Origin of the sequence: Streptomyces sp. NPDC086023 (assembly GCF_044540325.1) — a bacterium.
Classification (GTDB): Bacteria; Actinomycetota; Actinomycetes; order Streptomycetales; family Streptomycetaceae; genus Streptomyces.
In genome coordinates this window covers 1-43,849 of record NZ_JBITRX010000037.1, presented here as the reverse complement: position 1 = coordinate 43,849, position 43,849 = coordinate 1, and the positions used below count along the sequence as shown (strand labels likewise).

Annotated in this window: 38 protein-coding genes and 1 tRNA gene; 27 read left to right on the top strand and 12 right to left on the bottom strand. The window is 71.7% G+C overall.

The window, feature by feature from the left end; genetic code table 11:
- Positions 1 to 617: 617 nt before the first annotated feature.
- Complete coding sequence (locus ACIF6F_RS36885) at positions 618 to 965, bottom strand: helix-turn-helix domain-containing protein (protein WP_399958003.1); 348 nt, start codon at positions 963 to 965, stop codon at positions 618 to 620.
- Between the two features lie 467 nt (positions 966 to 1,432).
- Here ACIF6F_RS36885 and ACIF6F_RS36880 point away from each other — a divergent pair, with 467 nt between their 5' ends.
- The 8 genes from ACIF6F_RS36880 to ACIF6F_RS36845 all read left to right on the top strand — a co-directional run bounded on the left by ACIF6F_RS36880 (position 1,433) and on the right by ACIF6F_RS36845 (position 8,352).
- Complete coding sequence (locus ACIF6F_RS36880) at positions 1,433 to 2,002, top strand: hypothetical protein (RefSeq protein WP_399958000.1); 570 nt, start codon at positions 1,433 to 1,435, stop codon at positions 2,000 to 2,002.
- Between the two features lie 394 nt (positions 2,003 to 2,396).
- Positions 2,397 to 2,912: a hypothetical protein gene (locus ACIF6F_RS36875; RefSeq protein ID WP_399957997.1), complete on the top strand. Its 516-nt coding sequence runs from the start codon at positions 2,397 to 2,399 to the stop codon at positions 2,910 to 2,912.
- 230 nt (positions 2,913 to 3,142) lie between these two features.
- Positions 3,143 to 4,081, top strand: a complete 939-nt coding sequence (locus ACIF6F_RS36870) for a hypothetical protein (RefSeq protein WP_399957994.1) — start codon at positions 3,143 to 3,145, stop codon at positions 4,079 to 4,081.
- 605 nt (positions 4,082 to 4,686) lie between these two features.
- Positions 4,687 to 5,505, top strand: coding sequence for a hypothetical protein (locus ACIF6F_RS36865; RefSeq protein WP_399957991.1), 819 nt, complete (start codon positions 4,687 to 4,689; stop codon positions 5,503 to 5,505).
- A gap of 529 nt (positions 5,506 to 6,034) precedes the next feature.
- A tRNA-Arg gene (locus ACIF6F_RS36860) sits at positions 6,035 to 6,107 on the top strand.
- Positions 6,108 to 6,391: 284 nt separating this feature from the next.
- Entirely contained in the window at positions 6,392 to 6,580 is a 189-nt protein-coding gene (locus ACIF6F_RS36855; RefSeq protein ID WP_399957988.1) for a hypothetical protein, read from the top strand.
- A 287-nt stretch (positions 6,581 to 6,867) separates the two neighbouring features.
- Positions 6,868 to 7,170: a hypothetical protein gene (locus ACIF6F_RS36850; protein WP_399957985.1), complete on the top strand. Its 303-nt coding sequence runs from the start codon at positions 6,868 to 6,870 to the stop codon at positions 7,168 to 7,170.
- Positions 7,171 to 8,142: 972 nt separating this feature from the next.
- Positions 8,143 to 8,352, top strand: a complete 210-nt coding sequence (locus tag ACIF6F_RS36845) for a hypothetical protein (protein WP_399957982.1) — start codon at positions 8,143 to 8,145, stop codon at positions 8,350 to 8,352.
- 113 nt (positions 8,353 to 8,465) lie between these two features.
- Here ACIF6F_RS36845 and ACIF6F_RS36840 read toward each other — a convergent pair whose 3' ends face one another.
- Positions 8,466 to 9,122, bottom strand: a complete 657-nt coding sequence (locus tag ACIF6F_RS36840) for a hypothetical protein (RefSeq protein WP_399957979.1) — start codon at positions 9,120 to 9,122, stop codon at positions 8,466 to 8,468.
- Positions 9,123 to 9,161: 39 nt separating this feature from the next.
- On the opposite strand from ACIF6F_RS36840, the gene ACIF6F_RS36835 reads away from it, so the two are divergent.
- From ACIF6F_RS36835 to ACIF6F_RS36810, 6 genes are all read left to right on the top strand, one after another.
- Complete coding sequence (locus ACIF6F_RS36835) at positions 9,162 to 9,464, top strand: hypothetical protein (protein ID WP_399957976.1); 303 nt, start codon at positions 9,162 to 9,164, stop codon at positions 9,462 to 9,464.
- The gene (locus tag ACIF6F_RS36830; RefSeq protein WP_399957973.1) at positions 9,464 to 10,696 is read left to right on the top strand and encodes a CapA family protein; all 1,233 of its coding nucleotides are present in this window, start codon (positions 9,464 to 9,466) and stop codon (positions 10,694 to 10,696) included. Before ACIF6F_RS36835 ends, ACIF6F_RS36830 begins: the two co-directional genes overlap by 1 nt.
- Positions 10,697 to 10,857: 161 nt before the next feature.
- The gene (locus ACIF6F_RS36825) at positions 10,858 to 13,164 is read left to right on the top strand and encodes a HAMP domain-containing protein (RefSeq protein ID WP_399957970.1); all 2,307 of its coding nucleotides are present in this window, start codon (positions 10,858 to 10,860) and stop codon (positions 13,162 to 13,164) included.
- A gap of 6 nt (positions 13,165 to 13,170) precedes the next feature.
- Entirely contained in the window at positions 13,171 to 14,820 is a 1,650-nt protein-coding gene (pgsB, locus tag ACIF6F_RS36820) for a poly-gamma-glutamate synthase PgsB (protein WP_399957967.1), read from the top strand.
- Positions 14,817 to 15,299 (top strand): poly-gamma-glutamate biosynthesis protein PgsC/CapC, encoded by a 483-nt coding sequence (locus ACIF6F_RS36815; protein WP_399957964.1) that lies wholly within the window; start codon positions 14,817 to 14,819, stop codon positions 15,297 to 15,299. The genes pgsB and ACIF6F_RS36815 overlap by 4 nt, the downstream gene beginning before the upstream one ends.
- Positions 15,300 to 15,379: 80 nt before the next feature.
- The gene (locus ACIF6F_RS36810) at positions 15,380 to 16,456 is read left to right on the top strand and encodes a C40 family peptidase (protein ID WP_399957961.1); all 1,077 of its coding nucleotides are present in this window, start codon (positions 15,380 to 15,382) and stop codon (positions 16,454 to 16,456) included.
- Between the two features lie 7 nt (positions 16,457 to 16,463).
- Here the strand turns inward: ACIF6F_RS36810 and ACIF6F_RS36805 are convergent, their stop codons facing one another.
- Both ACIF6F_RS36805 and ACIF6F_RS36800 read right to left on the bottom strand, forming a co-directional pair.
- Positions 16,464 to 18,221 (bottom strand): MFS transporter, encoded by a 1,758-nt coding sequence (locus ACIF6F_RS36805; protein WP_399958006.1) that lies wholly within the window; start codon positions 18,219 to 18,221, stop codon positions 16,464 to 16,466.
- A 207-nt stretch (positions 18,222 to 18,428) separates the two neighbouring features.
- The gene (locus ACIF6F_RS36800) at positions 18,429 to 21,764 is read right to left on the bottom strand and encodes a hypothetical protein (RefSeq protein WP_399957958.1); all 3,336 of its coding nucleotides are present in this window, start codon (positions 21,762 to 21,764) and stop codon (positions 18,429 to 18,431) included.
- A gap of 182 nt (positions 21,765 to 21,946) precedes the next feature.
- Here ACIF6F_RS36800 and ACIF6F_RS36795 point away from each other — a divergent pair, with 182 nt between their 5' ends.
- From ACIF6F_RS36795 to ACIF6F_RS36785, 3 genes are all read left to right on the top strand, one after another.
- On the top strand, positions 21,947 to 22,690 hold the full coding sequence (locus ACIF6F_RS36795; RefSeq protein WP_399957955.1) for a GPP34 family phosphoprotein: 744 nt from the start codon (positions 21,947 to 21,949) through the stop codon (positions 22,688 to 22,690).
- Positions 22,691 to 22,882: 192 nt separating this feature from the next.
- Positions 22,883 to 23,767, top strand: a complete 885-nt coding sequence (locus ACIF6F_RS36790; RefSeq protein ID WP_399957952.1) for a helix-turn-helix domain-containing protein — start codon at positions 22,883 to 22,885, stop codon at positions 23,765 to 23,767.
- Positions 23,768 to 23,999: 232 nt separating this feature from the next.
- Entirely contained in the window at positions 24,000 to 24,212 is a 213-nt protein-coding gene (locus ACIF6F_RS36785; RefSeq protein ID WP_399957949.1) for a DUF397 domain-containing protein, read from the top strand.
- Between the two features lie 206 nt (positions 24,213 to 24,418).
- Here ACIF6F_RS36785 and ACIF6F_RS36780 read toward each other — a convergent pair whose 3' ends face one another.
- A complete protein-coding gene (locus ACIF6F_RS36780) occupies positions 24,419 to 25,276 on the bottom strand; it encodes a hypothetical protein (protein WP_399957947.1) in 858 nt (285 codons plus the stop codon).
- 199 nt (positions 25,277 to 25,475) lie between these two features.
- Between ACIF6F_RS36780 and ACIF6F_RS36775 the strand changes: the two genes are divergently transcribed.
- The 4 genes from ACIF6F_RS36775 (at position 25,476) to ACIF6F_RS36760 (ending at position 28,979) form a co-directional block, all read left to right on the top strand.
- Positions 25,476 to 26,684, top strand: a complete 1,209-nt coding sequence (locus ACIF6F_RS36775; protein ID WP_399957944.1) for an FG-GAP-like repeat-containing protein — start codon at positions 25,476 to 25,478, stop codon at positions 26,682 to 26,684.
- Between the two features lie 152 nt (positions 26,685 to 26,836).
- Complete coding sequence (locus ACIF6F_RS36770) at positions 26,837 to 28,033, top strand: PLP-dependent aminotransferase family protein (protein WP_399957940.1); 1,197 nt, start codon at positions 26,837 to 26,839, stop codon at positions 28,031 to 28,033.
- Between the two features lie 12 nt (positions 28,034 to 28,045).
- A complete protein-coding gene (locus tag ACIF6F_RS36765; protein WP_399957937.1) occupies positions 28,046 to 28,372 on the top strand; it encodes a hypothetical protein in 327 nt (108 codons plus the stop codon).
- 199 nt (positions 28,373 to 28,571) lie between these two features.
- On the top strand, positions 28,572 to 28,979 hold the full coding sequence (locus ACIF6F_RS36760; protein WP_399957935.1) for a hypothetical protein: 408 nt from the start codon (positions 28,572 to 28,574) through the stop codon (positions 28,977 to 28,979).
- Positions 28,980 to 29,049: 70 nt separating this feature from the next.
- Here the strand turns inward: ACIF6F_RS36760 and ACIF6F_RS36755 are convergent, their stop codons facing one another.
- The 3 genes from ACIF6F_RS36755 to ACIF6F_RS36745 form a co-directional block, all read right to left on the bottom strand.
- Positions 29,050 to 29,643 (bottom strand): Uma2 family endonuclease, encoded by a 594-nt coding sequence (locus tag ACIF6F_RS36755; RefSeq protein ID WP_399957932.1) that lies wholly within the window; start codon positions 29,641 to 29,643, stop codon positions 29,050 to 29,052.
- Between the two features lie 46 nt (positions 29,644 to 29,689).
- Positions 29,690 to 30,538, bottom strand: coding sequence for a helix-turn-helix domain-containing protein (locus tag ACIF6F_RS36750; RefSeq protein ID WP_399957929.1), 849 nt, complete (start codon positions 30,536 to 30,538; stop codon positions 29,690 to 29,692).
- Between the two features lie 363 nt (positions 30,539 to 30,901).
- Positions 30,902 to 31,318, bottom strand: coding sequence for an ATP-binding protein (locus tag ACIF6F_RS36745; RefSeq protein WP_399957926.1), 417 nt, complete (start codon positions 31,316 to 31,318; stop codon positions 30,902 to 30,904).
- A 154-nt stretch (positions 31,319 to 31,472) separates the two neighbouring features.
- Here ACIF6F_RS36745 and ACIF6F_RS36740 point away from each other — a divergent pair, with 154 nt between their 5' ends.
- From ACIF6F_RS36740 to ACIF6F_RS36725, 4 genes are all read left to right on the top strand, one after another.
- Positions 31,473 to 32,330 carry a helix-turn-helix transcriptional regulator gene (locus ACIF6F_RS36740; protein WP_399957923.1) on the top strand — a complete coding sequence of 286 codons (858 nt, stop codon included), beginning with the start codon at positions 31,473 to 31,475 and terminating at the stop codon, positions 32,328 to 32,330.
- Complete coding sequence (locus ACIF6F_RS36735) at positions 32,327 to 32,575, top strand: DUF397 domain-containing protein (RefSeq protein WP_399957920.1); 249 nt, start codon at positions 32,327 to 32,329, stop codon at positions 32,573 to 32,575. The genes ACIF6F_RS36740 and ACIF6F_RS36735 overlap by 4 nt, the downstream gene beginning before the upstream one ends.
- Before the next feature lie 115 nt (positions 32,576 to 32,690).
- Positions 32,691 to 32,885 (top strand): hypothetical protein, encoded by a 195-nt coding sequence (locus ACIF6F_RS36730; RefSeq protein WP_399957917.1) that lies wholly within the window; start codon positions 32,691 to 32,693, stop codon positions 32,883 to 32,885.
- A gap of 34 nt (positions 32,886 to 32,919) precedes the next feature.
- Complete coding sequence (locus ACIF6F_RS36725) at positions 32,920 to 33,693, top strand: transglycosylase domain-containing protein (RefSeq protein WP_399957914.1); 774 nt, start codon at positions 32,920 to 32,922, stop codon at positions 33,691 to 33,693.
- Here the strand turns inward: ACIF6F_RS36725 and ACIF6F_RS36720 are convergent.
- From ACIF6F_RS36720 to ACIF6F_RS36710, 3 genes are all read right to left on the bottom strand, one after another.
- Positions 33,635 to 34,510 (bottom strand): geranyl diphosphate 2-C-methyltransferase, encoded by an 876-nt coding sequence (locus ACIF6F_RS36720; protein WP_399957911.1) that lies wholly within the window; start codon positions 34,508 to 34,510, stop codon positions 33,635 to 33,637. The two genes, ACIF6F_RS36725 and ACIF6F_RS36720, sit on opposite strands and share 59 nt — an antisense overlap.
- Before the next feature lie 48 nt (positions 34,511 to 34,558).
- Positions 34,559 to 35,836: a family 2 encapsulin nanocompartment cargo protein terpene cyclase gene (locus ACIF6F_RS36715; protein ID WP_399957908.1), complete on the bottom strand. Its 1,278-nt coding sequence runs from the start codon at positions 35,834 to 35,836 to the stop codon at positions 34,559 to 34,561.
- 103 nt (positions 35,837 to 35,939) lie between these two features.
- The gene (locus ACIF6F_RS36710; protein ID WP_399957905.1) at positions 35,940 to 37,385 is read right to left on the bottom strand and encodes a family 2B encapsulin nanocompartment shell protein; all 1,446 of its coding nucleotides are present in this window, start codon (positions 37,383 to 37,385) and stop codon (positions 35,940 to 35,942) included.
- Between the two features lie 341 nt (positions 37,386 to 37,726).
- Here ACIF6F_RS36710 and ACIF6F_RS36705 point away from each other — a divergent pair, with 341 nt between their 5' ends.
- Both ACIF6F_RS36705 and ACIF6F_RS36700 read left to right on the top strand, forming a co-directional pair.
- Positions 37,727 to 38,512: an SDR family oxidoreductase gene (locus ACIF6F_RS36705; protein ID WP_399957902.1), complete on the top strand. Its 786-nt coding sequence runs from the start codon at positions 37,727 to 37,729 to the stop codon at positions 38,510 to 38,512.
- A 1,130-nt stretch (positions 38,513 to 39,642) separates the two neighbouring features.
- On the top strand, positions 39,643 to 42,237 hold the full coding sequence (locus tag ACIF6F_RS36700; protein WP_399957899.1) for a bifunctional FO biosynthesis protein CofGH: 2,595 nt from the start codon (positions 39,643 to 39,645) through the stop codon (positions 42,235 to 42,237).
- Between the two features lie 17 nt (positions 42,238 to 42,254).
- Here ACIF6F_RS36700 and ACIF6F_RS36695 read toward each other — a convergent pair whose 3' ends face one another.
- On the bottom strand, positions 42,255 to 43,514 hold the full coding sequence (locus tag ACIF6F_RS36695; protein ID WP_399957896.1) for a calcium-binding protein: 1,260 nt from the start codon (positions 43,512 to 43,514) through the stop codon (positions 42,255 to 42,257).
- Positions 43,515 to 43,849 lie beyond the last annotated feature (335 nt).

Genomic DNA, 43,849 nt, shown 5'->3' with positions numbered 1-43,849 from the left:
CAGTCCCAACGAATACGAACGACGACACCACGCCGCTAAGCTCACGCTCGCCGCGTGATCAACCAAGCGCGTCCACCATCACGGGGGAAGGCCCGAAAGGAGAAGGGCTGACGACTCGACTCACGGCCGACGATCAGGGGCGAGTGTGATCAAGCCGTCCGGGATCCAGCCCTCCAGGTAGCCCTCGACGAACAACTCGAGTTCCGGGAGGTGAAGGTGGGCAGCCCCCCGGAGCGCTTGGCGCCACGGCACCCACCAAGAGGCGGAGTGGATGTGCGCGTCTGCATGTGCCGTGTACACGCGCGCCCGCCGAGCATGGCGGCCCGCCTCGGCGGGCAGATCCAGGCGAGCGACGACTGCTCCGAAGCGCAGGACCGGATCCGAGACGACTCGGCGAACTGCCGCCCTGTAACTCTCCCCGGGTGCGCACAGCGTCCCGGGCAAAGTCCAGCTCTCCAGGGGGGTGACGGACGAGTCTCAACCTCTGCGATTCGTCGAAGCACAGCAGATACGCCTCCCGCCGCACTTCAGGTGCATACATGTACACACTAACCAGGATCGCTCCGTGGCCTCGTGGCGCATCCCAGCACGACTGAACGGAGGAGGAGCCGCGAAGGTCAGGACCGTGGGCCCTGCGGAGGCAGGGCTGCCGGCCCGGGCCACAGCTGGAACCCGAACGCCGCCTCCAGGCGGGCGAGCGTCCCCAGATCCGGCATGACCCTGCCGTTGACGACGCGACTGATGGTCGAATGGGTGAGGCCCGTCGCTTCGGCAAGGCTGCGAAGGGTGTGTCCGGTGGAGGTCATGGCCCGCTCGAGGTTCCGGGACAGGGACTGTCCGTAGTACGCGCTGACCGGCGCGTCGGGAGCAAGGGCAGCATGCGGCCAAGCGCCATCCACGACGTAGTCGCGCGGCTGCTTGTCGTTACTGCTCCGGGGCATGCCGAAATCATCCCACGCACCCATGGGTCCGATCCTTCACCCGTCCAAGACGCCTCGCGAGGCATCCAGCCAGTGTTGCAAGTACGGAACATAATAGAGCGTCAACCCTTCCCTTCGGCGGTTTCGTCAACCTCCCCCGCCGACCAGGGACCGGGCGGGCACCTCTCCTCCAGACCCGCCTGCGGCCGGCTTGAGGAAGGTGCCTCCTGGGACGAGACGGGCAGATACCGGAGGGCGCTGCGCGGACACGCACGCACTGCATTCACTGAGTGGACGCACACTTGCCGCCGGGGTATCTCCCCAGACGGTCCGCACGCACTGTTCAAGGCGAACCAAAGCCTGCCCGCGAAGCCCCTAACTGCGGCTTGACACTTACAAGTTGATGACTCCCCTCTGCGAGTGGAGAGAAAGCACTGCGAGTGTCGCCGTTCGCCTGCGCAGCGTGCTTTGGGGCGCTAGCTTGTGCATGGATCACTCAAGGGGGGAGATGCGTGCATACCGAGAATGCGGGCGACGCGGCCAACCCCCTCATTGAGCACCTGCGCCAGGTCGAAGCCATCGAGCACAACCGATGGACGGCCGCGGAAGCAGCCTGCAGCAAGGCCGCCGATCGCGTGAACGAACTGCGTCAGCGTCTTCTGGAAGCGGAGAAGGAAGTCGATGCCGCCGAGCAAGGCCTGACGGTTGCCACGGAGCGGTTGGCCGCAGTTCGCGAGACCATTGCCAGCGCCGAGCGATTCCTTGCCCGTCCGGCGGAAGGCGAAGCTGGGCCACAGGACGGCGAAAGCGGGCGGCAACGGCAGGGAGCGACCACTGGGGCCCGACCGGGCGGTTCGGAGAAGGACGAGCCGGGTGCGCCGACCCTGAAAGCGCTCATCCTCAGGGCGCTCAGTGGGGGGCAGGCGACATCCCTCGGAGAGATTTTCGATCACGTCCGCCGCTCACGTCCGGATACCAAGCAGAATTCGATCCGCTCCACTCTGGCCAATATGCTCCCAGAGGACAGGGTCGTATCGGTGGCGCGCGGGATCTACCAACTTGTTCCGGAGGCGCATACGTAGAGGCCGAACCTCTCATGCTGACGAAGAGGCGCCGCCCGGGTGTGCAGACCCAGGGCGGCGCCGAAGACACGTCAGCTGAGGGCCCACGCGTCGAGCCCAGGCTAGGGCATGGGTGGATCACGCACGGGCTGTCCGCGGAATTCGAGCACGACAACCTTGATCAAGCTGAGGGCCGCATCATGCCGCGCAGTGCATTTACGCACCACCCTGCCCGCCTGTCACCTCCTGATGGCGCTCACCGCGCCTCCGTCAGGAGCAGGCGATGAGCCGTCGGACAACCGACCGGTCCACCTCCGCTCGCATCCTCCCGACCGAGGCCATGGAAGCGCGGCGGCAGCTCGAGCTTCTGGATGTCGCCGCAGGGCTCACGCGTGGCCAGACGGAGGGTGCGCCCTTGGCCGCAGTGAGCGCGACGCTGGGGATCGCCGAGAAGACGGTCGCCGGAGCGCACGGATTCCTTGGACAGAACGGGCTCTTCGAACCGGGCTGCCAGACCTTCATCCTCACCGCCGCCGGCCTCCGCCTGGCCGAACTGCGCACCTCCGATTCCGCCCGCGCCCGGCTGTTCCTGCGGGAACTCTGGGGTTCCTCCTGGTTCACCTTGAGCACGATGCGCCTTCTCGATGCAGCGCCCCAGGACGTCACCACCCTGGCCGAGCACTTGACCCGCGGCATCAGCCGACGGATCGAGCGGGGGCTGCACCTGGTGCACTGGCTCGAGTACGCCCTGGTGGTCCACAAGGAGGAAGGGGGCCAGATGGCACTCCTGCGCGAGACGCAGCCCCCGCAGCCCGCCCTGCCGTTCATCGGGTCCAGCCATGCCGTCGCGGCACTGCCTCGTGAGCGGTTCCTCGAAGTGATGAGCGCGTACCGCGCGATCGCCCGCGCCTTCGCCCCGCCACAGTTCTAGGACAGGCCGCCCAAGGATCTCCTGCACCGGCAGGCGCCGCCGGGGTGCCACCCGCCGCCAGCGGGCCTCGCCGCGCTCCTCACTCCTTCGAACCCCACATGTTGCCGCGGAGCTCACCCATGCCCAATGTGTTGCATGTATGCAACATTGCCGACTCTTGGATCCGCCCTTTTGCCTCACACCCGGAGGGGGCGGCTCCCACCCGCACCGACTATCAGAGGAGGCCCATCGTGGGAACCGACCTCTCCCTCGCACATGGAATCGTCCGCGTTCTGCAGGTCTGGCAGCACATGACCGCCAACAGTGAAATGTCGCACCAGACCTTCGACAAATTCGGCCTCCTGCTCCAAAGGTTCGGGCGGTACGCCACCGTGCGCGGCGCGCTCCTCATCGCCGACGTCCGATCCGACCTCGTGGAGGACTTCGTCAACGCCAAAGGCCACAGCCGCCATGGCCGCGTGTCCGATCCGGCCGTCGCCACCCGGCTGTTGCGGCGCAGTGTCGTACGTGCCGCCTATCGCGTGCTGCGTGAGCTCGGCCTGAGTGACCAGGACCCGGCAAGGGACATCCCTCTGCCCGCCCGTACCCATGGAGGTGTGCGCGCCCTGACCGAGGACGAGGTCGTGGCCCTCCGCCATCACGCCTCCTACTCCGCCCGACCGACCCGGCTCGCCGCAGCAGCCGCTCTGGCCCTGGCCGGCGGGCACAGCGGAGAAATCGGGCACATCGTCGCCGCCGACCTCGACCTGTCCCTTCAAAGGGTCTGGATGCACGGCTCCATCAAGTACGAGGCGCGCTGGTGCCGGCTGGACGCCTGGAGTCGACAGGTGCTTGCCGAGCGGGCCCGCCAGGTCGCCGCCCGGCATTCCGAGCCAGCCACCGCCCACCTGGCCGTTTCAAGCAGGCCGACCTCGGATGCGGCCCTGCAGGCACGTGCGTGCGTAGCCCTTGGGGGCCTCCTGCGCCGCATCGGGCTCGGCGGCGAGCCGGACGTCAAGCCCGCCTCCATTACTGCCACCGCCGCGGTCGTGGCATTCGAAGCCACCGGACGCATCGAGGAAGCCGCCCGCACCCTCGGGCTGCGTTCCCTCGACCGGGCCGCCGAGGTGATCGACTACGACTGGCGCTGCAACCGCGCCCACACCGATGGAGTGCCGCCCCGTGCCTGACGACATCTTCGGCGCACCCGTACCCGAGGCCGACCGCCGCAGCCGCAAGCGCCAACTCCGCGACCAGCACCAGCGCCCCCTCCCCGAACGCGTTCGGGACTGCCTCGACTACCCACTGCTATACGAGATGGCCGACCTCCTCCCCCCGCCCTCGAACGTCGGTTGCCCGCGCGAGTACCCGGCGATCGTGTACATGCTCTTGGCGGCCTTGACGCCGGTGGCGAAGTCCAAGCGTGCGGCCGTCGGCCACCTGACCTCCCCACAGGAATGGCGCAGCCTCCGCGCGCACGTACGCCGTAATCTCGGCCGCAGAACCGCCGCGGCCCTTCCCTTGAACGCACCTTCGCGCAACCAGTTCCAGGACGCGGTCGACAAGCTCCTCGTACCGAGCAGCGACCTGCTGGAGGAGGCCTTCCGCACGTACGCCGCCCGCCAGGCACAGGAACAGGGCCTGTTCCCCCCTGACGCCCCGAAGATCTGGAGCAGGCCGGAGCGCCGCCAGCTTCTCGTCGGCGACGCCACCGTCCCCAAAGCGATTTCCAAGGCGAGGAGGCGTCGATCCCGCCGCCCGCGACTACTACGAGAACGGCGAGAAGGCGAAGCGGATGGTGCGGGGAAGCAAGTGGTTCTTCGCGTCGGGCCGCTCCGACGGGTACTGGACCGGCGTCATCCTCTCCTTCGCCCACGTCGCCGGCGGCGAGTACGAGGACGAAGCAGCCGTTGCCGTCCGGCAGTTCCTCATGCTGAAGGACGTCCTGCCCGGCTGCATGGGCATCGTCTACGACGGAGCCCTGCGCGGGGTGCACCGCGACGTACTGGCCCGCCGCGGCATGCTCGCCATCAACAAGCAGCACGGCTCGGTCAAGCCCGTGTTCTACGAGCATCTCAAGGCCTGCCGCAGTGGACACGAGCTGTGGTGCAGCGACGGACGCATCGCCGAGAGCATCGCCCTCGACGACGGCACCCGCATCCTCACCCCGGTACCGATCACCAAGCTGGAGCCGCGCATCGGTGTCACCAAGAGCCGCTGGTACCACGTCCTGCGTATCCCGTGCCGACACGGAGATCACACCCACCGGGTCCCGGTCGGCATCACGACCACCCAGGAGGACCGAGCCCTGCGGGAGGCGGGCAGCGGCAAGCCGCTCAAGAGCGACAGCGAACGCCGCTTCCACCGCGCCGAGCTCCTCCAGCAGATCCCCCAGCCGACCCTGGCCCACCAGCGCGTCTACCCGTACCGCGCGGACTCCGAGTCCGTCCACGCCCAATTCGACCAGAGTCTGTGGAACCGACGCATGATCGCGTACGGCATCGAACGCCAGAAGATCTTCGTCCTCGGCTTCGCCTTGGCCCAGAACGCCACCAGCCACCGACTCCACCGAGAACGGCTCACCCAGGCCCAGTCGGCCACGGGCCCTACCTGATCCCACCAGCACTGCCACACAGCTGCGAAGGCCGCGCTCCCCACCGGGGCGCGGCCTTCGCATGTCTGGTGCGACAGGGCCCGGCAGGTGGCCCAGGTGCACGGCGTCGACAGCCACCTCCGCCGGGACGCGCCGGCTCCCACCCGACGGAAAGCACGACGCCGTCGCAGCCCCCGCACGCCCGGCAGCGACCCCTCTTCCAGGGAGCCAAGCCGCTAAGGAGACGGAACGGACACCTGCACGGGACGGCAGGCATGAACGGCACTTCCGTCACCGCTGACACGGCACGCGTTTCCGCAGCTCAGCAGCCACTGGCGCGCAATCCTGGATGTGACGCGTTATGGGGGCGCACCCGCGCAGCACGATCGGCTAGGCTGTCTGCGGGCAGTCGGCTACCGGCCGCATGCTCGGGAAAGTGTCCACGAGGACTCTGCCCCAGCGGCGTCGGCACACCAGCTGACCTGGAGGTTTGCGTTGCCGGCCGAGGATCCCGCTATGGGGTTTCCGGCAAGGTTTTCCGCAAGCCCCCGCCTTCGTAGCTCAGGGGATAGAGCACCGCTCTCCTAAAGCGGGTGTCGCAGGTTCGAATCCTGCCGGGGGCACACGGCTGAGGGGCGCCTACCAGTTCTGGTAGGTGCCCCTTTGGTGTGCACGGCCTTGTCACTGCTCGGGCTTACCGTCCGGGCCATGACGAAGAGACCCCCTGAGATGTGGCGGGCCTGGATGGCCGAGGTGGGCCCCGGCGTGGCGGCGAGGACGCTGGAGCCGGAGTGTGCCGGTGCGGTGGAGATGTACCCCGAATCCTTGCTGCGGGCGACCGATGCGGCGTGGGAAGCGTTCGAGGCGGAGGTGCGGGCCTTGGGGCAGCCCTGCGGTCGAGCGAGTCGTGCTCGCCCTCAACGCCGTCGACGCGGACCCCGGTCATGGCGGCGCCGGCTTCTGCACCGAAGAGCGCGAGCAGCTGTGCGAGTACATCGTTCTCACCTTGGGCGAGCACGGTGTGGATGTTGCCGCCCTTGCCGCCAGGAAGGGTATCGGCCGCTCCGAGATCACCGATGACTGGCGCGACTGGTGACGTACACAGGTGACATCAACCGCGGTGGATTGCGGGGGTCGCGGGTTCGAATCCTGCCGAGGACACCTGGGCAGAGGCACCTCACCGTTGTGGTGGGGGCCTTTGGTGTTTGGCCCGGGCGGGGTCTTGGGGTGCGGTGCGGGGTGGGCGGTACCGGTGCGCTGTCGGGATGAACGTGCTGGTGGGGGGCTCAGAGGTGGGGCGGCGGGGCCGATGGAAGTGCTGATGGCTGGTGGCGCTCGGCCCGCTTCCGGGGAGCGTCCGGCCCTGGCCTGAAAGGGAGATGGGTGCGTTCTCCGTACGGAACGAAGCTGTGGCTGCGCCCGCTGCCGCGGAGCGGGGCGTGGGTTGCCGGTGGCGCGCTGGCGTCGCTGGGGCTGGTGCTGGTGGGGCTCGTCGCGCTGTGGCGAGTGCCGCCGGTGTGGCGGATGCGGCTGATGCTGCGGGTGCGGCTCGTGAGCGCGGCGCGGCCGCCGCGGCTGTCGCGCTTCCGGCTGGTGGTGGGGGCGGGGGCGGTGGCGATGACTGCCGGCCGCGGAGGCCGGGAGTGCCGGACAGCCAGCCGCCGGGCCCGGTTCGGGTGGGCGTGAACCCCGGACGTGGTGGTGCGGGTGGTCCGGATGGTTTGGCTGGTCCGGGTGGTGGGGCTGGTTGGGGTGGTGCGGCTGGCTCGCGTGGCGTGGGTGGGTCGGGTGGTGGTGGGGGCGAGTGTAACGAGGGGCCGCCTGGGCCGCCTGGTCCGGCGGGGCCTGTTGGACCAGTCGGACCGGCTGGACCGCAGGGAGCCACTGGGCCGGCTGGTGCGCAGGGTCCGGTCGGGCCGAGTGGGGCTACTGGAGCTACGGGGTCGGCGGGGCTGGCCGGATCGCAGGGCGAGCCCGGTCCGGTCGGAGCTACGGGTGCAATGGGTGCAACGGGTGCCACCGGGGTTCCGGGGGCCACCGGGGCCACGGGCGCCACCGGAGCCACTGGAGCTACGGGCGCCACCGGAGCTACGGGGACCGCCGCGGTGCTGACGCTGGGTGGGGGCGGGGCCGGGTGGGCGTCAGCGGTTCGCGTGGGTGCGGCGGAGGAGTGAGAGGCCGAGGCACGCGGCGCCGACTGCCGCCATGCCGGCGCCCGGCCGGGGCGCCGGCTGCTCCTGGCCCTGGGTGGGGCCGTGGGCGAGTCGGCGAAGGCCGCCTGCGCCGGGACGGCGAGTGCGGCGGTGACGGCGGTGACGGCGGTCACGGCGGTCACGGCGGTGACGGCGGCGGTACGGAAGGTGGCGCGCAGGGCCTGGTTCCCGCGGGACGCTGCCGCCCGGTCGTCGGCATTTGCCGGGGCGACGGAGACGAAGCTACGCGGGGCGTGTTCCGGTTGCCCGTAGGGGATGTAACGGCCGGGTGGATGTGCGGGAGCGAAGTCGTGAAATGCGGGAGGGCTGCGCGAAAGGGCAGGTCGGACGGCCCGGGCGGACTCCGCCGCCCCGCCCGCGGGGCCCGCAGCGGATGCATATGCCCCTGTATGTGCCTACGATCCGAATAGTCCGATCGAGCACCGTCTGAAGAGGTGAAGCCAGGATGGCGAAGAGGCAGAACAAGGGCCGCTCCGAGCTGCTGGAAGCCCTCAGGAGCGCGGACGCCGGCGGCCCGCCGCGCGATACGGGGCACGGCTTCGGCGGCCCCGTCCCCAGCAAGGTCAAGGGCGGCGCCCACACCAAGGCGGAGCTCAAGCGAGCGGGCTCGCCGCAGGGCGACCGCATCGGCGAGCGGAGCCGGGGGCTGAGCTGACCCCCGCCGCACCCCCCAGACGCGACGAAGCCCTCCCGGGGCGCATCTTCCGGGAGGGCTTCGTCACATCGTGAAGTTTCGTGCCGATTCATCCGGCTTGTCCGCTTGGTTCGCTACCTGGCCTTCTCCGCCCAGCGGCGCGTGAGCACCGATATCGACTCGGCGACCTCGTCGAGGCTCTCGCTGTTCGTCCGGATCCCGCGGTTCAGCTCGATGTGCAGGAAGCGCAGCCGCTCCTCGGCCGCCACCTGGCCCTGCTCGTTGGATGTGCCGGACAGCTTGCACTTACGGGCCCAGGCCGGGCAGACCTCCAGGTCCCCGGCCTTCAGCTGCCGTGCCAGCAGCTTCGCGTCCGCCACCGCCCGGTCACCCGCGCCCGTCGAGACCACGACGTCGAACTCCGGGAAGGACTCGTTCGCGAAGCCGTGCAGCTGGACGCCCGGCAGCTTCCGCCCCATGAGCTCGTCGATGACGCTGTGGAAGACCGAGTCCGTGCGGTGCGCGACGTCCGCCGCGTTGCCGGTCCCGGCCGTACGGTGCGCTCCCGCGAGCACCAGTACGCCGCCCGGCTCCCCCCGCAGCACCCGCGCGCCGAGGTCCTCGGTGTTCTCGTCCGCGACCGGATGGGGCACCTGCACCGACCAGCGGACCGGCTCGGTCAGGTCGAGGTAGACCCGCCCCCAGCCGCGGCTGCGGCTGCCGGTGAAGCTGGCCGTGTCGGCCACCTCCGCGAAGCGGCGCCCGCTCACCGAGTCGGTGAAGGTCTGCAAACCGTAGTCGACCTCTGCGAGCTGCCGTTTTGCCGCTTCATGATCGCCATCGAGAAGCATCGACACGCCCTGAGTGAGCGTCAGCCGTTCATCCTTCGTTGGGATGCGGTACCCGCCGCGTTCACCAAAGCCTGCTGTGTATTGGGTAATCCGCGCCTCAAGGTCGACGCCCGCAGCCACCCGCGGCTTCGGGCGTTCCTGCTGGTCGGCAGAGGGTTGCCCGGCAAGCAGCGTGAGACACACCACAATCGCGCAGATGGAAGCCACAGCGCCGAAAGTTATTGCAATCGTTATTCGTTTTGCGGGAGATGCGCTCATAGTCAGATGAAAATACCGGAGTGATGACCAACGCCGACCAAGCCGCCACCCTCCGGACCGGGGCCCTCGCTCTGCTCCTGAGCGCCTCCCTGACCGGATGCGGACTGCTCGGCGGCTCCGACAGCTCCGGTGACGACGCGGCCAACACCGCCGCGTCGGGCGGCCGCTCCTTCACCGTCGCCGCGGCCGGGGACATCCTGATCCACCCCGAGCTGACGACCCAGGCCCAGAAGGACGCCAAGGCCGACGGCAAGCCGGACATGTCCTTCGACAAGATCATGGCCGGGGTGAAGCCCGTCATCAGCAAGGCCGACCTGGCCATCTGTCACATGGAGCCGGTCCTCGGCAAGCCCAACGGCCCCTGGCAGAGCTTCCCGAACTTCCTCGTGCCCCCGCAGATCACCACGACGATCAAGGACATGGGGTACGACACCTGCTCGACCGCCTCGAACCACGCGCTGGACCACGGCGCGGGCGGCGTCAAGAGCACCCTCGACGCCCTGGACAAGGCCGGCCTGAAGCACACCGGCTCCGCGCGCAACGCGCAGGAGGCCGCCAAGCCGAACATCATCGACGTCAAGGGCGTCAAGGTCGCGCAGCTGTCCTTCGCCGGCGGCTTCAACGGCAACACCATCCCGGCCGACAAGCCCTGGCTGGTGAACAAGACCTCCCTGGACGCCATCGCGAACGCCGAGAAGGCCGCCCGCGCCGCCGGCGCCGAGGTCGTCATCCTCAGCATCCACTGGGGCAAGGAGCACCAGCCGGCCCCGAACAGCCTGCAGCTGAGCCTGGCCAAGAAAATCGCCAAGAAGACCACGATCAACCTGGTCATCGGCCACCACGCGCACGTCGTCCAGCCGATGGAGAAGATCGGCAACACCTGGGTCGCCTACGGCCTCGGCAACCAGCTCGCCCGCCACGAGGTCCCCAGCGGCCTCTCCGAGGAGGGTGTGATCGGCTGGTTCCAGTTCGCCGAGGCGAACGGCAAGTGGGACGTCCAGGCCCGCTACCGCCCGACCTTCGTCGAGCTGCCGCCGGACGCCGAGGTGACCGACGCCGGCCCGCAGCCGCTGAAGGCAGACCAGGTCCAGGACCACCGCCTGATCGACCTCGAGTCGGCCCTCCGGAACACCGAAGGCCTGACCGACGAGCGGCGGGACCGCTACCGTCTTGCCTTTGAAAGGACCCAGGGCACCCTTCTCAACCGGGGCGGAGCCAAGGACGGACTCCGCGCCCTGGAGGGTCTGCCCGATTGAGCGGGCGGGGCGCGCACCGGCGGCCGCGTGGACAACGCGGGGGCGGCACGCGCCCTGCCGGTCTTTCACCGAAGACCCCGCAGACTTCGTCCAGCATGCCCATACACCGACCGAGTCCCGGAGCCACCAGGGCCCCGGGGCGTTCTGAACAGGAGCGTCCGTTGGCCGCGTCGCGCACGAAGCGGCGGCACAAGGTCCGCCGCAGGGCCGACATGTCGCTGCTGGGTGGCATACGCCCGCCCATCGCCGCGCTGTCCGCCCTGCTGCTCGCCCTCGCCGCCCTCACCGCGTTCCAGTTCGGCCGCGTGGGCGAGGACGCCGTCCCCGAGGCGGTGCTCACCTCTCAGCAGCACTTCGCCGAAGACGGGGCCATCGCGCTCCGGGCGGGGCTGGACGAGAGCATCACCGACCTCAGCCGCACCGCCTCCCTCTTCAACGCCGGCGACCCGGTCTCCGCGGACACGGTCCTGGACAAGCTGGGCAACGTCTACCAGAAGTGGCGCGGCCTGGCCGTGCTGGAGATCAAGTCCGGGAAGCTGGAGGCCCAGCGCGGTGAGAACCTGCCGCTGACCGCCATCGACCGGTCCAAGCTCACCGAGGAGAACGGCCTCGCCCCGCGCATGGTGCGCCTGGAGAACGGCGAGACCCGGCTGCTGACCCTGGCCGTGCTGTCCTGGCCGGGCAAGCCCCAGATGCTCCTCGTCGCCTCCAGCAGCCTGAAGTTCCCCGGTGTCAGCCTCGGCAAGTTCCGCGCCATCGCGGTCGTCGACCACACCGGCCAGATCCTCAGCAGCGACGGCCTCGCCAACGACGAGCAGATCCAGTCGGACGAGGTCAAGGAATCCACCGAGCAGTCCCGCAAGCAGCTCAAGAAGTTCGCCAAGATCGCGGGCAAGAAGTCGGAGCAGCACCCCCAGAAGACGAAGGAGCCCGGCGCCGGCGGCTTCCTCGGCGTGAGCGGCCACATGCTCGGCTCGCTCAACGCGGGTGAGCGCGCCGTCGCCGGTTACGCCGCCCTGGCGGGCCCGGAGGCCGGTGTCCCCACCGCTGCCAGCGCCCTCGGCCTGACCGTCGTCGCCATGGTGAACGTCACCGAGGAGCGCACGGCCGGCGTCGACCCGTTCTTCGGCATCGCGGCCGCCGGCGCCCTGCTGGTCATGGGCGCGATCGCCCTCGCCGTCCTGATCGGCACCGTGCAGAAGCCGCTGCTCCAGCTGTTCCTGGAGTCCCGCCGCCTCAGCCGCGGCGACCTGACCCGGCCGGTCAGCCTGCCCAAGTACGGCGAGGCCTCCCGGATCGGCGCCGCCCTGGAGCGGCTGCGCCGCCAGCTCCTCGGCGAGTCCGCCGAGGAGCAGCAGGGCCAGGACCCGCGCCGCGGCCGCCGCGGCCGCATCGGCATGCGCGCCCTGGTCGCGATCTGCGCCGCCCTGATCGTCGTGTGGTCCGCGCCCCTGGTGCTGCTGATCAACCGCGCCGGCGACTCCGTCGCCATCCCGCAGACGATCATCAACGACCAGCGCGAGCGCACCGACACCCTCGCCGACCGCATCCGCCGCGCCCTCAACGAGGGCCACGCCGACCTCACCTCGGTGGCCTCCATGCTCGGCGGGGGCACCACCCCGGCCGACATGACCACGATCCTGGAGCGCACGCTCACGCAGCACCCGCGCTACGAGTCGCTGTACGTGCTCAAGAACGACGGCACCGTCGCCGCCAAGGCCGGCAAGGAACCCCGCCACCCCAGCGGCAAGCCCCCCGGCCAGGCGGTCACGCTCCTGGAGGGCGGCAACGAGCCCGTCATCGTCGCGTACGCCGAGGCCCCCGGCCTCAAGGCGTCCGTCGTCGGCGAGCTGCGCATCGACTTCCTGAACTCGCTGCTGAAGCGGCCGGGCCTCGGCGAGGTCCGCGTCGTCGACGAGAAGCACCGCGTCATCGGCGGCAACAACGGCTACCTGGCCTTCGAGAAGCTCGGGGACGAGAAGATCGACGCCCTGGTCTCCGGCGCCAACCAGAAGGTCGGCAAGGGCCCCCGCCCGAGCAGCATGCTGCTCCGCGACGGCGGCGGCATCGACATCGCCGCGGCCGTGCCCATGGTCGGCGGCGGCGCCGCCAAGCCGCTGGCCTGGACCGTGGTCAGCTGGCAGCCGGCCAAGGGCCTGGCGATCCCCGAGTACAACCTGCAGAACCGCACCGTTCTCGCCGGTCTGCTCGGTCTGACCGCCGTCGCCGCCTGCCTCGGCTGGATGCACATCATCGTCGTCCGCCCGCTGCGCCAGCTCGCCCAGCGCGCCGAGGCCCTGGCCGACGGCGACCGCCGGACCGTCCTCTTCCCGACCCACCACGACGAGGTCGGCGCCGTCACCCGCAGCCTGGAGGTCATCAGGCAGCAGCTCGTGGAGCTGAAGAAGCGGGAAGCCAGTGGAAGTGCCGGACGGGCCGGCAAGGCCACTCCGGCCGGAAGGAACTGAACCGCCGTGCTCTTCCTCTACGTCGTGCTCCTGATCTGCTGCGCGGTCATGCTGGTCGCCGGCATCATCGAGCAGCGGCGGCACTTCGCCAACCTGAACGAGATCCCCACCCGGGTGCTGGTCAACGGCATCCGCGGCAAGAGCTCCATCACCCGCCTCGTCGCGGGCGCGCTCCGCGGCGGCGGGCTGGTGACGGTCGCCAAGACCACCGGCACCGCGGCCCGGTTCATCCACCCGGACGCCACCGAGGAGCCGGTCTACCGCAAGTTCGGCCTCGCCAACGTGGTCGAGCAGATCGGCATCGTGCGCCGTGCGGCCGCGTACCAGCCGGACGCCCTGGTGATGGAGTGCATGGCGGTCATGCCGCCCCTCCAGGAGCTCAACCAGCAGAAGCTGATCCAGTCCACCATCGGCGTGCTCTGCAACGTCCGTGAGGACCACGTCGCCGAGATGGGCCCGACCCTCGACGACATCGGCCGCTCGCTGTCCCGCTCGATGCCGCACGGCGGCATCTGCGTGACCGCCGAGAAGGAGCGCTTCCACGTCCTCCAGCAGGAGGCGGACGCCCGCGACTGCCAGCTGATCTACGCCGACCCGGACATGGTCACCGACGAGGAGCTGCGCGGCTTCTCCTGGTTCACCTTCAAGGAGAACGTCGCCATCGCCCTGGTCGTCGCCGACCTGCTGGGCATCGAGCGCCAGACCGCGCTCCAGGGCATGTACGACGCCCCGCCGGACCCGGGTGTGCTCTCCGTCGAGCGCTACATAGCCCCCGGCGACAAGAAGCTGCGCTTCGGCAACATCTTCGCGGCCAACGACCCCGAGTCGACCCTGATGAACATCCAGCAGCTGATCGACCTCGGCGCGATCAAGCGCCCGCTGAACGTGGTCATCAACTGCCGCCCCGACCGCGTCGAGCGGAACGGCCAGATGGGCCAGATCATCCCGGACATCAAGCCGGAGAAGGTCTTCGTCATCGGCCACCCGACCAAGTCGGCCATCGACGCCATCCCCTCCGAGTGGCGCGACCGGGCCGTCGACCTCGGCGGCGAGCGCGAGGGCGAGGAGTTCATGCACGAGCTCCTCGGCCACCTCGGCCCCGACTCCTCGCTCGTCTCCATCGGCAACATCCACGGCCAGGGCGAGATCCTCCTGGAGCACCTCGCCGAGCTGCCCAACTTCGAGGACGACGGCGACAGCGGCCCCGCCATGGGCGCCCCCGGCAGCGAGCCCGCCGCCCAGCACCCGCGCCACGACCAGACGATGGCGCTGTACATGAAGCACCTCGACCCGTACGCGAACCTGCCCGCCGCCGAGGAGGCGCGCCGGATGCAGGCCCCCGTACCGCATCCGCGCCAGCCGTACCCGTACCAGCAGCAGCCCCAGCAGCAGCAGTACGCGCAGCAGCCGGTGCCGGTGCAGCAGGTACAGCCGGTCCAGCAGCACCAGCCGCAGCCGACGATGCACCAGCTGCCGCCCGGCCAGTCCCAGTACGGCCAGGAGCAGCAGCAGGGCTACGCCCAGGACCAGTACGCGCCCGACCAGTACGGGCAGCAGCGCCAGCAGCGTCCGCCGGCCCCGTGGCCGCCGTTCCAGCAGCAGCAACAGCCCAACCCGAACCCGCAGCAGTGGCAGAGCCCAGGAGAGCACCGTTGATCCCCGCCGTACTCACCCCCGAGATCGCCGCGATCGGCATCGCGCTGGGCCTGCTGTTCTCGCTCCTGTGCTACCTGACGACGAACCTCTCCCCGGGCGGCATGATCACCCCGGGCTGGCTCGCCCTCACGCTCATCGAGGACCTCCAGCGCGCCGCGCTGGTCGTCGGCGTCACCGTCCTGACCTACGTCCTGACGCTGCTCACCCAGAAGTTCGTGATCCTGTACGGCAAGCGGCTGTTCGCCGCCGTCGTGCTCATCGGTGTGCTGCTGCAGGCCACCGTGGTGATCGTGCTGCAGATGGAGTTCCCGCTCCTGTACGCGAACCAGACCCTCGGCTTCATCGTGCCCGGCCTGATCGCCTACCAGCTGGTCCGCCAGCCCAAGGGCGCCACCCTGCTGGCCACCGGCTCCGCGACGCTCATGACGTACGTCGTGCTGACCGCCGGAATCCTGCTCGGTTTCATGCCCCACGTGTAAGGCTGGCGTCCGAACGCACACGCGTACGCCGCACACCCGCACCCGCCCGCCGTACCTGACCGATCCGCCCGGAGCGACCGATGGCCGAACTCAAGCCCAAGAAGAAGCGTCCCGTCCTGCATGCCGTCACGGTGGTCGCGCTGCTCGCCGGCAGCGCGTACTTCACCTTCGAACTGCGCAAGGACGAGCAGGAGAAGGCGCCCGCGATCGCGAGCGTGACCGACAGCGTGGACTCGTCCGGCAAGAGCTCCTCCACCGGCGAGCAGAAGTGGGAGCGGCTGAAGAACCCCGACCGCTCCGTGCTGCGCGGCGGCGACGGCAACGTCATCGCAACCTTCACCGACGGCGCCCGCACCGCCACCCTCACCGGCCCCAGCCGCACCTTCTCCGAGCCGGCCACCACCAAGACCCGCGTGGTGACCACCGACTGGGTGCGGCTGATGCCGGAGCCGTGGGTCAGCGGTGCCGAGAAGGAGCAGTGGTTCAAGGAGTGGTTCACCAAGTACCGGGGCAGCGAGGAGGACGACCTCTTCGCGATGGCCTTCCAGTACGGTGACCAGGCCCCGGTCAAGAAGGACGCGGAGGGCATCCCGTACGCCGGCGACGCCTCCTTCGGCCCGATCAACCCCAACGGCTCGGTCGGCAACGACTACCGCCTGGAGCAGTCGGACTTCTACGACTACCTGGGCATCCCGTACACCTTCCGTGACGGCACCACCATCCAGCAGGAAGCCAACCGCTACCGCTCGATGGACTGCTCCGGGTTCATCCGCACGCTGTTCGGCTACCGGGCGCGCTTCCCCCTGATGTCCTCGGACACCTCGGGCGACGGCCTGCCGCGCACCGCCAACGGCATGGCCCGCTCCAAGATCGGCGTCGACACCATCCCGCTGAAGGGCGTCTCCGCGGCCGCCCGGCCCAGCAACATCGACGTACTGCAGCCGGGCGACCTGCTGTTCTTCAAGCTCGACGCGCGTACGGGCGAGCGGCTGGACCACACCGGCATGTACCTGGGCAACGACACCGAGGGCCACAAGATCTTCATATCCAGCCGGGAAGAGGCCAACGGCCCCACCATCGGCGACAAGGGCGGCACCTCACGCCTGGACGGCAACGGCTACTACGCGAGCACCCTGCGCAGCGCCAAGCGCCTCTGAGCCCCGCTCAGCGGTCCGCTTCCACTCCGCCACCGCGGCCGGTTCCACCCGGCCCGGTGGCGGAGTCGTTCCCGAGCATCTCCTCGGGGCACGGCGTGCCGCGCGGCAGCCGGTACTTGGCCGCCAGCCGGTACTCCCCCGGCCGGGGCGCCAGCAGCACGGTCCACTCGTCGCCCACGGCGTCGCGCGGGGTGCTCAGCAGGCACCCGGCGACGTTCTCGTACTCCTTCGGATCCGTCCCCGCCGCCTGCGAGGCGGCCGTCTCCCGGGGCGCCACGACGGCCTTGCCCTCGGCGTCGACGAGGCCCAGCCAGGGCGAGTACGGGACGCGCAGCAGCACCCGGCCGGCCCGCGCCACCTCGACGACCACCTCGCCGGCGTCCGCCCGGCGCACGGTGGCCGGCGGGTCCGCCAGCGGGGTCGGCGCGGACACCCGGAACAGCTGCCAGTTCGCGTCGCCCCAGACCTTCTCCAGGTAGGGCAGGCCCCGCCGGATCAGTGCGGCCTCGCGCTCGCCGCCCGAGTCCGGGGTGTCCTGCGGGAGCACCACCCAGTGGACGGCCCAGCGGTCCAGCCACTCGCGGTAGTTCACGGCGTCGAGGGTGTCGTCGTAGAAGAGCGGGTTGCGCTCCAGGTCGGCCTGCCGGTTCCAGCCGCGGGCCAGGTTCACGTACGGCGCGAGCGCCGAGGACTCGCGGTGGCTGCCGACCGGCACCACCTCGACCCGGCCGCGCTCGGCGCCGACCCGCTGCAGCCGGTCGACCAGCGGGGACAGCTCGCGCGCCCAGGCGGCCTTGGGGGTGGTCCGCACGATGTCGCTGACGCTGTTGACGGCGATCCAGGAGTTGAGGCCGGCGAAGGCCAGCAGCAGCGCGTACCAGCGCCGGCTGCGCGGAGCGGCGTACGGCAGGGCGGCGAGCAGCACGACCCCCGCGAACAGCATCGCGAAGCGCGTGACGTTGGAGCCGATCTGCGAGTCGACCAGCCAGCACAGCAGCACCCCGAGGGCGTACACGGCCGCCGCCACCCGCACGGTCGTCCAGTCCCGCGGTACGAGCAGGAAGACCAGCGCGCCGAAGAGGAAGGGCAGCGAGGCCGAGCCGAGGGACAGCGGCTGCGTGCCGGAGAAGGGGAACAGCCAGGCGGAGAGGCCGACCACGACGACCGGCGGGAGCCCGATCGCGTACGCGCCGGGGCGCCGCCCGCTGAGGAACAGCGCGGCGGCGACGATCCCGAGGAAGAGGCCGGCCACCGGGCTCGCGGCGGTGGCGAGTCCGGCCAGCGGCGCGGCCGCGGCGGCCTTGCCCCAGCGGTTGCGGCTCCACTTGCGGGGCCAGCAGAAGACGGCGGCGACCGCGCCCAGCGCGAACATCACGCCGAGGCCGAAGGTGACGCGGCCCGACAGCGCGTTGCCGAACAGCGCGAACACGCCGGCCAGCGCGGGCGGCAGGGGGTTGCGGACGGCACCGCGGCAGCGGCACAGGACGAGGGTCAGCAGCCCCGCGGAGACCGTGCCGGCGGCCATCATCGTCGTACGGACGCCGAGCAGGGACATCAGGTACGGGGAGACCACGCTGTAGGAGACCGGGTGCATCCCGCCGTACCAGGCGAGGTTGTACGCGGAGTCGGGGTGGCGGCCCACGAACTCGGCCCAGGCGTCCTGGGCGGCCAGGTCCCCGCCGCTGTTGGCGAGGGCGAAGAACCAGACCACGTGCAGGACGGCGGCCAGCAGGGTCGTGAAGGCGACCGGGTGGCGGCGCGGCAGGCCGGCGAGTCCCGGCCGCCCGGTCCCGGGGTCCGGGGCGGCGGCGCGGGACGGGGCGGCCTCCTGCCGCTCGGCGGTCGTCACTGCGCCTCTCCCCTGGTCGAACGTGTGCCTTTCCGGTCGGAGGCTAGACGCAGTACGGCGCCCCGGGGTTCACCGGGGCGCCGTACCGCACTCATTCCTCGGACCGCACGGTGGCGCCCGGGCTCAGCCGACGCGGGTGAGCTTGGCGCCGAAGCCGGGCTCGGCGAGCTCGCTCTGGAGCGCGACCGGGACCTTGACCTGGCTGGCGCCCTCACCGACGGTCAGCGTGCCGATCTCGGAGCCGGCGGTGGCCGAGTGCGGGAGCTTGGTGCCGCCGTCGGAGAGCACGATGTCGACGGTGACGGACGGCCAGCCGACCGCCTCCACGTCGGCGGTGGCGACGACCGGCGTGCGGCCGCCGAGGCCGTCGTCCACGTACCCGACGACGTCGCCCTTCTTGACGACCTTCGCGTTCTCCAGCATGTCCTGGGTGGCCAGCATCAGCTTCTTGCTGGCCGCGATGGCGTCGTCGAGGATGCGTGAGGTGTGCATCGACAGCACCGCGCCGACGATCAGCTGGTCGGTGCCGCCGACCATCTTGTGGGCGGCGAAGAGCAGGTTGCCGCCGGCGGCCGTGGTGGAGCCGGTCTTGATGCCGAGCGCGCCGTTGTACGGGACGAGGTCGTTCCAGTTGCGCCACCGCTTGCCCGAGGGGTCCTCCCAGTAGGGCAGCTTGGTGATGTCCATCAGGGCCTTGTTCTCGACCAGCTTCAGGCCCAGCTTCACCTGGTCCTCGGCGGTGCTGACGGTGGTCGCGTCCAGGCCCGAGGGGTCGGTGTAGGTGGTGTTGTTCATGCCGAGTTCCTTGGCGGTGTCGTTCATCTTCTTGACGAACGCCTCCTGGGAACCGGCGTCCCAGCGCGCGAGGAGCCGGGCGATGTTGTTGGCCGACGGGATCATGAGGGCGGCGATCGCGTCGTACTCCGAGATCTTGTCGCCCGCCTTGACGGTGTTGAGGGTGGACTCGTTGTCGGACTTGTCCTTGCCGCCCTCGTCCTCCGCGGCCTGGTCGATGTCGATCATCGGACCCTTTTCGCCCCTCTTGAGGGGGTGGTCGCGCAGGATGACGTACGCCGTCATCGACTTGGTGACGGACGCGATCGGCACCGGCTTCTGCTCGCCGTGGGAGCCGACGGTGCCGAGTCCGGCGGCCGCCATGAAGGCCTGGGTGCGCGGCTGCTCGGGCCAGGGCAGGTTCGGCTTCTCACCTGCGAACGAGTACGTCTTGTCGGCGGTCATGACGAGGTGCGGGTCCGGCAGGGGCCGGACGAGCTGCACGACGGCGAAGATCACGCCGAGCAGGACCACGAGCGGGGTCCAGATCTTGAACCGCCGCACGGCGGTGCGGAGGGGGCTCGGGGGCGGCGGGGGGTTGTTCGTCAGCTCGGCGAGCATGTCGAGCGGGGGCTTGGGCGGCAGCGGCTGCTGCTTGGTCCGCTCGGCCTCCTCCCGGAGCGGGACGAAGGTGCCGGCGGGCCGGACACCGGGGCCCTGGGGGGCGGGTGCGGCGGTGCCGGGGGCCTGGCGGCCGGCAGTGGGTGCGGCGGTGCCGGGGGCCTGGGCTGCGGGGCTCTGGCCTGCGGGTGTGGTGCTGCCGGGGGCGGCCGGGGGCTTGGGCGCTCCCGGGCCCGTGGCGGGGGCCTTGGGGGCCGGTGCCGGGGCGCCCGCGGCAGGGGGCTTCGGGGCGCCGGGGGCCGCGGGTGCCCGACCCGGTGCGGACTGGCCCGCCGGGGGGAACTTGGGCGCGCGGAACACCGCGGTCCGCTCGACGTCGTCGCTGCTCCCGTCACCCGTGGGGGCCTTCGGGGCACCGGGAGCCGGGGCGGGGGCCGCCTTGGGGGGCGCCGCTGCGGTGGCCTTCGGGCCGGCAGGGGCGCCGGGCGCCGCCTGGCCGTCGGCCGGGAGCCTGGGTACGCGGAAGACGGCCGTGCGCTCGACGTCGTCGGCCGGCGCCTTCGGCGCGCCGGGACCGGCGGCGGGCGGCTTCGGGGCGCCGGAGCCGTCGGCCGGGGGCTTCGGTGCGGCAGGACCGGTGGCCGGGGCCTTCGGGGCCGCGGAGCCGGTGGCCGGGGCCGCGTCGGCGACCGGCGGCTTCGGCATACGGAAGACGGCCGTCCGCTCGACGTCGTCGGCCGGCGCCTTCGGGGCGCCGGGACCGGCGGCCGGGGCCTTCGGCGCGGCGGAACCGGAGCCCGCGGAGGAACCGGTGCCGGCGGAGGAACCGGTGCCGGCGGAGGAACCGGTGCCGGCGGAGGAACCGGCGCCGGCGGAGGAACCGGCGCCGGCGGAGGAACCGGCGCCGGCGGCCGGGGCCTCGGCGGCGGCGGACGCCTCGGGCGCACGGCTCGCCGCCGCGGGCTTCGGGGCACCTGCGGCCGGAGCCTTCGGATTCGCGTTCGCATCGTCCTCGTCGGCGCTGCGGGACACCCAGGCGGACACGGCGGTGCGCAGTTCGTCGTCGGCGGAGCGGGCGCCCTGACCGGGTACGACGCGGGGGTCGACGGCGCCGTTGCCGGTTCCGGCGGGAGGCGTACGGCGGGCCGGGCGGGCGAAGGCGTCGAAGCCGTCGCCGTCGCCCGCACGCGGGGCGGGCGAGGAGGCGGAGCCCGAACCGGAGCTCGGACCGGAGCCCGGGGCGGGCTCGGAAGCCTCCGACCGCTCCGGGGCGTCAACCCGACCGGCCTCGGCGTCGCCCGTCCGGCCGGTGGCGGAGGACCCTCGTTCGGCGGAACCGGAAGCGGAAGCATCTCCGGAGCGGGTGGGGAGGTCGGCCCCGTCCGGCGGCGCCGCGGAGTCGCGCGAACCGGCGGCACTCCGGGCGGGACCGTCCGTGGCGTCACGAGGGGCCTTGGAGGGGGCCTCAGGGGCCTCGGAGCCGGTGGCGGCGGACCCGGCGGCACGGACCGGGGCGGAACCCTCGGCCGCGGACTTGGCGGCCTCGCGGGACAGGCGGTCGAGCGCGGAACCGGAACCGGCGGAAGACGGCCCGGAGACGGCGGCGCGGGCCAGCCGGTCGAGCGCGGAACCGGAACCGGCGTACCGGGCGGAGCCGGAAGCCTCCCGGCCGCCGGGCTTCTCGGTGGAGCCGGACCCGGACCCCTCCGGCCGGGCCTCCCCGGACGCGGCGGAGGACGACTCCGGGCCGGCGGCGGACCCGGAACCCTCGGCTTCCGAACCGGCGGAGCCGGAAGCGGCGTTCCCGGAGCCGGCGGTACCCGTACCGGCGTCCGAGCCCGACCCGGCGGCGCCGGACGACTTCGACCCGGAACTCTCCGAACCGGCACTCTCCGACCCGGCACCCTCCGACCCGCCCTCTCCGGAACCGGCGGAGCCGGAGGCGGCGTCCTCGCCCGTGGCGGGCCGACGGAAGACGGAGAGTCGGGGGTCGCTGTCCTCAGGACCGTTCGCCGTCCCCGACGAACCTTGCTGTACCGACTTGTCGGGGGACTCGCCCGCCACCAGTTCCTCCTCGCTCGCTGTCCGGCTGTCCGAACCGCTAACAGTGTCCCGTCTCGGGGCCATCGCCCCCGGCCTAGACGAGAACGACATAAGTGCCGGTTCCCGTCCAAAGCGGCCAGGCACTCTCGACAGATGAATGTGAGAGGGGTCACCCTGTCATTCATCCACGCGGGGAGGCATGGATGGGCAGGAGCCGCAGAACACTTCCGGAGGAGCTTCTGCTGCTCGCTTTGGACCCGGCCACGGGTACCACGGCGCAGCCGCAGTCGCTCGACCTCGGCCTTGCCGGGGCCCAGCTAGTAGAGCTGGCTCTGGCAGGACGGATAGCCCCAGACGGGGATCGTATCGCCGTGGTGATGCCACGGCCGACAGGAGATCCGACCTTGGACTCCGCACTGGAACTGCTGCGCAGACGCGGCAGTCCGGTCCGGGCCGTCCACTGGATCGGCGGACCCCGGCTGGGGCTCCGCCAGATTTACCTCGCCCACCTGGAGCGTTGCGGCATGGTGCATGCCGTGGCCGGCCAGATGTGCGGGGTGCTGCCGACGACTCGCTACCAGGCGACGGACACGGCCATCAGCCGGGAGATCAGGGCCCGGCTGGACAGTGCGATCCGCACCGGTGTACCGCCGGACCCGCGGACCGCGGCGCTCGCCGCCCTGGCCCACGCGGTCGGCCTCGGCAAGCACCTGTACCCCGGCAACGAGGGGCGTTCGTCCAGGTCCCGGCTGCGGGACCTGATCAGGCACGACCCCATGGGCGGCCTCGTGGCGCACGCCGTGATGGACGTTCAGAACGGCGTGGCCGCGCAGCCGCGCCGCGCCCAGGCGCAGGCTCCCGGACGTCCGGCCGCAGCGGCCGCCGGCGTGCCGATGCAGCCGCGCCGCGGGGCGACCGCGATGGCGAGGGCCGTCGCGACGCGCTGACCCACACCCGGTGCGGGGTGGCGGGGCCGGGGAACCGGTCCCGCCGCCCCGCGCGTCTGCATTCCTCCCGCTTTCCCAGCGGCAACGCGCCTTTCGGTGGCAGTCTGCTCATCGGCGGATACGCAGAGAGACCGCTGAAGCACCACAAGCAGACCGCAACTGATGAACAGACAGACCGGAGGTGCCGTTCCCGTGGCGACCAATGTCAATCCCACCGTCCGACGCCGCCGACTGGGCATGGAGCTCCGCAAGCTCCGCGAGGACAAGGGCATGACGGCCGAGCAGGTCGCCGAACGCCTCCTCGTCTCCCAGTCGAAGATCAGCCGTCTGGAGAACGGCCGTCGCTCGATCAGCCAGCGCGACGTCCGCGACCTGTGCGAGGTCTACGACGTCGACGACCGGCGGCTGGTCGACTCGCTGATGCAGATGGCCAAGGACTCGCGCCAGCAGGGCTGGTGGCACGCGTTCGGCGACATCCCGTACAGCGTGTACATCGGGCTGGAGACGGACGCCGCCTCGCTGCGCGTGTACGAGCCCCAGATCATCCCGGGCCTGCTCCAGACCCAGGAGTACGCCGCGGCCATCATCCGCGGAGCGCTGCCGGAAACCGCGCAGCAGGACATCGAGAAACGCGTGCAGGTCCGTATCCGACGGCAGGAACGTGTCTCCGAGACCGAAAGCGACAACGAACGCGGCCCCTTGCGCCTCTGGGCGGTCATCGACGAAGCCGCGCTGCGCCGGCGGGTCGGGGACACCGCGGTGATGATCCGGCAGCTGGAGCACCTGATACAGCAGTCCGAGCTGCCGCACGTGACCGTCCAGGTAATGCCGTTCAGCATGGGCGCGCATCCGGGCGTGAACGGTCAGTACGCGATTCTGGAATTTCCGGATGCTTCGGATTCGACCGTTGTCTACATCGAAGGCGTCACGAGCGACCTGTACCTGGAGAAGGCCAACGACGTGCAGCGGTACAGCGTCATGTACGAGCACCTGCGCGCCCAGGCACTGAATGTCGAGCAGACCCGGGACTTCATCGCCCGGGTCATCGAGGAGCACGCCAAGGACGGCCAGCAGTAATTGCGGGGTAAAACGGGCGGAAAGCGGGCGAACGCCGGGCGTGAGCCGGGTGTGCGCCAGAAAGCGCCGCACCGTACACCGTGACGGCCCGACCAGGGAAGTCCCCACTGGAATATGCCATCCGGTCGAGTGAAAGGTCTCTTCACCCGGGCGGCCTTGCGAGTAGCGTCGATCACGCCAATCAAGAGCAGGTTGGCGCCACATCAACGGAACCCGCTAGACCGGAGAGAACATGGCTATTCTTCAGGGCGCCACGGATGCCTGGACGAAGTCCTCGTATTCGGCTGGAAACGGCGCGTGCGTCGAGGTGAAGTCCCCCGCCGTGAGCGAGATCGCGGTGCAGGACTCCAAGGTGCAGGAAGGTCCCTTCCTGACCTTCGCCCCGACCTCGTGGACCTCTTTCGTCGCCGGCGTGACCCGGGGCCCGCTTGGGCACCTCGGCTGAACGTCCGGGAGCACACCCGGACGACCGCCCACCGCGCGGTACTGATGAGCCCTCTCGACTGGCCCGCCGTCCCGGCCGAGGGGGCTCGGCCGCGTCCCGGCCGCCCGTGATCCGGGGCGGCCAGGACGGTCCGCGCGCCGGCGCCGCCGGTCGGGGTGCGTCAGCGCGGCCGGTCCGTACAGGTCAGCCCGGCCGGTCAACGTACGTCAGCGCAGCTGGTCCACGTACCGGTCGGTGCCCGGCAGCGTCGGGATGAACGGCGCGACCAGCTCCACCCGTCCCAGGCCCGCCTCGGCGACCTCCGTGTCCAGGCCGAGGAAACGGTCCGCCCACACCTCGCGCGGATCGGCCTCCAGGAACCACAGCAGCGTCAGCCGGGTGTCCACGCCCTCGACCTGCTTGACGTAGGTCATCCGGTCCCCCGGCAGCGGGGTCGGCCGGAAGACCGTCACCATCGCCGCCGGTCCGCCGGCCAGCCGCCGCGGCAGCTGCTTCGTACGCAGCCAGGTCAGCAGCTCGGCCCGCTGCCCGGGCCCGTCGGCGTCGACGACCTGGACGACCAGCCCCGCGTACGGGTGGTCCAGCGCGTGGAAGTCCCGCGGCCCGGCCGCCCCGTCCCGGTAGACCGTCGCCTCGTGGTCCTGGAAGGCCGTGAAGACGTGCGTGCGGTCCTGGTAGACCCGGCCGTCGACGTTCAGCCGCTTGTTGATGCCGACGGTCCACTTCATGTGCTCGTCGTACCGGCCGTCGGTGATCCAGTACGTGGAGATGTAGCACCCGGCGGTCACCGGCTGGGCCACCGCCGACTTCTCCGGGTAGCGCAGCTCCTGGAGCTCCCGCGTCGCGACCCAGCGCCGGCCCGCGTACATCCAGGGCATGGCCATGGCGCCCGCGATGTAGTGGTCGTCCTCGTACCAGCGGTTGTACGCGTACTCGTGCCCCGGGTGCGGCTCGACCATGGTGATCAGCGCGTGCCCCGGGTGCACCCCGTAAGGGCCGACGGCGGCCAGCTCGGCGTAGGCCTGGGCCCGGGTGTCCTGTGGTGTGTGCTCGGTGTTCGCCATGCCGACCGGTGTAGCTGATGCGACGTCAGATGGGGAGGGTCGCGGCAGGGCCGGTCCGAACGGCCGTGACGGCGCACGGACATTGTGCTGATCCGGCGACAGCCGCACCGGCACCGCAACTCCCGCCGGACCCCCGCGCATCCCCGCTGGTGGCCGGACCGCTCCCGGCCGGACCGCCCACCGGAAGGGAACCCAGCACATGCGTAAGGGATTTCTGCGCGGCATCGCCGCGGCCGCCGCGCTCCTCACCGGCGCCCTGACCCTGTCCGCCGCCCCCGCCCAGGCCGACACCGCCGCCGGCTTCGGGGACTGCGCGGCGGGCAACTTCTGCGCCTGGACGAACGAGGCCGCCACGGGCTCCCGCCTCCAGACCCACACGGACACGCCCTGGCTGGGCTCCACGTACGACAACCGCATCCGTTCCTTCACCAACCGGACCTCGATGGTCGCCTGCCTGTACGACGGGCGGAACTACACGATCACGACCGGTCCGGCCGGCAGCTACCAGGTGGTCAGACCCCACTCCGCGGGCACCGGCTACAGCGGCACGGCGCACACCGACAAGAGCTCGCTGAAGTTCGTCCGCACCGCCCGCGAGTGCACCCTGCCCCCGTACCCCTTCTGGTGGGACGAGGCCAACCCCACGGCGGCCGGCTTCGGCGACCTCAACGGCGACCGCCGCTCCGACGTGCTGGTCCGCGACGAGACCGGCGCCCTGTGGTTCGTCTCCGGCAACGGCAGCGCCTTCCTGGCCGGCACGCACGGGTGGAACGGCATGAACGCCCTCACCCGGCACGGCGACTTCTCCCGCGACGGCCGCGAGGACCTCATCGCCCGCGAGCGCTCCACGGGCAAGCTCTGGCTCTACCCCGGCACCGGGGACGGCGACTTCCTCCCGCGCCGCGTGCTCGGCAGCATCGGCTGGAACTCCATGTCCCTGATCACCGCCTTCGGCGACCTGACGGGCGACGGGCGGAACGACCTGATCGCCCGCGAGACCGCCGCCGGCAGGCTCTGGCTCTACCCGGGCACGTCGACCGGCGGGCTCGGCACCCGTCGCCTGATCGGCGGCAGCGGCTGGGGCGCGATGAACGCCCTGGTGGGCGCCGGCGACCTGAACCGCGACGGCCGTCCGGACCTGCTGGCCCGCGAGGCGGCCACCGGCAAGCTGTGGCTGTACCCGGGCGGCCCGTCGGCCCTCTCGCCGCGCCGCCTGATCGGCAGCGGGGGCTGGAACTCCATGTCGTCGATCATCGCCAACGGAGACGTCACAGGCGACGGCAAGCTCGACGTCGCCACGGTCACGACGGGCGGCAACCTCCTGCGGTACCCGGGCCGCGGCGACGGCACCCTCGCCCCGGGCTACGTCTCCGACCGCACCTGGGACAGGCTCAACGGGGCCTTCTAGCAAGGGAGTCCGGAGAGCGGAAAGATAGGTGGCGGCTACACCCTTTTCCGCTAGGGTGTGGCCCCACCGGCCGGTGGGGACCGCCCCACGCCCCGCCTCCCGCCTCCCGCCTCCCGCCTTCCGCCTTCCGCCTTCCGCCCCGAGGAGCCCCCATGCGCCGCACCGCCGCCGCACCGCCCGCGTTCGCCGCCCGCGCGACTTCGGTCGCCTCCTCCCCGGTACGCGAGATCCTCGCGCTCACCGAGCGCCCCGGGGTGATCTCGTTCGCGGGCGGCCTGCCGGCGCCCGAGCTGTTCGACGCGGAGGGACTCCGGGCGGCGTACGACGCCGCGTTCACCGACTGCGCCGCCCGCGCCCTCCAGTACTCCACCACGGAGGGCGCGCCGGAGCTCCGGACCGCCGTGGCGGCCCGGGCCACCGGCCGGGGCCTGCCCACCAGCCCCGACGACATACTCATCACCACCGGCTCGCAGCAGGCCCTCACCCTGATCGCGGCCACCCTGCTGGAACCGGGCGACACGGTCCTGGTCGAGAACCCCACGTACCTCGCGGCCCTCCAGTGCTTCGGGCTGACCGGCGCCCGCGTGGTCCCCGTCCCCTGCGACGAGGACGGCCTCGACCCGGCGGCGCTGGAGGAGCTGGTGCTCCGGGAGCGCCCGAAGATGCTCTACACGATCCCCACCTTCCAGAACCCCACCGGCCGCACCCTCCCGGCCGCGCGGCGGCGGGCGGTGGCGGAGACCGCCGCCCGGCTGGGCCTCTGGCTGGTCGAGGACGACCCGTACGGCGACCTGCGGTACGAGGGCGAGCACGTGCCGTGGATCGCCGCACACCCGGGCGCGGAGGACCGTACGGCCCTGCTCGGCAGCTTCTCGAAGGTGATGGCCCCCGGGCTGCGGCTGGGCTGGCTGCGCGCCCCGGCGTCGCTGCGGCGGGCGGCGGTCACGGCGAAGCAGGCGGCCGACCTGCACACGTCGACGGTGGACCAGATGGCGGCGGCCCGCTACCTGGCGGCAACGGACCTCACCACCCACCTGACGACGGTCCGCACCGCCTACCGCGCCCGCCGCGACGCCCTCCTGGCGGGCCTGCCGAACGCCCTCCCCGAGGGCTCGACCTGGAACCGCCCCGAGGGCGGCATGTTCATCTGGGCCCGCCTCCCGGAGAACCGGGACGCGACCGCCCTCCTGAAGCACGCGGTCGCCCACGACGTCGCCTACGTCCCCGGAGCCCCCTTCTTCGCCACCACCCCGGACCCCTCCACCCTCCGCCTCTCCTTCACGACCCACACGCCGGAGGAGATAGCGGAGGGCCTCCGCCGGCTGGGCGCGGCGCTGAAGACCGCATAAGGCCCCGTCACGATGTTCGACTACTCCAACACCGCGAACCGCAACACCGCGTACATCGAGGTGTACGACCGCGCCGGTGAGAAGGTCTGCGGCACGTCCCACTCCCTGACGACGACCACCTGTGCCTTCAAGGCGGGCACCACATACGCCGCGGTGCTGTTCGGCGCGGCCGACACGTACCGCCTGGTGCGGCGGGACGTCTCTGCCACTGCCCAGTGCGCGGCACCCAAGTCGACGGCAGTCGGCGGAGCTTCGGTCGGCTACACCTTCAGCTCGACGACACCGGCTACACCTCCGGCGAGCGCTCCCCCGGCTATCTCCCGAACGCGTTCACCGTGACCGCCGCCCCGTCCGTCACCCGCGGCCGGTTCGTGCCGGTCACCCCGAAGCGGATCCTGGGCACCCGGGTGGGCACGGGCGCGCCGAAGGCCCGGGTGGGTGCGGGCGCGACCGTGAAGCTCAAGGTCGCGGGCGTGGGCGGCGTACCGGCCACCGGCGCCACCGCGGTGGTCGTGAACCTCACCGTCGCGCCGGCAGCGTGGACCTCGTCGCCGACGTCTCGGGCTACTACTCCGCCGACGGCTCGCGGTACACGCCCGCCGCCCCGGTGCGGCTGCTCAACACCTCGACGGGGCTGGGTGCCCGTCCGGGTGCGGTGGGCCCGGACCAGACGGTGAGCTTCCCCGTACGCGGCCTCGCCGGCGTACCCGACGACGCGAAGGCCGTCACCCTCGCCGTCACGGTCGGCTCCCCGACCACGACGAGCTACGTGACGGTGGCCCCGCACGGCCGCACCTGGCCGGGGCTGGCGGCGATCACGTACGGCACGGGCCGCGCGGCGACCAACCTCATCACGGTTCCGGTCACCGACGGCTGGGTCTCGCTCACCAACCACTCGGGGAGCGTCCAACTGCGGGCCGACCTGATGGGCTGGTTCACCGGCTGACGCGAAGCGCGTCCCCGACCGAGGGCCCCGGCCGCCACCAGGCGACCGGGGCCCTCCGCGCAACCGTCGCTCACGCCTCCTCGTACCGGGGCAGGCCGTCGGTGGAGATGGTCCACTTGGCGATCGTGACGTCCTCGCCGTAGAGGAAGTCCCGGCGGGTCGCGTAGCGCGGGCCCTCGGGCGTCGGGTGGATGTCGGACATGACGGCCCCGGTCCCGGTGCGCGGGTCGAAGACGGCGTACACGGGGATCCCGAGGAGGGGGTAGTCCCGCATCTTGCCGACCCAGTCGTTGTCGGGGTTGGAACGGGAAACGATCTCTACGGCGGCAATGAGGGTGCGAGGGTCGAAGGATCCCTGGACCTCCATGTCCGCCTCGGCGATCAGCATGATGTCGGGCAGCCGCAGAATCCCTTCCAGCCTCTCCTCGACGTCAGGTGAGCCGGAGTGGGCCGCCAGCTCTTCCGGCATGATCTTTTCCAATCGCTTCCGGACACGCAGCACGGTGAGCTCGTGCGGGCCGCTCGGCGCCATCATGTCGTGAACGATTCCTTCGCTGGTGATCTCGAACTTGCCGGGCACGGTGTCGTCCAGGGACTCCACGGCGTCGCGCATGGCCTTGTACTGCGCGGGTTCCCGTCGCGCTGCGTCCGGGGCGAAGGTCATGGTGGCTCCTCGTCCGTGTCCAGGGGGCCGAGTCATCACCTTCATGCTAGGCAGCCTTTCTGTCGTCGGCCGTGCAGGCGGGGCAGCGGCCGGGGGTGGGGGCGCGGAAGGCCAGGTCGCAGCCGTCGCAGTTCTGGAGGGGGTGGTGGGGGCGGTCCCGGGTCGGGGGTGGGGGCGGGGCGTGGAGCGGTGCCGGGAGGAGCGGGGGCAGCAGGTCGCGGAGCCGGTACGCGAGGAGGCCCGCGGGGTTGCGGAGGTTGTCCGGGACGGTGGCGGTGAGGGTGCGGCGGATGCCTTCCGGGGGGACGCCGCGGACCAGCCATTCCACGACGCCGGGGGCGAGGCGGCGGATGTCCTCCTCGGAGAGCAGCAGGCGGGGATCCCGGGCCCGTAGTCCGGCCAGCAGGTCCGCCGCCTCTCGTTCGAGGGGGGAGGGGGTGGGTGGGGGCACGGGTGCGGGGGGTGGTTCGGGGGTCGGGGCCGGGGCGGGTGGGATGGGTGGGATGGGTGGGGGTGCGGCCGGGGCGGGTGGGGGTGCGGCCGGGGCGGGTGCGGGTGCGGCCGGGGCGGGTGCGGGTGGGGGTGGGGCCGGGGCCGGATTCGGGGTTTCCTCGGGCGTCGGGTCCGGGGGTGGGGTTTCGCAGGTGGGGACGTTGTACGAGACCGTGCGGGTGATGACCTTGCCGGTCACGAGGCGGAGGCGGGAGCGGCGGAGGTAGCCCGCGGCCTCCAGTTCGCGGAGGGCCCGGCCGATGCGGTGCTCGCTTTCGGGGAATCGCTCGGCGAGGGCCCGGATGCTGACGGGGGCGCCCTCCGGCAGCGACTGGATGTGCACCGCGACGCCGATCGCGAGGAGCGAGAGGGTCTCGTGCTGGGCGAGTTGGTTGCCGATCACGGTGAACCGCGTCGTGAGGGGGACGTTCGCGTGAACGACTCCGGCCAGGCCACCGGATCGGGCGGTTCCCGCGCGATTGCGGGTGTGCGCGGGCAGGCCCGCGCTAGGCTTCTGGAAGACCATCGGGAAGGTGCTTCTTCCTCGTGGATCAGGCCCTCGGCCGGGATTGCAGTCCCGCCGGGGGCCGTCTCATGTCTGTTGGCTTGTGGCGCGAGCATATGCCCGCCAACCGGGCCCGAATCCAGCCGAGTTCGCATAGTTCACCCGACCGAGCGAAGAGCCGGGGAGCGGGGGGCTGGAGGGGTTTTGGTCTGGTGTTTTCCTGCGGTTCTTTGTCTTCTACAGACCTCGGGGCGGACTGCCTCACGGCCCACCGGGACGTAGGTTCCCAGGACCCGGTCCGATCACCAGTTCGGCCCACACGGTCTTGCGCGGGGCGGGTCCGAGGGCGACTCCCCAGCGGTCCGCGAGTGCCGATACGAGCGCCAGGCCGCACCCCGAGCGCCCCTCGTCCGGCAACCGGTCGGCCCGGGTGTCGGCCACCTCGATACGGAGCGTGTCCGCGTACACGGCCAGCCCGAGCTGGAAGTCCCGGCCGGGCACACGTCCGTGCGTGATCGCGTTCACGGCCAGCTCGGCGACGACCTGCGCCGGATTCTCCAAGGGAAGCCCCCAGGAGCGGAGTTGCTCGACGGCGAGGAGGCGGGCGAGGCGGGCGCCGCGCGGGGTGGCGGAGAGCTGCACGCTGAAGAGGAGGAGCCGGGGAGTTTCGAGATTCATGTCACTCAGCGTGGCGAGCCGTGCCTACCGTGGACAGCGACAGCGCCCGTGCGTACGGAGACTGTCCGGTGCTTGTCCGGTCCTGTCCTGCCTGTCCGGCCCACCGGGAGGGGTACGGCGCGGTTGAGGTTGCCAGTACGTGGGAGGTGCGCTGATGGGCGAGGGCGACGAGGACAGGGACGAGCCCGGCTGGGACGTCGACCCGGAAGACGAACAAGGTGCGGCGGTCATCGCAGCCGTGGGGAGGCAGCTGAAAGTCTGGCGCGAGACGGCCGGGGTGCGGGTGGCGGACTTCGCCAGGCGCATCGGGTACGGGGAAGACCTCGTCAGGAAGGTCGAGGCCGGTACTCGGATCCCCCGCCCCGAGTACCTGGACAAGGCGGACAAAGCCCTGGAGGCGGGCGGCCGCATCCTCGCCATGCGAGAAGACGTGGAGCCGGTCCGGTACCCGAAGCGCGTGCGGGGGTTGGCCAAGCTTGAGGCTCGCGCGGTCGAGTTGTGCGCCTATGGCAACCACAACCTGCACGGCCTCTTGCAGACGGAGGAATACGCCCGGGCCCTGTTCGAGATGCGCCTTCCCGCCCAGACGCCCCAGGAGATTGAGCGCGGCATTGCGGCTCGCCTCGGCCGACGTTCCATCTTCGAGCGGGTCCCCGCTCCCACGCTCAGTTTCATCCAGGAGGAGGTGACCCTCAGGCGTCCGATCGGGGGCAAGATGGTGATGCGTCGCCAACTCGAACGCTTGCTGGAGGTGAGCCAGCTTCGAGGCGTGACGATCCAAGTGATGCCGACCGATCGCGACGAGCATGCGGGAATGGGCTGCCTCATCCACGTGCTGAAGTTCCTGGACGGTACGGGAGTTGGTCGCGCGGAGGGCCGGTTTCACGGCCGGACGGTCACTGACGCCAAACAGCTCCGAGTCCTCGACCTGTGCTATGGCATGATCCGTTCCCAGGCCCTGTCGCCCCGGGAATCGGTGGCCTTCATCGAGCAAGTGCTGGGAGAAACATGATCCACAAACCCGAGCTGGAGTGGTTCAAGAGCAGCTACAGCGACAGCGACGATGTAAACGACTGCATCGAAGTGGCCTGGGCCAAGAGCAGCTACAGCAGCAGCAGCGAAGGCGACGACTGCGTCGAGGTGGCCGCCACCCCCACCGCCGTCCACGTCCGTGACTCCAAGGCCGTCCCCGGACCCCAGCTGGCCTTCGGAACCGCCGCCTGGGCCGGGTTCGTCGCGTACGCCGCCTCCCGCTGACGCCGTACCGCCCTGTGCGGGAACTTCCGTACGGGACCGAACCCCGTACGCGTTTTGATCATCCTCCGGGTCGGAGCGTCGCTGCCCCCACGCGACACCGGCACCGAGGAGGCCCATGTCCCGCATGCGCATCGACTACCCCCGGCGCGGGCGGCGCGGGCGGCGGCGGTGGACGCCCTCCTGGAAGCTGACCGGCGGCCTGTTCCTCCTCTTCGGCTGCGCCCTCGCCGCCCTCGTCACCGTCGTGTACCTGCGGATCGAGATACCCGGCGAGCAGGAGGTCGCGCGCCGGCAGGCCACCGTCTACTGAGGTCCAGGGCGGTTCGACCATCACGCAGCAGTACGTGAAGAACACCTACCTGAGCCAGGACCAGACCGCCGAGCGCAAGGTCAGGGAGCTCTTCCTCGCCGTGAAGGTCAGCAACCGGATGCCCAAGGCGGAGATCCTGGAGGGCTACCTCAACACCTCGTGGTTCGGCCGGGGCGCGTACGGCGTGCAGGCCGCCGCCTACGCCTACTACGGCATCCCGGCCGCGAGGCTGGACCCCGGCCAGGCGGCCCTGCTCGCGGCCGTGCTGAAGGGCGCGGAGGGCTACGACCCGTCCCTGAGCGCCGCCAACCACGCGCGCGCCGTGGACCGCTGGGAGTGGATCCTCGACCGGCAGGTCGAGACGGGGAGGATGAGCAAGGCGGAGCGTGCGAAGTACACCGTGTTCCCCGAGCCGAAGACGCCCGCGAAGCCGACCAGCCAGGCCGGGCAGATCGGCTACCTCGTCGACGTCGCCAACAAGTACCTGAAGAGCCGCACCGGCCTCACCCCGGCCGTCCTGGGCCGGCAGGACCGGGCCGAACGACCGCATGAAGTCGGCCTGGTACATCGGCATGACGCCGGAGCCGAGCACCTCGATCGGCATGTTCCGCACGAAGCCCGGCGTCACGCAGCTGCTGCCCATGCAGGGCGTCGGCGGCCCCGGCTCCGAGCGCGGGAGCGCCCTGCCGCCGCTGATCTGGAAGGCGTACGACGGCTCCTCCTGACCAGTGGCGGCCCGGGGCCGGGTGTCAGACGCGGTCGGCGGCGATCAGGACGTACTGGAACGAGCCGTCCTCGTAGGACTTGATGAACGCCTCCTCGATGCCCGTGACCAGAGAGGACGTGGCGCGGAGCTTCCAGTAGGGCAGGGTGTCCGGGGTCAGGTCGATGACGGCCTGGGGGACGAGGCGGTTGTCGGCCATCGCCTTGAGGTACTCGCGGCGCGAGTGGATGTTGCACTCGAAGTGGGCGTTGATCTGCGAGACCCACTTCGACGGCTGGCCGTACTTCGGGTTCCAGCAGCCCGTGATGGTCACGTAGCGGCCGCCCACGCGGAGGACCCGGGAGTGCTCGGCCATCAGGTCGTCGAGGTCGACGTACATGCTGGACTCGTTGTTCCACGAGCCCGCGGCGGAGCCCTTCTCGAAGGGCATGTCCAGCATGTTGCAGACGCGGGCGCGCACGTGGTCGGCGATGCCCAGCTCGGCGGCGCGGCGGTTGCCGAACTCGGCCTGCTTGGCGGAGAGGGTGACGCCCTCGACCTTGCAGCCGAAGCGCTGGTGGGCCATGACGGACGAGCCGCCGCGGCCGCAGCCGGCGTCGATCAGCAGGTCGTCGCGGCCGATGGCGCCGAGGTGGTCGAGCAGCACCTCGGCCTGCGCGGACTCCAGCCGGTGCAGCTCGGCGATCAGCTTCTTCTCGTACTCGCTCTCCTCGGGGTCGCCGAGGGCCTCGTGGTCGATCGCGCCGATGCCGTAGTGGTGGTGGTAGAGGCCGTCCACGTCGCCCAGCTTCAGGTTGACCGGACGGGCCTCGCCGTCCCAGTAGCGCGCGATGTCGCCCTGGTAGGGGGTGGCGGCGGCGGGAGCGGGGATGAAGGGGCTGGTGCTGACGGTGCTGGTCACTTGGAGATCCGTTCCTCTTAAGCAGAAAGGGGGTTGGCAGAAGGGGGGTTACCAGAAATCGGGCAGGCTGTAGCGGTAGGTGTTCGTCATGTGCCAGTAGTGGTTGCCGTCGACCCACACGGCCACGCCGCGCAGGAAGCGCTGCACCATCGGGACCGGCCAGGCGGCGGCCAGCCGGGCGGCCGCGGCCTCGAACTCGCGCATGAGGTCGTTGTGCACCTCGACCGCCTTGAGGTAGGCGTCCTTGTCGGAGACGCCCTCGCGCTCGGCGATCACCACGGGGAGGTTCAGGTGCTTCCCGGGGCTGTTGAGTTCCTTGGTGTACGAGTACAGGTCGTTGACGATGGTCGTGGCGTTGCCCGCGAGGGCGATCACCTTCTGCATCTCCGGCTGGGCGTGCAGGTCGGCGGGGAGTTCGTAGCCGCCGATGGTGTCGGTGATGGTGGGGCAGGGACGGAAGTTGTTGAACTGCCGCATCGCCAGGTACTCGTAGACGTGCGGGACGTACTCCGTCTGGGCCCAGGCGGCCTCGGCGAGGTAGCCCAGGTGGAGCCGGGCCATGTCGTGGCGGTACCGGTCCGCCTGGGAGGCGCTGGCCTGTCGTACGAAGTACTCCATGGCTGAGCGGTAGGCGCGGCGCGGGGCGTCCGAGTGGAGGGACTCCGCCCAGTCCGGCCCGTACTCCGCGGTGGTGTGGACGGGGTCGAGGGCGGTGTGCGCCAGCAGGAGGCGGCCGCCGAGGCCGACCGGGGAGCCGCCGTGGTCCTCGCAGTAGCAGTCGTCCACGACGTTCTCGGCGACCATCAGCCGCGTCGCGATCATCAGGTGGTCGACCGTGGGGGCGTCCGGGTGGCAGGCGACCATGTAGCGGCCGACGGAGAAGCCGTCGAACTGGTCCTCCCACTCGGGCGGGTACAGCTCCACCTCGTCCACCGCCCAGGTCTTGATGCGGCGGCTGACCTCCTCGACGCGGACCGGGTCGGGCTCGGGGACGGGGTGGTAGTAGAGGCCTGGGATGGGCGTGCCCTGGGGGGCGGTGGTCTCGGTGGGCGGCTCGGTGGCCTGTGCGGGAAGGTGCGGGGGCTCCGGCGTCGCTGCCGGCGTCGCCGCGGGCGGGGTCTCGCGGGGGGCCTCACGTGGGGCCTCGCGCGGGGTCAGGAAGAGGCCCGCCGTGCCGAGGCCGCTGGGGCCGCGCAGGATGCGGTCCAGGGCGGGGTTGCCGGGGGCCGCGGGGGCGGCCTCGGGTGTCGGCGGGGGCGGGGGCGTGGAATTCGGCAGTGAGGGAGGTGTGGTGGTGGGCAGAGGCGAAAGCCCTGGCTCGGGCATCCGTGGCTCCTAGATGAGGCGGGGGTGGGCTGTCCCGGGACCCGGGCGCGGTCGGCCGGCCCGGGGGTGTCCGGGCTGTGGTGGCCGTGGGGCGGGGCAGGTCCTACTCATCGTGCCGACGGGCGATCTGCACGTTCTCCAACACGCCGAGCGCGTCAGGCACAAGGATGGCGGCGGAGTAGTAGGTGGTGACGAGGTAGGAGATGATCGCCTTCTCGTCGAGGCCCATGAAGCGGACGGAGAGGCCGGGTTCGTACTCCTCCGGCAGGCCGGTCTGGTGGAGGCCGATGACGCCCTGCTTGTCCTCGCCGGTACGCATCGCGAGGATCGAGCTGGTGTTCTCCTTGCTGATGGGGATCTTGTTGCACGGCAGGATCGGTACGCCGCGCCAGGCCGGGACCTGCTGCCCGCCGACGTCGACGTGGTCCGGGTACAGGCCGCGGGCGTTGAACCCCCGCCCGATCGCCGCGATGGTCCTGGGGTGGGCCAGGAAGAACCTGGTGCCGCGGCGCCGGCAGAGCAGCTCGTCCATGTCGTCCGGGGTGGGCGGGCCGGAGTGGGGCTGGATCCGCTGCTTGAAGGCGGCGTTGTGGAGGAGCCCGAACTCCCGGTTGTTGACCAGCTCGTACTCCTGGCGCTCGCGCAGCGCCTCGATGGTCAGCCGGAGCTGCTCCTCGGTCTGGTTCATCGGGCCGTTGTAGAGGTCGGCGACCCGGGTGTGGACGCGGAGGATGGTCTGGGCGACCGACAGCTCGTACTCGCGCGGCTTGAGCTCGTAGTCGACGAAGGTGCCCGGGAGTTCGTGCTCGCCGGTGTGTCCGGCGGACATCGCGATCTCGGCCTCGCCGTGACGGTTCTGCCGCTGCCGGGGCAGGGAGGCGAAGCGTTCGACGTGGGCGCGGAGGTGCGGGGTCCGGTCCAGCAGGGCGGTGAAGTCGGCGCGGGAGAGGGTGAGGAGCGTGCCGGCGGTCTCGGCGGTGGCGGTGCTCTCGGTGGTGGCGTCCGGGTCGAGCAGGGCGTGCTCGCCGAAGTGCTCGCCGTCCGCGAGGACGGCCACCGCGAGCTCGTCGCCGTACTTGCCGGTGGCGGTCTGGCGGATGCGGCCGTGCGCGATCAGGTGAATCCGTTCGGCAGGGGTGCCGGCCTCGACGATGACCTCGCCGGGCCGGAAGTCGCGCTGGACGCAGCGGGCGGCGAGCTCGGTGAGCACGTCCACGTCGTCGAAGTCGCGCAGCAGGGCGAGTTCGCCGAGCTCGCGGGGGATGACGCGGACGTCGGCGCCGTCCTGGACGAACTCGATGCGGCCGTCGCCGACGGTGTACGTGAGGCGGCGGTTGACCCGGTACGTGCCGCCCTTGGTCTCCACCCACGGCAGCATCCGCAGCAGCCAGCGGGAGGTGATCTCCTGCATCTGCGGGGCGGACTTGGTCGTGGTGGCGAGGTTGCGGGCCGCGGCCGTGCCGAGACTGGTGTGCGGGGCGTCGGCCTGCCGGCCGCGGCTCGGCGGGGTCGGCTCCAACTGCGCGTCCGGACTGGCGTCCACCGTCATCGGGCGGGCTCTCCTTCGTGTGACAGGGGCGGAATTTCCGGGCATTCCGACCGGATCCGGGAGCACAGTAGACGGCCGCGCGCCGGGTGGGCGCACGGAAGCCGGGGGCATTACCTCGATGCGGTGATCTTGGGTCTTGATGCGTTTGCGGGGCGGGTGGTTGGCGTTCGGCCAGGGGGTGGCGGATTCCGGACAGGGGGGTGGGGGGTGCGGGGGTTGGGGGTGGGGGTGCGTGCCGTGCGGGTCCGGCGGACGAAGCGGTCGCGGGGCTTCCATCCGGGCGGGCGGCGGCCTAATCTGACGCGCCATCAGCTATTGCCGGAGCCGGGAGGCGAGCACGCATGCTGCTGCAAGGGAAGACCGTCGTGGTCTCCGGGGTCGGGGCCGGGCTCGGGCACCAGGTGGCCGCGACCGTCGTGCGGGACGGCGGAAACGCGGTGCTGGGCGCCCGTACGGAGGCCAATCTCGCCAAATCCGCCGCCGAGATCGACCCCGACGGGCGGCACACCGCGTACCGGCCGACCGACATCTCGGACGAGGCCCAGTGCGAGGCGCTGGCCGCGCTGGCGGTGGAGCGGTTCGGGGGGATCGACGCGGTGGTCCACGTCGCTGCCTGGGACTCGTACTTCGGGGGCCTGGAGGACGCGGACTTCGGCACCTGGCAGCAGATCCTGGACGTGAACCTGCTGGGCACGCTGCGGATGACGCGGGCCTGCCTGCCGGCGCTGAAGGCGGGGGGCGGCGGGTCGGTGGTGATCATCGGCACCCAGTCGGCGGTGGCGGCGCCGTCGCAGGTGCAGCAGGCGGCGTACGCCGCGTCGAAGGGCGCGCTGACGTCCGCGATGTACTCGATGGCCCGGGAGCTCGGGCCGCACCGGATCCGGGTGAACACCGTGCTGCCGGGGTGGATGTGGGGGCCGCCGGTGCAGGCGTACGTGACCTTCACCGCCCATGGCGAGGGCGTGGAGGAGGCGGAGGTGCTGGGGCGGCTGACGGAGCGGATGGCTCTGCCGGAGCTGGCGACGGACGGGGACGTGGCGGATGCGGTGGCCTTCCTGGCGTCGTCGCGTGCGCGGGCCATTACGGGGCAGTCGGTGCTGGTGAATGCGGGTGAGCTGATGCGGTGACGCTGCGCTGCGGGTCCCGTGCCGGTCCCGTGCCGGGTGCGGGTCCCGTGCCGGTCCCGTGCCGGGTGCCGGGGCCGTTTCGTGGGTGGGTGCGGCGGCGTGCTGGGTGCGGGTCGTTGCCCTGCGGGGCTGGTCCCTCCCCCAGCTACCGCTGGGAGGTGCCCCCAACCCGCCCTTTCTCCGTTTCCCGGGCTTCGCCCGGACCCGTTGCGGGGGCTCCGCCCCCGTACCCCCGCTCCTCAAACGCCGGAGGGGCTGGATCTGCCGGTAGCGCTGGATATCCCTGCGGCGCGGGAGATGCCCGCGGCGCGGGAGATGCCGGCGCCGCGGAGGTGCTGGCGGCGCGGATGCCTGCGGCGCGGGATATCCCTCCGGCGTGGAGATGTCGGCGGCGCGGATGCCTGTGGCGCGGAATGTGCCGGCGGGGGCTGGGTTCGGGCGGCGAAATCCAGCCTCGCCGGCGTTTGAGGAGTTGGGGGCACCCCCAGCGGTAGCTGGGGGAGGGTCTGGGGCAGAGCCCCCAGTTCGGGATGGGGGTCCCCCCGGACGAAGTCTGGGGGAGGGCGGGGTGGGGAAACGGCTCCGCGCAGCGGCAACGGCCCGCAGCACGACGGCGCCGCACACGACACAGGGCCGGCACGGGCGCGCACGGTACGGGTGCTGCTCGGGCAGGGGGCCACTGCGCGTGCGGGTGAGACCCGGCAAGGGGGCGCGACGGCACCCGGACGGGGGCCCGTTGGGGACGGGCTGCGCCCGGGCGGGGGCCAGCAAGGGGGCGGCACCCCGACAGGGGACCGTGGGCGAGGACGGCACCCCGACACGGGATCGTGGGCGAGGACGGCACCCCGACAGGGGACCGTGGGCGAGGACGGCACCCCGACAGGGGACCCTGGGCGAGGACGGCACCCGGACAGCGGCCCGTGAGGGCGGATGGCGGCCCGGTAGGGGGCGTAGAGGCGGGTGGCGGCCCGGTAGGGGGCCTCAGGGGACGGGTGGCACCCGGCAAAGGGGCTCGACTGCACCCGGACAGGGGCCCGTAGGGATGGGTGGTGGCCCGGTACGGGGCCTGCAGGGGAGGGGAAACGGACATCGGCGGTGGAGAAGAAGTCGGCGAATCGTATGCTCCAGGGATGACCATGAGCCCCGGCACCGGACCCACCACCAACGCCATGCGCCGGGCCCTCAAGAGGGCCCGCGATGGGGTCGCGCTGGACGTCGGCGAGGCCGCCGTGCTGCTCCAGGCCCGAGGGGCCGACCTCGACGACCTGGCCGCGTCCGCGGCACGGGTGCGCGACGCCGGGCTAGCGGCCGCCGGGCGGCCGGGGGTGATCACGTACAGCAAGAGCGTGTTCATCCCGCTCACCCGGCTGTGCCGGGACAAGTGCCACTACTGCACCTTCGCCACCGTCCCCGGCAAGCTCCGCAGGGACGGGCACGGGATGTTCATGTCCCCCGACGAAGTGCTGGACATCGCGCGGCGCGGGGCGGCCGCCGGGTGCAAGGAAGCGCTGATCACCCTCGGCGACAAGCCCGAGGACCGGTGGCCCGAGGCGAAGGAGTGGCTGGAGGCGGCCGGGTACGAGGACACCATCTCGTATGTGCGGGCCATCTCCGTGCGGATTCTTGAGGAGACCGGGCTGCTTCCTCATCTCAATCCGGGCGTGATGTCCTGGGCGGACTTCCAGCGGCTCAAGCCCGTCGCCCCCAGCATGGGGATGATGCTGGAGACCACCGCCGAGCGGCTCTGGTCCGAGCCGGGGATGCCGCACCACGGCTCCCCCGACAAGGAGCCCGCCGTACGGCTGCGGGTGCTGGAGGACGCGGGGCGGTCCTCCGTTCCCTTCACCTCCGGGCTGCTGATCGGCATCGGGGAGACGTACGAGGAGCGCGCCGAGTCGCTCTTCGCGCTGCGCCGCGTGTCCCGGGCGTACCACGGCGTCCAGGAGCTGATCATCCAGAACTTCCGTGCCAAGCCGGACACGGCGATGCGCGGCATGCCGGACGCCGAGCTGGACGAGCTGGTGGCCACCGTCGCCGTGGCGCGGCACATCATGGGGCCGGCCGCGTGCCTGCAGGCGCCGCCGAACCTCGTCGACGGCGAGTACGGGCGGCTCATCGGCGCCGGCATCGACGACTGGGGCGGCGTCTCGCCGCTGACCATCGACCACGTGAACCCCGAGCGGCCCTGGCCGCAGATCGAGCGGCTCGCGGAGCAGTCCGCCGCGGCCGGCTTCGAGCTGCGGGAACGGCTGTGCGTGTACCCGGAGTTCGTGCTGCGCGGCGAGCCCTGGCTCGACCCGCGGCTGCTGCCGCACGTCCGGGCGCTCGCCGATCCGGAGACCGGGCTGGCGCTGCCGGACGCGGTGGTCGAGGGGCGGCCGTGGCAGGAGCCCGAGGAGGTGTTCAGCCCGAGCGGCCGCACCGATCTGCACCAGACCGTCGACACGGAGGGCAGGACCGGCGACCGGCGCACCGACTTCGACGCCGTCTACGGGGACTGGGGCGCCCTGCGCGAGGCCGCGGCGCCCGGGATGGCGCCCGAGCGGATCGACACCGACGTGCGGGCGGCGCTGTCGCAGGCGGCCGACGACCCGACGCGGCTGACCGACGCCGAGGCGCTGGCGCTGCTGCACGCGGACGGCCCGGCGCTGGACGCCCTGACCCGGATCGCGGACGAGCTGCGCCGCGCCGTGGTGGGCGAGGACGTCACGTACATCGTCACGCGGAACATCAACTTCACGAACGTCTGCTACACCGGCTGCCGGTTCTGCGCCTTCGCGCAGCGCCGCACGGACGCCGACGCGTACACGCTGTCCCTGGAGCAGGTGGCCGACCGGGCCGAGCAGGCCTGGGACGTCGGCGCGGTCGAGGTGTGCATGCAGGGCGGCATCCACCCGGACCTGCCGGGGACGGCGTACTTCGACATCGCCCGGGCGGTGAAGGAGCGGGTGCCCGGCATGCACGTGCACGCCTTCTCGCCGATGGAGGTCGTCAACGGCGCGACGCGCACCGGGATGTCCGTACGGGACTGGCTGACGGCGGCGAAGGAGGCCGGCCTCGACTCGCTCCCGGGCACGGCGGCCGAGATCCTCGACGACGAGGTCCGGTGGGTGCTGACCAAGGGCAAGCTGCCGGCCGCCGACTGGATCGACGTCGTCTCGACCGCGCACGAGCTGGGCATCCGCTCCTCGTCCACGATGATGTACGGGCACGTGGACCAGCCCCGGCACTGGCTCGGGCACTTCCGCACGCTGGTGGACGTGCAGCGCAGGGCGCGGGAGAAGGGGGTCGCGGGCTTCACGGAGTTCGTGACGCTGCCGTTCATCCACACCAACGCGCCGGTCTACCTGGCCGGGATCTCCCGCCCGGGGCCGACGATGCGGGACAACCGCGCGGTGACGGCGATGGCGCGGCTGCTGCTGCACCCGTACATCACCAACATCCAGACGAGCTGGGTGAAGCTGGGCACGGAGGGTGCGGCCGAGATGCTCCGCTCGGGGGCCAACGACCTGGGCGGCACCCTGATGGAGGAGACCATCTCCCGCATGGCGGGCTCGGGTTACGGCTCGTACAAGTCCGTACGGGACCTGGAGGCGGTGGCCGAGGCCGCCGGGCGCCCGGCGAAGCCCCGTACGACGCTGTACGGGGAGGTCCCGGAGGAGCGGCGGCGGGCGGCCGCCGCTTCGGACGGCCACCTGCCGGAGCTGCTGCCGGTGCTGGACTAGGGGTTCCCTCAGGGCTGTTACGGGACGTTCGTGACCGTCTCGCAGCGGACGGCGATGTCCGCGGTGCCGGTCTCGCCGTCGCAGGTGTCGGTGGCCGTGCCGCCGTCGAGTACGTCGTCGTCGGGGCCGCCGTGCAGGGCGTCGGCGCCGTCCTGGCCGCGGAGGGTGTCGTTGCCGCCGGCCGTGCCGGCGGTGGCGTCCCCGTCGTAGTTGCTGTTGTCGCCGAAGATCTCGTCGGCTCCGCCCCCGCCGTCGATGCGGTCGTGGCCGGCGGCGGTGGCCGAGGCGTCCCCGACCGAGCTGTCGCCGATCAGGATCTCGTCGGCGCTGCCGCCAGTGATGCGGTCGTGGCCCGCGCCCCGGGCCTGGCCTCCCGCGGCAGAGTTGATGTTGTGGTCGCCCAGCGCGAAGAAGCCGCCGTCGGTGCCGAGGTCCAGGAGGTCGTCGCCGCCGCTGCCGACGGCCGCCGTGACGCCCTCGCTGTCGCCGACGATGGTGTCGACGCCGAGGCCGCCGCGCAGGACGTCGTCACCGGCGCCCGTTCCCGTGCCCTGGAAGGGCGCGGCGGAGTCCCCGAGCAGGCCGTCGTCGCCGTTCCCGCCCTCGATGAGGTCGTGGCCGCCGCCGGCGGCGTCGCCCTCGAAGGCGACGCTGTCGCCGGTGATGTGCTCGTCGTCGCCGTCCCCGCCGTAGATCCGGTCGTGGCCGCCGCCGAGGGCGTTCCCTGCGCCGTCGCTTTCGGAGTCCCCGACCAGGAAGTCGGCGCCGGGGCCGCCGTCGAGGAGGTCGTTGCCGCCGCCGCGGGCGTTGCCGCTCGCGGTGAAGGAGTCGCCGACCATGTCGTCGTCGCCCTCGCCGCCGCGCAGTTCGTCGTGGCCGCCGCCCTGGACGTCGCCGCTGGTGGCCGAGGCGTCGCCGCGGATGATGTCGTTGCCGGCGCCGCCGTCGAGCCGGTCGCTGCCCGTCCCGCCGGTCAGGCGGTCGTTGCCGCCGAGGCCGCAGATGAGGTCGGTGCCGCCCCGGCCGTCGATCGTGTCGGCCGCCGCCGAGCCGACGATCACGTCGTTCCCGGGGGTGCCGGTGAGGGTTCCCGTGCCGGTGAGGGTGGCCGGGATGCCGAAGCAGGTGGGCGGGGCGGCTGCGGGGGCCGTGCCGGGCGCGGGGGCCATGCCGGGCGCGGCTGCCTTGCCGGCTGCCGTGCCGGCTGCCGGGAAGGCCAGGGCGACCAGCGCCGCGGTTGCCGCGGTGACGACGCCTGCCTTGATGATGCGTGCCATTCGGGTTCCTCCTCCGACGGTGCCTGGCGACACCCGGGAGGACTGCCCGGCCGGAGCGGCCGGGCCGCGGCGCTTGGGCCGGGCGGCCCGCAAAGTCCTTCGTACGGGTGTGCCCGTGGGGGCGTCGGGGGTGCCGGTCCCGTGCCGGGTGCCGGTCCCGTGCCGGGTGCGGGCCGTTGTCGGGTGCGGGTCGTTGCCCTGCGGGGCTGGTCCGTCCCCTACCCGCCCTTTCTCCGTTTTCCGGGCTCCGCCCGGACCCGTTGCGGGGGCTCCGCCCCCGTACCCTCCCCCAGCTACCGCTGGGGGTGCCCCCAGCTCCTCAAACGCCGGAGGGG

Bases quoted from the DNA above. Each gene is read 5' to 3' on its own strand.
- ACIF6F_RS36885 (WP_399958003.1), bottom strand. From the start codon at position 965: ATGGGTGCGTGGGATGATTTCGGCATGCCCCGGAGCAGTAACGACAAG.
- ACIF6F_RS36700 (WP_399957899.1), top strand. From the start codon at position 39,643: ATGACCATGAGCCCCGGCACCGGACCCACCACCAACGCCATGCGCCGG.
- ACIF6F_RS36755 (WP_399957932.1), bottom strand. From the start codon at position 29,643: ATGACCTTCGCCCCGGACGCAGCGCGACGGGAACCCGCGCAGTACAAG.
- ACIF6F_RS36710 (WP_399957905.1), bottom strand. From the start codon at position 37,385: ATGACGGTGGACGCCAGTCCGGACGCGCAGTTGGAGCCGACCCCGCCG.
- ACIF6F_RS36740 (WP_399957923.1), top strand. From the start codon at position 31,473: ATGGGCGAGGGCGACGAGGACAGGGACGAGCCCGGCTGGGACGTCGAC.
- ACIF6F_RS36765 (WP_399957937.1), top strand. From the start codon at position 28,046: ATGTTCGACTACTCCAACACCGCGAACCGCAACACCGCGTACATCGAG.
- ACIF6F_RS36795 (WP_399957955.1), top strand. From the start codon at position 21,947: ATGGGCAGGAGCCGCAGAACACTTCCGGAGGAGCTTCTGCTGCTCGCT.
- ACIF6F_RS36695 (WP_399957896.1), bottom strand. From the start codon at position 43,514: ATGGCACGCATCATCAAGGCAGGCGTCGTCACCGCGGCAACCGCGGCG.
- ACIF6F_RS36705 (WP_399957902.1), top strand. From the start codon at position 37,727: ATGCTGCTGCAAGGGAAGACCGTCGTGGTCTCCGGGGTCGGGGCCGGG.
- ACIF6F_RS36830 (WP_399957973.1), top strand. From the start codon at position 9,464: ATGACCAACGCCGACCAAGCCGCCACCCTCCGGACCGGGGCCCTCGCT.
- ACIF6F_RS36810 (WP_399957961.1), top strand. From the start codon at position 15,380: ATGGCCGAACTCAAGCCCAAGAAGAAGCGTCCCGTCCTGCATGCCGTC.
- ACIF6F_RS36845 (WP_399957982.1), top strand. From the start codon at position 8,143: ATGGCGAAGAGGCAGAACAAGGGCCGCTCCGAGCTGCTGGAAGCCCTC.
- ACIF6F_RS36835 (WP_399957976.1), top strand. From the start codon at position 9,162: ATGATCGCCATCGAGAAGCATCGACACGCCCTGAGTGAGCGTCAGCCG.
- ACIF6F_RS36785 (WP_399957949.1), top strand. From the start codon at position 24,000: ATGGCTATTCTTCAGGGCGCCACGGATGCCTGGACGAAGTCCTCGTAT.
- ACIF6F_RS36780 (WP_399957947.1), bottom strand. From the start codon at position 25,276: ATGGCGAACACCGAGCACACACCACAGGACACCCGGGCCCAGGCCTAC.
- ACIF6F_RS36735 (WP_399957920.1), top strand. From the start codon at position 32,327: ATGATCCACAAACCCGAGCTGGAGTGGTTCAAGAGCAGCTACAGCGAC.
- ACIF6F_RS36775 (WP_399957944.1), top strand. From the start codon at position 25,476: ATGCGTAAGGGATTTCTGCGCGGCATCGCCGCGGCCGCCGCGCTCCTC.
- ACIF6F_RS36715 (WP_399957908.1), bottom strand. From the start codon at position 35,836: ATGCCCGAGCCAGGGCTTTCGCCTCTGCCCACCACCACACCTCCCTCA.
- ACIF6F_RS36770 (WP_399957940.1), top strand. From the start codon at position 26,837: ATGCGCCGCACCGCCGCCGCACCGCCCGCGTTCGCCGCCCGCGCGACT.
- ACIF6F_RS36730 (WP_399957917.1), top strand. From the start codon at position 32,691: ATGTCCCGCATGCGCATCGACTACCCCCGGCGCGGGCGGCGCGGGCGG.
- ACIF6F_RS36865 (WP_399957991.1), top strand. From the start codon at position 4,687: ATGGTGCGGGGAAGCAAGTGGTTCTTCGCGTCGGGCCGCTCCGACGGG.
- ACIF6F_RS36745 (WP_399957926.1), bottom strand. From the start codon at position 31,318: ATGAATCTCGAAACTCCCCGGCTCCTCCTCTTCAGCGTGCAGCTCTCC.